This is a genomic window from uncultured Xylophilus sp., assembly GCA_913776965.1.
Classification (GTDB): domain Bacteria; phylum Pseudomonadota; class Gammaproteobacteria; order Burkholderiales; family Burkholderiaceae_C; genus Xylophilus.
Genome location: CAJYQL010000058.1, coordinates 1 through 45,202 on the forward strand (window position 1 = coordinate 1; position 45,202 = coordinate 45,202).

46 protein-coding genes are annotated in these 45,202 nt (G+C 71.7%); 30 read left to right on the top strand and 16 right to left on the bottom strand.

What is annotated here, in order from left to right; all coding sequences use genetic code 11:
• Nucleotides 1-285 precede the first annotated feature (285 nt).
• The 3 genes from QZ500_RS08460 (at nucleotide 286) to QZ500_RS08470 (ending at nucleotide 4,055) form a co-directional block, all read left to right on the top strand.
• Nucleotides 286-1,758: an MmgE/PrpD family protein gene (locus tag QZ500_RS08460; RefSeq protein WP_295853699.1), complete on the top strand. Its 1,473-nt coding sequence runs from the start codon at nucleotides 286-288 to the stop codon at nucleotides 1,756-1,758.
• 207 nt (nucleotides 1,759-1,965) lie between these two features.
• Complete coding sequence (locus tag QZ500_RS08465) at nucleotides 1,966-3,003, top strand: tripartite tricarboxylate transporter substrate-binding protein (protein WP_295853703.1); 1,038 nt, start codon at nucleotides 1,966-1,968, stop codon at nucleotides 3,001-3,003.
• A 59-nt stretch (nucleotides 3,004-3,062) separates the two neighbouring features.
• Nucleotides 3,063-4,055: a LysR family transcriptional regulator gene (locus tag QZ500_RS08470; RefSeq protein WP_295853707.1), complete on the top strand. Its 993-nt coding sequence runs from the start codon at nucleotides 3,063-3,065 to the stop codon at nucleotides 4,053-4,055.
• Between the two features lie 15 nt (nucleotides 4,056-4,070).
• On the opposite strand, the gene QZ500_RS08475 is transcribed toward QZ500_RS08470, so the two are convergent.
• Complete coding sequence (locus tag QZ500_RS08475) at nucleotides 4,071-5,018, bottom strand: LysR family transcriptional regulator (RefSeq protein ID WP_295853710.1); 948 nt, start codon at nucleotides 5,016-5,018, stop codon at nucleotides 4,071-4,073.
• A 125-nt stretch (nucleotides 5,019-5,143) separates the two neighbouring features.
• Between QZ500_RS08475 and QZ500_RS08480 the strand changes: the two genes are divergently transcribed.
• Genes QZ500_RS08480 through QZ500_RS08490 form a run of 3 tightly spaced genes read left to right on the top strand, consistent with a single transcriptional unit; the run spans nucleotide 5,144 to nucleotide 7,857 of the window.
• Nucleotides 5,144-6,349: an aminotransferase class I/II-fold pyridoxal phosphate-dependent enzyme gene (locus QZ500_RS08480; protein ID WP_295853712.1), complete on the top strand. Its 1,206-nt coding sequence runs from the start codon at nucleotides 5,144-5,146 to the stop codon at nucleotides 6,347-6,349.
• 58 nt (nucleotides 6,350-6,407) lie between these two features.
• Nucleotides 6,408-7,394 (top strand): tripartite tricarboxylate transporter substrate binding protein, encoded by a 987-nt coding sequence (locus QZ500_RS08485; protein ID WP_295853714.1) that lies wholly within the window; start codon nucleotides 6,408-6,410, stop codon nucleotides 7,392-7,394.
• A gap of 40 nt (nucleotides 7,395-7,434) precedes the next feature.
• The gene (locus QZ500_RS08490; protein ID WP_295853716.1) at nucleotides 7,435-7,857 is read left to right on the top strand and encodes a secondary thiamine-phosphate synthase enzyme YjbQ; all 423 of its coding nucleotides are present in this window, start codon (nucleotides 7,435-7,437) and stop codon (nucleotides 7,855-7,857) included.
• Nucleotides 7,858-7,879: 22 nt separating this feature from the next.
• On the opposite strand, the gene QZ500_RS08495 is transcribed toward QZ500_RS08490, so the two are convergent.
• The 3 genes from QZ500_RS08495 to QZ500_RS08505 form a co-directional block, all read right to left on the bottom strand.
• Nucleotides 7,880-8,254: a hypothetical protein gene (locus tag QZ500_RS08495; RefSeq protein ID WP_295853720.1), complete on the bottom strand. Its 375-nt coding sequence runs from the start codon at nucleotides 8,252-8,254 to the stop codon at nucleotides 7,880-7,882.
• A 53-nt stretch (nucleotides 8,255-8,307) separates the two neighbouring features.
• Nucleotides 8,308-8,808: a hypothetical protein gene (locus QZ500_RS08500; RefSeq protein WP_295853722.1), complete on the bottom strand. Its 501-nt coding sequence runs from the start codon at nucleotides 8,806-8,808 to the stop codon at nucleotides 8,308-8,310.
• A 131-nt stretch (nucleotides 8,809-8,939) separates the two neighbouring features.
• On the bottom strand, nucleotides 8,940-9,629 hold the full coding sequence (locus QZ500_RS08505; protein WP_295853727.1) for a nitroreductase family protein: 690 nt from the start codon (nucleotides 9,627-9,629) through the stop codon (nucleotides 8,940-8,942).
• A 150-nt stretch (nucleotides 9,630-9,779) separates the two neighbouring features.
• On the opposite strand from QZ500_RS08505, the gene QZ500_RS08510 reads away from it, so the two are divergent.
• Nucleotides 9,780-10,493 carry a YebC/PmpR family DNA-binding transcriptional regulator gene (locus QZ500_RS08510; RefSeq protein WP_295853730.1) on the top strand — a complete coding sequence of 238 codons (714 nt, stop codon included), beginning with the start codon at nucleotides 9,780-9,782 and terminating at the stop codon, nucleotides 10,491-10,493.
• Between the two features lie 40 nt (nucleotides 10,494-10,533).
• Here QZ500_RS08510 and QZ500_RS08515 read toward each other — a convergent pair whose 3' ends face one another.
• Complete coding sequence (locus tag QZ500_RS08515; protein WP_295853733.1) at nucleotides 10,534-11,733, bottom strand: hypothetical protein; 1,200 nt, start codon at nucleotides 11,731-11,733, stop codon at nucleotides 10,534-10,536.
• Nucleotides 11,734-11,912: 179 nt separating this feature from the next.
• Here QZ500_RS08515 and mdcA point away from each other — a divergent pair, with 179 nt between their 5' ends.
• From mdcA to QZ500_RS08535, 4 genes are all read left to right on the top strand, one after another.
• Nucleotides 11,913-13,595, top strand: a complete 1,683-nt coding sequence (mdcA, locus tag QZ500_RS08520; RefSeq protein WP_295853735.1) for a malonate decarboxylase subunit alpha — start codon at nucleotides 11,913-11,915, stop codon at nucleotides 13,593-13,595.
• 63 nt (nucleotides 13,596-13,658) lie between these two features.
• A complete protein-coding gene (gene mdcC, locus QZ500_RS08525) occupies nucleotides 13,659-13,991 on the top strand; it encodes a malonate decarboxylase acyl carrier protein (protein ID WP_295853738.1) in 333 nt (110 codons plus the stop codon).
• Nucleotides 13,992-13,999: 8 nt separating this feature from the next.
• Complete coding sequence (locus tag QZ500_RS08530) at nucleotides 14,000-14,902, top strand: biotin-independent malonate decarboxylase subunit beta (RefSeq protein ID WP_295853849.1); 903 nt, start codon at nucleotides 14,000-14,002, stop codon at nucleotides 14,900-14,902.
• Between the two features lie 109 nt (nucleotides 14,903-15,011).
• Nucleotides 15,012-16,016, top strand: coding sequence for a tripartite tricarboxylate transporter substrate binding protein (locus QZ500_RS08535; RefSeq protein WP_295853744.1), 1,005 nt, complete (start codon nucleotides 15,012-15,014; stop codon nucleotides 16,014-16,016).
• 50 nt (nucleotides 16,017-16,066) lie between these two features.
• Here the strand turns inward: QZ500_RS08535 and QZ500_RS08540 are convergent, their stop codons facing one another.
• On the bottom strand, nucleotides 16,067-16,768 hold the full coding sequence (locus QZ500_RS08540; protein WP_295853747.1) for a pirin family protein: 702 nt from the start codon (nucleotides 16,766-16,768) through the stop codon (nucleotides 16,067-16,069).
• A gap of 127 nt (nucleotides 16,769-16,895) precedes the next feature.
• Between QZ500_RS08540 and QZ500_RS08545 the strand changes: the two genes are divergently transcribed.
• From QZ500_RS08545 to QZ500_RS08565, 5 genes are all read left to right on the top strand, one after another.
• Nucleotides 16,896-17,822 (top strand): LysR family transcriptional regulator, encoded by a 927-nt coding sequence (locus tag QZ500_RS08545; protein ID WP_295853750.1) that lies wholly within the window; start codon nucleotides 16,896-16,898, stop codon nucleotides 17,820-17,822.
• Nucleotides 17,823-17,907: 85 nt separating this feature from the next.
• Complete coding sequence (locus tag QZ500_RS08550) at nucleotides 17,908-18,615, top strand: biotin-independent malonate decarboxylase subunit gamma (protein ID WP_295853752.1); 708 nt, start codon at nucleotides 17,908-17,910, stop codon at nucleotides 18,613-18,615.
• A gap of 28 nt (nucleotides 18,616-18,643) precedes the next feature.
• Nucleotides 18,644-19,357 carry a malonate decarboxylase holo-[acyl-carrier-protein] synthase gene (gene mdcG / locus QZ500_RS08555; protein ID WP_295853754.1) on the top strand — a complete coding sequence of 238 codons (714 nt, stop codon included), beginning with the start codon at nucleotides 18,644-18,646 and terminating at the stop codon, nucleotides 19,355-19,357.
• Nucleotides 19,348-20,241: a triphosphoribosyl-dephospho-CoA synthase gene (locus QZ500_RS08560; RefSeq protein WP_295853756.1), complete on the top strand. Its 894-nt coding sequence runs from the start codon at nucleotides 19,348-19,350 to the stop codon at nucleotides 20,239-20,241. The genes mdcG and QZ500_RS08560 overlap by 10 nt, the downstream gene beginning before the upstream one ends.
• Nucleotides 20,242-20,252: 11 nt before the next feature.
• The gene (locus tag QZ500_RS08565; protein ID WP_295853759.1) at nucleotides 20,253-21,176 is read left to right on the top strand and encodes an acyltransferase domain-containing protein; all 924 of its coding nucleotides are present in this window, start codon (nucleotides 20,253-20,255) and stop codon (nucleotides 21,174-21,176) included.
• Nucleotides 21,177-21,455: 279 nt separating this feature from the next.
• Here the strand turns inward: QZ500_RS08565 and QZ500_RS08570 are convergent, their stop codons facing one another.
• The gene (locus QZ500_RS08570; RefSeq protein WP_295853761.1) at nucleotides 21,456-22,157 is read right to left on the bottom strand and encodes an FCD domain-containing protein; all 702 of its coding nucleotides are present in this window, start codon (nucleotides 22,155-22,157) and stop codon (nucleotides 21,456-21,458) included.
• 85 nt (nucleotides 22,158-22,242) lie between these two features.
• Here QZ500_RS08570 and QZ500_RS08575 point away from each other — a divergent pair, with 85 nt between their 5' ends.
• The 5 genes from QZ500_RS08575 to QZ500_RS08595 are packed head-to-tail and all read left to right on the top strand — an operon-like array spanning nucleotide 22,243 to nucleotide 27,757.
• Nucleotides 22,243-23,121 carry a fumarylacetoacetate hydrolase family protein gene (locus QZ500_RS08575; RefSeq protein ID WP_295853764.1) on the top strand — a complete coding sequence of 293 codons (879 nt, stop codon included), beginning with the start codon at nucleotides 22,243-22,245 and terminating at the stop codon, nucleotides 23,119-23,121.
• Nucleotides 23,118-23,993: a polysaccharide deacetylase family protein gene (locus tag QZ500_RS08580; RefSeq protein ID WP_295853766.1), complete on the top strand. Its 876-nt coding sequence runs from the start codon at nucleotides 23,118-23,120 to the stop codon at nucleotides 23,991-23,993. The genes QZ500_RS08575 and QZ500_RS08580 overlap by 4 nt, the downstream gene beginning before the upstream one ends.
• 42 nt (nucleotides 23,994-24,035) lie before the next feature.
• Nucleotides 24,036-25,016, top strand: coding sequence for a tripartite tricarboxylate transporter substrate binding protein (locus QZ500_RS08585; protein ID WP_295853769.1), 981 nt, complete (start codon nucleotides 24,036-24,038; stop codon nucleotides 25,014-25,016).
• Entirely contained in the window at nucleotides 25,013-26,752 is a 1,740-nt protein-coding gene (locus tag QZ500_RS08590) for a CocE/NonD family hydrolase (RefSeq protein ID WP_295853771.1), read from the top strand. Before QZ500_RS08585 ends, QZ500_RS08590 begins: the two co-directional genes overlap by 4 nt.
• Nucleotides 26,753-26,785: 33 nt before the next feature.
• Nucleotides 26,786-27,757: a tripartite tricarboxylate transporter substrate binding protein gene (locus QZ500_RS08595; RefSeq protein ID WP_295853772.1), complete on the top strand. Its 972-nt coding sequence runs from the start codon at nucleotides 26,786-26,788 to the stop codon at nucleotides 27,755-27,757.
• 42 nt (nucleotides 27,758-27,799) lie between these two features.
• On the opposite strand, the gene QZ500_RS08600 is transcribed toward QZ500_RS08595, so the two are convergent.
• The gene (locus tag QZ500_RS08600; RefSeq protein ID WP_295853774.1) at nucleotides 27,800-29,059 is read right to left on the bottom strand and encodes a Zn-dependent hydrolase; all 1,260 of its coding nucleotides are present in this window, start codon (nucleotides 29,057-29,059) and stop codon (nucleotides 27,800-27,802) included.
• A 65-nt stretch (nucleotides 29,060-29,124) separates the two neighbouring features.
• Between QZ500_RS08600 and QZ500_RS08605 the strand changes: the two genes are divergently transcribed.
• Entirely contained in the window at nucleotides 29,125-30,060 is a 936-nt protein-coding gene (locus QZ500_RS08605; RefSeq protein WP_295853775.1) for a LysR family transcriptional regulator, read from the top strand.
• Nucleotides 30,061-30,081: 21 nt separating this feature from the next.
• Here the strand turns inward: QZ500_RS08605 and QZ500_RS08610 are convergent, their stop codons facing one another.
• Entirely contained in the window at nucleotides 30,082-31,395 is a 1,314-nt protein-coding gene (locus QZ500_RS08610; protein WP_295853803.1) for a solute carrier family 23 protein, read from the bottom strand.
• Nucleotides 31,396-31,532: 137 nt separating this feature from the next.
• On the opposite strand from QZ500_RS08610, the gene QZ500_RS08615 reads away from it, so the two are divergent.
• Nucleotides 31,533-32,855 carry an AsmA-like C-terminal region-containing protein gene (locus QZ500_RS08615; protein ID WP_295853806.1) on the top strand — a complete coding sequence of 441 codons (1,323 nt, stop codon included), beginning with the start codon at nucleotides 31,533-31,535 and terminating at the stop codon, nucleotides 32,853-32,855.
• 128 nt (nucleotides 32,856-32,983) lie between these two features.
• On the opposite strand, the gene QZ500_RS08620 is transcribed toward QZ500_RS08615, so the two are convergent.
• The 3 genes from QZ500_RS08620 to QZ500_RS08630 all read right to left on the bottom strand — a co-directional run bounded on the left by QZ500_RS08620 (nucleotide 32,984) and on the right by QZ500_RS08630 (nucleotide 35,353).
• Nucleotides 32,984-33,298 carry a hypothetical protein gene (locus QZ500_RS08620; protein WP_295853809.1) on the bottom strand — a complete coding sequence of 105 codons (315 nt, stop codon included), beginning with the start codon at nucleotides 33,296-33,298 and terminating at the stop codon, nucleotides 32,984-32,986.
• A 100-nt stretch (nucleotides 33,299-33,398) separates the two neighbouring features.
• On the bottom strand, nucleotides 33,399-34,769 hold the full coding sequence (locus QZ500_RS08625; protein WP_295853812.1) for an aspartate aminotransferase family protein: 1,371 nt from the start codon (nucleotides 34,767-34,769) through the stop codon (nucleotides 33,399-33,401).
• 77 nt (nucleotides 34,770-34,846) lie between these two features.
• Entirely contained in the window at nucleotides 34,847-35,353 is a 507-nt protein-coding gene (locus tag QZ500_RS08630; RefSeq protein ID WP_295853815.1) for a cupin domain-containing protein, read from the bottom strand.
• A gap of 62 nt (nucleotides 35,354-35,415) precedes the next feature.
• On the opposite strand from QZ500_RS08630, the gene QZ500_RS08635 reads away from it, so the two are divergent.
• Entirely contained in the window at nucleotides 35,416-35,913 is a 498-nt protein-coding gene (locus QZ500_RS08635; protein WP_295853818.1) for a hypothetical protein, read from the top strand.
• A 63-nt stretch (nucleotides 35,914-35,976) separates the two neighbouring features.
• On the opposite strand, the gene QZ500_RS08640 is transcribed toward QZ500_RS08635, so the two are convergent.
• On the bottom strand, nucleotides 35,977-36,984 hold the full coding sequence (locus tag QZ500_RS08640; RefSeq protein WP_295853821.1) for a LacI family DNA-binding transcriptional regulator: 1,008 nt from the start codon (nucleotides 36,982-36,984) through the stop codon (nucleotides 35,977-35,979).
• Between the two features lie 212 nt (nucleotides 36,985-37,196).
• Here QZ500_RS08640 and QZ500_RS08645 point away from each other — a divergent pair, with 212 nt between their 5' ends.
• The 3 genes from QZ500_RS08645 to garD all read left to right on the top strand — a co-directional run bounded on the left by QZ500_RS08645 (nucleotide 37,197) and on the right by garD (nucleotide 41,149).
• Nucleotides 37,197-38,156 carry a tripartite tricarboxylate transporter substrate binding protein gene (locus QZ500_RS08645; protein ID WP_295853825.1) on the top strand — a complete coding sequence of 320 codons (960 nt, stop codon included), beginning with the start codon at nucleotides 37,197-37,199 and terminating at the stop codon, nucleotides 38,154-38,156.
• 160 nt (nucleotides 38,157-38,316) lie between these two features.
• On the top strand, nucleotides 38,317-39,447 hold the full coding sequence (locus QZ500_RS08650; RefSeq protein WP_295853829.1) for a mandelate racemase/muconate lactonizing enzyme family protein: 1,131 nt from the start codon (nucleotides 38,317-38,319) through the stop codon (nucleotides 39,445-39,447).
• 151 nt (nucleotides 39,448-39,598) lie between these two features.
• The gene (gene garD / locus QZ500_RS08655) at nucleotides 39,599-41,149 is read left to right on the top strand and encodes a galactarate dehydratase (protein ID WP_295853851.1); all 1,551 of its coding nucleotides are present in this window, start codon (nucleotides 39,599-39,601) and stop codon (nucleotides 41,147-41,149) included.
• Nucleotides 41,150-41,167: 18 nt separating this feature from the next.
• Here the strand turns inward: garD and QZ500_RS08660 are convergent, their stop codons facing one another.
• From QZ500_RS08660 to QZ500_RS08670, 3 genes are read right to left on the bottom strand one after another with little or no spacing between them, the layout of a single operon-like run.
• Nucleotides 41,168-41,542 (bottom strand): hypothetical protein, encoded by a 375-nt coding sequence (locus QZ500_RS08660; RefSeq protein WP_295853832.1) that lies wholly within the window; start codon nucleotides 41,540-41,542, stop codon nucleotides 41,168-41,170.
• On the bottom strand, nucleotides 41,517-42,377 hold the full coding sequence (locus QZ500_RS08665) for an IclR family transcriptional regulator (protein WP_295853834.1): 861 nt from the start codon (nucleotides 42,375-42,377) through the stop codon (nucleotides 41,517-41,519). Before QZ500_RS08665 ends, QZ500_RS08660 begins: the two co-directional genes overlap by 26 nt.
• On the bottom strand, nucleotides 42,367-43,002 hold the full coding sequence (locus QZ500_RS08670; protein WP_295853837.1) for a flavin reductase family protein: 636 nt from the start codon (nucleotides 43,000-43,002) through the stop codon (nucleotides 42,367-42,369). Before QZ500_RS08670 ends, QZ500_RS08665 begins: the two co-directional genes overlap by 11 nt.
• A gap of 202 nt (nucleotides 43,003-43,204) precedes the next feature.
• Between QZ500_RS08670 and QZ500_RS08675 the strand changes: the two genes are divergently transcribed.
• The 3 genes from QZ500_RS08675 to QZ500_RS08685 form a co-directional block, all read left to right on the top strand.
• Complete coding sequence (locus QZ500_RS08675) at nucleotides 43,205-44,188, top strand: tripartite tricarboxylate transporter substrate binding protein (protein ID WP_295853839.1); 984 nt, start codon at nucleotides 43,205-43,207, stop codon at nucleotides 44,186-44,188.
• The gene (locus QZ500_RS08680) at nucleotides 44,185-44,616 is read left to right on the top strand and encodes a RidA family protein (protein WP_295853842.1); all 432 of its coding nucleotides are present in this window, start codon (nucleotides 44,185-44,187) and stop codon (nucleotides 44,614-44,616) included. The genes QZ500_RS08675 and QZ500_RS08680 overlap by 4 nt, the downstream gene beginning before the upstream one ends.
• Before the next feature lie 124 nt (nucleotides 44,617-44,740).
• A partial coding sequence (locus QZ500_RS08685) for an amidohydrolase family protein (RefSeq protein WP_295853845.1) occupies nucleotides 44,741-45,202 on the top strand: 462 nt, incomplete at its 3' end.

Below are 45,202 nucleotides of genomic sequence, written 5' to 3' on the forward strand. Positions count from 1 at the left end.
CATGGGAACAGGCGGAATCGGCGGGGCAGGAATGGCGGCGCGCGGCAGCGGAGAAGTTCGCGGCGCGCCGAAGGCCGCATCGTCGCCGATCGGCCCGCCTACAGGGCAGGGCGCGGATCAGGGTTTACCAGCCTTCGGCGGTTTCGAAGACCGGCTTCCGGATTCGGTGATTGTGCGGGCGGTGCGGCCGGCCCCACCATCCGCCGCTCGGAAGGGCCGGCCACCGGCACCGTCCATCCCCACCGGCGCTGCCGTGACGGCACGCCCCGGAGACAAGGATTTGCTATGGAAACTGTAGCTGCCGACGCAGTTGCCACCTGCGCAGAAGACTCAAAAGCATCGGAAATCGGGTCGCCCACTGCCCGGCTGGCCGCCTTCGCCGCCGGCCTGCAGTTCGAGGACATTCCCGAGCCGGTGCTGCGTCGCACCGAGGACCTGCTGGTCGACTGGTTCGGCTCGGCCGTCGCCGGCCATGCGGCACGGCCGGTGGTGAGCATCGCCCGGTTCGCGCTGGCGATGGGGCCGCTCGCCGGGCCGTGCGAGGTGATCGGCAGCACGGCGACCACCAGCCCGCTGGCCGCCGCGATGGCGAACGCCGCCGCCTCGCACGTCGCCGAGCAGGACGACGTGCACAACGGCTCGGTGTTCCATCCGGCCACCGTCGTCTTCCCGCCGGCGCTGGCGGTGGCGCAGGCGATCGGCGCCAGCGGCCGCGACCTGCTGGCGGCCTGCGTGGCGGGCTACGAAGTCGGCATCCGCGTCGGCGAATTCCTGGGCCGCTCGCACTACCGGGTGTTCCACACCACCGGCACGGCCGGCACACTGGCGGCCGCTGCCGCGGTCGGCCGGCTGCTGGGGCTGGATGCGGCGCGCATGCTGCACGCCTTCGGCTCGGCCGGCACCCAGTCGGCCGGGCTGTGGGAATTCCTGCGCAGCGGCGCCGACAGCAAGCAGCTGCACACCGCCCACGCGGCCGGCGCCGGCCTGACGGCGGCCTACCTGGCGCACGACGGCTTCACCGGCGCGGCCGACATCCTGGCCGGCCCGCAGGGCATGGCCGCCGGCATGTCGCGCGGCGACGCCGACCCGGCCCGGCTCGACGATGGCCTGGGCACGCGCTGGGCGATCGCCGAGACCTCGTTCAAGTACCACGCCAGCTGCCGCCACACCCATCCCGCAGCCGATGCGCTGCTGCAGGCGATGCAGGACCACGGCCTGCAGCCGCAGCAGATCGCGCAGGTGGTGACGCATGTGCACCAGGGGGCGATCGACGTACTCGGGCCGGTCACCGATCCGGCCAGCGTGCACCAGAGCAAGTTCTCGATGGGCACCGTGCTGGCGCTGGCGGCGCAGTTCGGCCACGCCGGGTTGGCCGAGTTCGACGCGCACTACCGCAGCGCCGCCACCCGCGCGCTGCGCGACCAGGTGACGATGGTGCTCGACCCGGAAGTCGACGGCGCCTATCCGCGCCGCTGGATCGGCAAGGTCACCGTCACCACGACCGACGGCCGCACGCTGCACGGTCGCATCGACGAGCCCAAGGGCGACCCCGGCAACACGCTCAGCCGCGAGGAACTGGCCGCCAAGGCGCAGCGCCTGGCCGCGTATGCCGGCGGCGTGGCACCCGAGGCGATGCAGGCCGCGGTCGACCGGCTCTGGCAGGTGGCCGACTGGCCGGTGACCGGACGGCTGCTGGACCCCGCGCCGACGCCTGCGGCCGCCGCCGCAGTCGCATCAGTCAGTGCACCGGCCGCCTGACCCGCCGCGCCGATGACCGCCCGCCCGCACCGTGGCGCGACGCCCCATCCTCCGGGAAACCCCGGCCGGGAAAGTCCTGCACCGCCGGCGCCCCTGTCCCGGCAGCATCGGGACCGGCGGCAGGGCCCACAGGCGCGCCGGCCACCGGTCCGCGCACCCGATCCGTGTTCCCTTCCCGCGTTCGATCCATACCCACAGGAGACCTGCATGCCCACGCCCCACGACACCGTCCCCGTCGCCGCCATTGCCCCCCTCCGGCCGCTGCGCCGGCGCCTCGCCGCCGCCGCCTGCGCCGCGGCCGCGGCCCTGCTGCTGCCCGCCGCCGACGCGGTCGCGCAGGCCTGGCCCGACAAGCCGGTGACGGTGGTCGTGCCCTTCGCCGCCGGCGGGCCGACCGACGTGGTCGCGCGGCTGCTCGCGGTGCCGATGGGCCGCTCGCTCGGCCAGCCGGTCATCGTGGAGAACGCCGCCGGCGCCGGCGGCACCATCGCCGCCAACAAGGTCGCCCGGGCGCCCGCCACCGGCAACACCGTGTTCCTGCACCACATGGGCATGGCCACCGCGCCGGCGCTGTACAAGAAGCTGACCTTCGACCCGCTGAAGGACTTCGAGTACATCGGCCAGGTGGTCGACGTGCCGATGACCCTGCTCGGCCGCAAGGACCTCCCGGCCGGCAACCTGCAGGAACTGCTGGCCTACATCAAGCAGAACAAGGGCAAGGTGATGCTCGCCAATGCCGGCCTGGGCGCCGTGTCGCACCTGTGCGGCCTGCTGTTCCAGAGCAGCATCGGCGAGGAACTGACCACCGTGCCCTACAAGGGCACCGGCCCGGCGATGAGCGACCTGCTCGGCGGCCAGGTGGACCTGCTGTGCGACCAGACCACCCAGACGGTGCCCTTCATCAAGGACGGCCGGCTCAAGGTGTTCGGCGTCACCGTGCCGCAACGCCTGGCTGCGCTGCCCGCGGTGCCCACCCTCGACGAGCAGGGCCTGAAGGGCTTCGAGGTCAAGGTCTGGCACGGCCTGTACGCCCCCAAGGGCACGCCGGCCGAGGCGCAGAAGAAGTTGAACGAGGCGCTGCGCGCGGCGCTGCAGGACCCGGTGGTCAAGCAGCGGCTGGCCGAGCTGAGCTCCGACATCCCGCCGATGAGCAAGGTCACGCCCGAAGGCCTGAAGACCCATCTGGAATCCGAGATCGCCAAGTGGGGCCCGGTCATCCGCAAGGCGGGCGTGTACGCCGACTGACCCGGGCCCTGCCGCAAACCCCCATGCGCCCGGGCCACCAGCGGCCCTAGCATCGGCGCATGGTCCTTCCTTCCCCGCACGACGGCGCTGCCCCGGCGGCATCGCCCGCTGCCGCGTCCGTGCCGGCGCCCTCCGCCCTGCACTCCCTCGCCGACGACATCAGCCTGCGCAGGCTCGAGGTGCTGCTCGCCTTCATGGAGACGGGCAGCCTGGCCCGCGCCGCCGAGCGGCTGGGCACCAGCGCGGTCAGCGTGCACCGCGCGCTGCATGCGCTGGAGGAGGGCGCGCGCTGCGCGCTGTTCCGCCACCAGGGCCGCAACCTGATCCCGACCGCGGCCGCGCAGGTGCTGGCCGATGTCGCGCGCGACGTGCAGCGCACCCTGGCCGACGGCATCCGCGCCACCCGCGCCGCGGCCGGCTACGCGGACGGCCGGGTGACGCTCGGCGCGCTGTATTCGCTCACCATCCAGACGGTGCCCGAGGTCATCGTCGCGCTGCGCCAGCGCCGGCCGGGCCTGCAGGCCGAGCTGGTGCTGGGCAGCAATGCCGAGCTGCTGGAGAAGCTGCACCAGGGCACGCTCGACGCGACGCTGATGGCGGTGCCCGAGTCCGAGCCCGGCATCGTCTCGATCGACCTGATGGAGGACGACATGTTCTTCGCCGCGCCGCCCGGCTCGCCCTATGCGGCACTGGCGCAGATCGACCTGCGCAGCTGCGCGCACGAGCGCTTCGTCTCGCTGGGCGAGGGCTACGCCACGCAGCGCGGTTTCGCCGACGCCTTCGCCGTCGCCGGCGTGGTACCCGAGATCGCGATGCGGGTCGGCGACATCTTCTCGCTCGCCAACCTGGTGAGCGGCGGCGTCGGCTACAGCTTGCTGCCCGGCCGGGTGCGCAGCATCTTCCAGCACAAGGTGCAGTTCATCCCGCTGCAGGCCGACTACCGGGCGCGCCAGCGCATCGGCCTGTCGTTCCTGCGGGCACGCGAGCGCGACCCGGACCTGCTGGCGCTGGCCTCGGTGTGCCGGCTGGTGGTAAAGGCGGCGGCGCGCTAGGAAGCGCGCCGGTGGTCAGGCCGTCGCCTTGCGGCGCCTGCGGGCAGCCGGTGCACGCACGTTCTGGTTGGCCCGCAGCGAGAAGTCGCACAACTCCGCCGCCAGGTCGGCGACGCGCGCCAGCGCCGGGTTGAAGCCGTCGCTACGGTAGACCGCGCCATACACCATCGGTGGCGGCATCGGGTCGCTGCGCACGATGCGCAGCCGGCCCGCGTCGATGTCGTCGCGCACGTAGTCGAGGGCCAGCTGGCTGATGCCGAGGCCGCCGATCGTCAGTTCGCGCAGCACCGTGGTGCTGTTGGTGGCGAACACCTGGTTGAAGCGGAAGCCGTGTTCGGCGCGCCAGGCGGCATAGAAGCGGTTCTTGGCCGCGCCGGTCGATTGCTCCAGCATCGGGTATGCCGCGAACTCGTGCGGCTTCAACGCCCGCCGCGGCAGCTTCAGTTTGGGGCTGGCCACCCACAGGTCTTCCACCTGCCCGACCCTCACCGTCGTGTAGCCCTTGCCCCAGAAGGTGCCGGGCATGATCGCCAGGTCGAGCCGGTTCGCCTCCAGTCCGTCGAACAGCTTGAGGCCCGCGTCCACCACCGGTTCCAGCATCAGCCCGGGATGGTCGCGCTGCATCCGCTGCACGAAGTGGGTGAGCCAGGTCAGCGCGATCAGTTCGGTCACGCCGATGCGCAGGCTGCCGCGCAGCGTGCGGTCGGTGCCGATCTCCTGCTGGATGCGGGCCAGCAGCCGCTGCGATTCTTCCGCCATCGGCATCAGCTGGCGTCCGGCGTGGGTCAGCTCCAGCCCGCGCGGCGTGCGGTGCAGGAGCGGCGTGCCGCAGGCGCTCTCGACCTCGGCGACCCGCTTCGACATGGCCGACTGCGTGGTGTGGAGCAGCACCGCGGCCGCACTGAAGCTGCCCGACTTCGCACTGAAGAAAAACGCCTCGAGCTGCTTGAAGGTGATGTTCATACGGACTCCGGAGGCACGAAGCATGCCGGGCAGGAAGAAATGGAATACCGCGCTCTGCCAATGATTCGTTTGTGCGGCGCAGCAGCGCTCTCGATACTGGCCGTTCCCTGTACCGACCGCTTGCCATGATCGCTCTCGCGCCCCGTCTGAACCGCATCAAACCCTCTCCCAGTTCCATGGCCGGCCAGCGTGCCCGGGCCCTGCGCGCCGAGGGTCGCGACATCCTCGCCCTGACCACCGGCGAGCCGGATTTCGACACCCCCGCCCACATCCAGGAGGCTGCGACCCGGGCCATGGCCGCGGGCCAGACCCGCTACACCGACGTGGGCGGCACCGCCGCGCTGCGCGAGGCCGTGGCCCACAAGTTCCGCACCGAGAACGGGCTGGACTACCGCACCGACGAGATCATCGTCGGCACCGGTGCCAAGCAGGTGATCTTTAACGCGATCATGTGCACCGTGGATGCGGGCGACGAGGTGGTCGTGCCCGCGCCCTACTGGGTGTCGTATCCCGACGTGGTGCTGCTCGCCGGCGGCACGCCGGTGTTCGTCGACTGCCCCGAAGCCGCGGGATTCAAGCTGCAGCCGGAAGACCTGGAACGTGTCCTCACGCCGCGCACCCGCTGGCTGGTGCTGAACTCGCCGAACAACCCGAGCGGCGCCACCTACACCGCCGACGAATTGCGGGCGCTGGCCGCGGTGCTCGAGCGTCACCCGCAGGTCTGGGTGCTGACCGACGACATCTACGAGCACCTGATCTACACCGACGGCGGCTACGCCACCATGGCGCAGGCAGCGCCGCAGATGAAGGACCGCACCCTCACGATCAACGGCGTGTCCAAGGCCTATGCGATGACCGGCTGGCGGATCGGCTACGGTGCAGCGCCGGCGGGACTGGCGAAGGCGATGGTCAAGCTGCAGTCGCAGAGCACCTCCGGCCCGAACGCGATCGCGCAGGCTGCGGCAGTGGCGGCGCTGACCGGACCGCAGGACTTCGTGGCGCACAGCCGCGAGGTGTTCCGCCAGCGGCGCGACACGGTGGCTGCGGCGCTGCAGACGATCGACGGCATCGACTGCACCCGCCCCGACGGCGCCTTCTACCTGTTCCCCTCGTGCAGCGCGCTGTTCGGCCTGCGGACGCCGTCCGGCAAGGTCATCGCCTCGAGCGACGACTGGATCATGCACCTGCTCGACAGCGAGAACGTCGCGGCACTGCAGGGCAGCGCGTACGGCGTGCCCACGCATTTCCGCATCTCGTTCGCTGCCGGCCTGGACGTGCTGGAAGAGGGCTGCGCGCGCATCGCCCGCGCCCGCGCCGTGCTCTCCGCCTGATCGCCGGCCCCAATCGCCCCCGTTTCCTTTTTCTTGCAACCACCCTGGAACCACGGCCATGTCCTTCCGCCTGCATCCCCGCCTGCTCACCGTGATCGCCGCCGCCACCGCCGCACTATGGGGCGCCGCCGCCCCTGCGGCCGATGCGTTTCCCACCAAGCCGGTGCGGATCATCGTCGGCTTTTCGCCCGGAGGCTCCAACGACATCGTGGCGCGCCTGATTGCGCCCAAGCTGGCCGAAGGGCTGGGCCAGTCCGTCGTGGTGGACAACCGGCCCGGTGCGGGCGGCAACATCGCCGCGTCGGCGGTGCTGGCGGCGCCGCCGGACGGCCACACCCTGCTGATGTGCACCACCGGCACGCTGTCGATCCAGCCGTTCCTGGTGAAGTCGATGCCGTTCGACCCCGAGAAGGATCTGCTGCCGGTCACGCAGATCGCCAATGCGCCGTACCTGCTGCTGGTCAACGCCGGACTGCCGGTGAAGAACGTGCAGGAGCTCGTCGCCTATGCGAAGAAGCGGCCGGGCGAGCTCAACTTCGCCTCGTCCGGCAACGGCACCGGCGGCCACCTGGCCGGCGAGATGCTGAAGTCGAAGGCCGGTCTCGACATGGTGCATGTCGCCTACAAGGGCACCGGCACCGCGATGGCCGACGTGTTGTCGGGCCAGGTTTCGTTGATCTTCGACCAGCCGGTGAGTTCCCTGCCGAACGTGCGCGGCGGCAAGCTGCGCGCCCTGGCCGTCGCCAGCCCGCGCCGCCTGCCGGGCCTGCCCGACGTGCCGACCGTGTCCGAATCGGGCGTGCCCGGATTCGATCCGGTCACCTGGACCGGCCTGTGCGCCGCCAAGGGCACGCCGCCCGCGACCATCGAGCGGGTCCAGCGCGAAGTGGTCAAGGTCATCGCGATGCCCGAGATCGCCCAGCGGCTGGTGCAGGACGGCCTGGAGCCGGTGGGCAGCACACCTGCGCAGTTCCGCGATTTCCTGGCCGCGGACAAGAAGAAGTGGGGCACCGTGATCCGGGACGCGAAGGTCACCCTGGAATAGTGCGGGGGAGGCGGCCGGGTCGGCACCCTATGCTCCGGGCATGCTCCGCCAGCACCACACCACCCTGACCGTCCGCACCCCGGGCCGCGGCCTGGTCGAGATCACCCGGGCCCTGCAGGGATGGTTGGCGGGCACTGCCGTCGCCGACGGCCTGCTCACCGTCTTCGTGCGCCACACGTCGGCCAGCCTGCTGATCCAGGAGAACGCCGATCCCGACGTGCGCGGCGACCTCGACCGCTTCTTCGCGCGGCTGGTGCCGGACGGCGACCGGCTGTTCCGACACCAGGACGAGGGTCCGGACGACATGCCCGCCCATGTGCGGGCGGCGCTCACCGCGGTGCAGCTGTCGATTCCGGTCCGGGACGGGCGGGTGGTGCTCGGCACCTGGCAGGGCGTCTACCTGTGGGAGCACCGCACGCAGGCCCACCGCCGCGAGGTGGCGCTGCAGCTGATCGGCGCCTGACCGGCGGCGCCGCCGGCGGGCGTCAGTCGGGCACCACCAGCGTCTGTCCGCGCTCGGTCGGGCGGTAGGCGAACCGGCCGGTCGCCACGGTCTTGTCGCCGATGCGGGCCGTCCAGGTGTAGTCGCCGGTGCGCGTGCCGGCGTTGCCGAAGTCGCCCGGGTAGTGGACGGTGCCGGCCCGCTCGCCGCCCATCAGCGGCTGCGCGACAGCGGTGGTGGTCTGCCCGCCCGGCATCGCCACCGTGAACGCGACCGGCGGCTGCCGTACGGCGGTCTTGTCGCTAACGCTGAGCGCGACCGACGGGCGTGCGGACACCAGCGGTGTCTGGGCCACGACCGGCAGGGCGGTGCCGAGCACGAGGGTTCCGGCAAGGACGGCGATAGAGGACAGGCGCATCGGACAACTCCTGGTGGTGGTGATCGGGCCGGCGGTAGCAACGGTGCAGCGTGTCAGTCCGGGCATGCGACGGTCCGCAGACGCGGGACCGTCGCCGGTTCCCACGGCGCCCGCCCGATGGTGGTGGCGGCGCCCCAGCCGTATTCGAAGCGCTCGCCGCCCGGCCCGACCGTGCCGAACGCGCTTATGCGGCCCTTGCCGCTGTCGAAGCCCCAGGTCTGCTGCAGCCGGTCGATGCCGAGGCGGGTGCCCGGCGGCAGGGTGCGCAGGGGCTGGACACGGTGGAAGGCGTCGTTGGTGGTGTCGCGCGGATGGGCGGAGAGGACCGGCGTCTCGGCATCGCCGATCCAGTACAGCCCCGCCTCCTGCAGCAGGACTACCTGGGCTGGCACCCGCAGCGGCAGGCAGCCAACGGCGGACAGGTCGTTCGTGCCTTGGCAGCCGGCCAGTGCCGCCAGCGCAGGTACGAGCAGCAGGACCGCGCGGCATCGACGTCGCCTTGGAAGCTCGCGGCCGGCCTGCGGCATCGGACAGATGACGGTGGAGTGCGGCATCCCGTCACTCTGCCCCGCGCGGTCTGCCCGCGGCCGTAGGACAACGGCGCCGCGACGGGCCGCGGTGCGTAACGGCTGCTGCGATTCGTTCGCTGCGGTCCTGCGCCGTGCGCGCGGGACCGCCTCGTCGCTCAGACTTCCGAGACGAACTGGTCGCGCGGGCGCCGCACCTTCTGCAGGTTCGCCAGCCAGTCGCCGCTGTTGGCGCGGTAGCCGAGCGGCAGGATCGCCACGCTGCGCAGGCCCCGGGCGCGCAGGTTCAGGATGCTGTCGAGCGCGTCGGGGTCGAAGCCCTCCATCGGCACGCTGTCGACCTCCTCGTAGGCGGCGGCGATCAGCGCGGCGCCCAGGCCGATGTAGGCCTGACGTGCGGCATGCGCGAAATTTACCTCGGCGCCGCGCTGCGGATAGCTGCCGAGCAGCTGCGCACGGTAGTTCTCCCAGCCTTCGTTGCGAAAGCCGCGCACTTCGTTGGTGTAGTCGAACATCGCGTTGATGCGATCGGCGGTGTAGTCGTCCCAGGCGGCAAAGACCAGCAGGTGCGAGCCGTCGGTGATCTGGCCCTGGTTCCAGCCGATCGCCTTGATCTTCTCGCGCACCGCGGCGTCGGTGACGACGACGATCTCGAACGGCTGCAGGCCGCTGGAGGTGGGTGCGAGGCGAGCCGCCTCGACGATGCGGTCGACCTTCTCTTGCGGCACCCGGCGGGCCGGGTCCATCTTCTTGGTGGCGTAGCGCCACTGCAGGCGCTCGAGCAGGCTGTCGGCGGTGCCGGCGGATGCGGTGTCGTGGGGGGCGGATGCGGGGGCGGCAGTGGACATGGCGGGGGTTCCGAAGGACAACAAATGACGATGCACCGATTGTCCTGACGGGACCCCCGGCCGTCAGCCCGTCGCCGGGCAACCCATCGTTTCCGATGCTGCAACAATGGCCGCCTTTTTCGCAGACCTCATCGACACAAGGACACACCCATGGGCGCCCAATGGAAAGCCAAAGGCAAGGCCGCCGCCGCCGACGCGCGGGGCAAGCTCTTCGGCAAGCTCGCCAAGGAAATCATGGTCGCCGCCCGCAGCGGCGCCGATCCGTCGGCCAACGCCAAGCTCCGGCTGGTGGTGGAGCAGGCCCGCAAGGTCTCCATGCCCAAGGACACGCTGGAGCGGGCGATCAAGAAGGGCGCCGGCCTGACCGGCGAGACGGTGAATTTCGAGCGGGTGGTGTACGAGGGCTACGGCCCGCACCAGGTGCCGGTGATGGTCGAATGCCTGACCGACAACCTCAACCGCACCGCGCCCGAGATGCGGGTACTGTTCCGCAAGGGCCAGCTCGGCACCTCCGGCTCGGTGGCCTGGGACTTCGACCACCTCGGCTTCATCGAGGCCGAGCCGGCCGCGCCGGACGCCGATGCCGAGACGGCCGCGATCGAGGCCGGCGCCCAGGACGTGGAGCCGGGCGCGGAGGAGGGCACCACCCTGTTCCTGACCGATCCGACCGACCTGGACCTGGTCAGCCGCGCGCTGCCGGCGCACGGCTTCACCGTGCTGTCGGCCAAGCTCGGCTACAAGCCGAAGAACCCGGTGGATGCGACGGCGCTGAGCCCGGAGGCACTGGAGGAGGTCGAGTCCTTCCTCGCCGCGATCGACGCGCACGACGACGTGCAGAACATGTTCGTCGGCCTGCGCAGCTGAGTCGCCGCGCGGCCGGCGGTCCGATGCAGCCGCCGCCGCGTCAGCCGGCCTGCGGGCCGCGCGCCATGCGGTCGGCCAGCGTCTTCGGCCCGGCGGTGATCGCGAAATAATCGTAGGCGTGGCCGGGGGCGCTGGCGCACAGGTATTGCGCGTGCAGGTCGTGCCGGCCGATGCGCGGCCGCCGCCAGCGGCCGGCGGAGAACAGCTGGCCGAAGCCCGGCGAACGCATCTGCGGATGGCCAGGCCGCGGTGCCGCCACGCCGGCCGCGGCGAACGGATCGACCCCCGCGAAGCCGTAGGCATCGAGCGGGTCGGAGAAATCGACCCAGCACAGGTCGGAGGCCTGCGCCAGCGTCGCCAGCTCGTCGCGGAACCGCCGCGCCGACGGCAGGTTCGACAGCGAGGGCGTGCAGTGGCCGAGCGTGAGCAGGCCGAGCGCGGTGCCGCGCCGGGCCAGGTCCGGGTCCTGCCGCAGCGCCCGCGCCAGCACCGATACCGCCAGGACCGAGCCGAGGCTGTGGCCGACCACCAGCACCTCGTCGTCGCCGCCGTCGCGGACCTGGCGGCACAGGTCGGCGGCGATGCGGTCGAGCACCGGGTCGAGCGCCGGTACCCCCTCGCGCTCCATGCGGCCGATGAAGCCGTAGCTGCGCAGGATCCACTGCGCATGCCAGCTGCGCCGCGCCGAGCGCAGCCACAGCAGCGCCAGGGCGCCGGTCGCGGTGACGCCGGCCACCGGCGCGGCCAGCGGCGTGTCGGACTGCCAGGCCTCAATCAGCGCGACCGTCGCCCACAGGCCGAGCGCCAGTCCGGGAAAGAACAGGGCGAGCAGCACCACCGGCATGAAGACGATGGTGGCCATCACCGGGCGCTGGCGGTAGGTCTTCCACAAGGCGCCGGTGCGCAGGTACTGCCAGGTGGTGGCCAGCAGATCGGCCAGCTGCGGGCCTAGGCCGCGCCACCAGTGGGCCCGCACGATGTCGTCCCAGCGCGGGAAACGGTAGGTGGTGGCGACCGGGGCGTGGTCGTCCGCGGCGCCGGGTGGTCGGTAGCGCACGTCCCAGGTCACGGCGTCCGCGCCGTCGCGGGTCCGCGGGCCGACCGCGATCGCGGCGCCGGTGCAGGCCGCCTGCCGCTCCGCGCCGTCGCGGTAGAGGCGGTGGTAGCGCGGCGGTCCGTTGGGGTCGAAACCGCTGAGATAGAAGACGTGCCGGCGGCGGACGGGGCTCGGAGAAGTCATGGGCGCGGTGGACGGGAAGGCGGGCCCGGCGGCGGCGCGGCGCCCCCGGCGCGACCGACTCTACACCGCACGCCGCCCGGCCGGGCCGACGATCCTGCGCGGCGTTCGTTCCGCTGGACGTAACTATCTGCCATCCGGCTTGATTGATCGCGCCGGCACCGCGGCCTATCGTCCGCCGCATGAACGCCACACCGCGCTGGAACCTCCGCTCCCTGGCCCGGGCCCACCGGCTGGGCCGTGCCGCCACCGCGCTCGGGCCGCTGCTGCGCGGCAAGGTCTGCGCCGCCGAGGCGGCAGGCACTCTGCTGGAGTCGGTGATCGAGCCGCACGACCGGGTCTGCCTGGAGGGCAACAACCAGAAGCAGGCCGACTTCCTGGCCGAGGCGCTGGTCAGGCTCGATCCGCAACGGGTCCACCACCTGCACATGGTGCAGTCGGTGCTGGCACTGCCGCAGCACCTGGACGTGTTCGAGAACGGCATCGCCAGCCGGCTCGACTTCAGTTTCTCCGGCCCGCAGGGCGCGCGGCTCGCGAAGCTGGCCTCCGCCGGGCGGATCGAGATCGGCGCGATCCACACCTACCTGGAACTGTTCGCCCGCTACTTCGTCGACCTGATGCCGAACGTGGCACTGGTCGCGGCCCAGGCGGCCGATGCCGAGGGCAACCTCTACACCGGCCCCAACACCGAGGACACGCCGGCGATCGTGGAGGCCACCGCCTTCTCGGGCGGCATCGTGATCGCGCAGGTCAACGAGCTGGTCGACGGCACCACCACGCTGCCGCGCATCGACATTCCGGCCGACTGGGTGAGCTTCGTGGTTCCTGCGCCGCGGCCGCACTTCATCGAGCCGCTGTTCACCCGCGACCCGGCGCAGATCAGCGAGATCCAGGTGCTGATGGCGATGATGGCGATCAAGGGTATCTACGCCGAGTACGGCGTGCAGCGGCTCAACCACGGCATCGGCTTCGATACCGCGGCGATCGAGCTGCTGCTGCCGACCTACGCGGAATCGCTCGGCCTGAAGGGCAAGATCTGCCGGCACTGGGCGCTCAACCCGCACCCGGCGATGATCCCGGCGATCGAGGCGGGCTGGGTGGAGTCGATCCATTCCTTCGGCTCGGAGCTGGGCATGGAGGACTACATCCGCGCCCGCGGCGACGTGTTCTTCACCGGCCCCGACGGCAGCCTGCGCAGCAACCGCGCGTTCTGCCAGGCGGCCGGCCACTACGCCTGCGACCTGTTCATCGGCTCCACGCTGCAGATGGACCTGCACGGCAACAGCTCCACCGCCACGCTCGGCCGCATCGCCGGATTCGGCGGCGCGCCCAACATGGGCGCCGATGCACGCGGGCGGCGGCATGCCAGCCCGGCGTGGCTCAAGGCCGGCCAGCAGGCGCGAGCCGGCCGCGCCGGCGCCGCCGGCACGCCGCGCGGCCAGAAGCTGGTGGTGCAGATGGTCGAGACCTTCCGCGAGCACATGCAGCCGGCCTTCGTCGAGACGCTCGACGCCTGGACCCTGCAGCAGCAGACCGGCATGGCGCTGCCGCCGATCATGGTCTACGGCGACGACGTGACCCATGTGCTGACCGAGGAGGGCATCGCCAACCTGCTGCTCTGCCGCACCGACGAGGAGCGCGCGCAGGCGATCCGCGGCGTCGCCGGCTACACGCCGGTCGGGCTGGCGCGCGACAAACGCATGGTCGAGAACCTGCGCGACCGTGGCATCGTGCAGCGGCCGCAGGACCTGGGCATCGACCCGCGCGACGCCACCCGCAACCTGCTGGCCGCCCGCGGCATGCGCGACCTGGTGCGGGCTTCCGGCGGGCTGTACCGGCCGCCGCAGCGCTTCCGCAACTGGTGAGCCTTCGACGCCCGCCCGCCCGCCCGCCCATCCCATCGCACCGCGCCGACGAGGACCCCTTGCATGAGCGACACCGCCCCCGGTCTGGAAACCCTGGACTACCGTTTCGCCGGCTACCGCCCGGCCGGCGCCTTTGCGCCGGTGCTGGTCGGCGTGGTCGGCTCCGGCAACCTGGAAGTGCTGCTGGAGCCGGTCGACAGCACCGAATGCCATGTCCGTATCGAGACCTCGGCCCGCGGCTTCGGCGGCATCTGGGCCGCGGTGGTCGAGGACTTCCATTCGCGCCACGGCCTGGCGGGGGTGCGCGTGTCGGTGCACGACATGGGCGCCACACCCGCGGTGGTGAGCCTGCGGCTCGACCAGGCGGTGTCCGCCCTGCCGGGAGCCGCCGCATGAGCGCCGCCGTGACGAGCTATGCCGAATGCACCGCCCGCGAGCGGCTGGACCTGCTGGTCGATGCCGGCAGCTTCCACGAATGGCTGCCGCCGGCCGAGCGGCTGGTCAGCCCGCATCTGGCGCAGCTGGGCGTGCCCTGCGCGTTCGACGACGGCGTGGCCGTCGGCCGCGCGACGCTCGGCGGCCAGGCGGTCTTCGTCGCGGCGCAGGAGGGCGCCTTCATGGGCGGCGGTGTCGGAGAGGTGCACGGCGCCAAGCTCGTCGGCCTGCTGCGCCGCGCGCTGCGCGACCGGCCGGCCGCGGTGCTGCTGCTCGCCGAATCGGGCGGCGTGCGGCTGCACGAGGCCAACGCCGGCCTGATCGCGGTGTCGGAGGTGATGCGGGCGCTGCTCGACGTGCGGGCCGCGGGCATTCCGGTGGTCGTGCTGATCGGCGGGGCCAACGGCTGCTTCGGCGGCATGGGCATCGTCGCGCGCTGCGCCGACTGGGTGGTGATGAGCGACACCGGCCGCCACGCGATGTCGGGGCCGGAGGTGATCGAGGCCTCGCACGGCGTGGACGAATTCGACGCGCGCGACCGGGCGCTGGTCTGGCGCACCACCGGCGGCAAGCATCGCTGGCTCACCGGCGACTGCGACCGTCTGGTCGAGGACGACGTGCAGGCCTTCCGCGACGCCGCACGGGCGCTGCTGGCCCGGCCCGACGCGTCCCGTCTGGTGACGCTGGCCGCGCTCGAGGCCGAGCATGCACTGCTCGCCGGCCGGCTGCAGTCGGCGCCCGAGGCCGGCTGGAACGACGGCGCCGAGGACGATGCGATGCGCCTGTGGCGCGGGCTGGGCGTGGCCGAGCCGGAGCGGGTGCCCGAGCTCGATGTGGGCGCGCTGCAGCGGTTGCTGCCAGCGCGGATATAGGGCGGCCGACGACTTTTTCCATCCCCGGCGACGGCCCGCCCGGCACGCTGCGATAGTTGGGGGCGCTCCCCGGATTTTTTCCAACGACAAACGAGACAAAGGACACGCCATGCAGACCTCTCCCCTCTTCGCCCGCCGCAGCCTGCTGGGTGCGGCCGCCGCAAGCCTCGCCGGCACCGCGCTTGGCGTGCGGGCCCAGTCGCCGGCGGGCGGCGGCTGGCCGGCCAAGCCGATCACCGTCGTGGTGCCGTTCCCGGCCGGTGGCGGCACCGACGCCTTCGCGCGGCCGTTCTCGGCGCAGTTCGCCAAGCAGACGGGCAAGCAGCTGATCGTCGACAACCGCGGCGGCGCCGGTGGCACGCTCGGTGCCACCATCGCGGCGCGCGCCCCGGCCGACGGGTATACCGTGTTCATGGGCGGCATCCACCATGCGATCGCGCCGTCGGTGTACCCCAAGCTCGACTACGACCTGCAGCGCGACTTCGTGCCGCTGGCGCTGCTGGCCGAGGTGCCGCAGGTGCTGGTGGTGAACCCGCAACGCGTCACTGCGCCCGACTTCAAGGTCTTCCTCGAGCACCTGAAGAAGAACCCGGCCAAGCTCAACTACGGCTCGGCCGGCGGCGGCACCTCGCACCACCTGGCGGGCGAGCTGTTCAAGCAGCAGACCGGCACCTTCATCACCCACATCCCGTACCGCGGCGCGGGCCCCGCACTGCAGGACCTGATCGCCGGCAACGTCGACATGATGTTCGACGGCCTGGGGTCCTCCGCCGGCCACATCAAGGGCGGCCGGATCAAGGCGCTGATGGTCGCCGGCCCGAAGCGCAACCCGTCCTTCCCCGACGTGCCCTGCGCCGCCGAGGTGGGCCTGCCGAACTACAACGTGACCACCTGGTACGGCCTGTGGGCCCCGAAGGGCACGCCGGCCGACATGCAGGCCCGCATGGTCGAAGAGGTGAAGCGCGCCGGCGCGGCCGACGAGATCAAGACCGCCTGGGCCGCCAACGGCGCGACCTACGGCACGCTCACGCCGGCGCAGTTCGGCGACTACGTGAACGCCGAGATCGCCCGCTGGGCGGGCGTGGTGAAGTCGGCGAACATCAAGCTGGACTGACGCCGACCCGGCACGCGGTCGTGGCCGCGGCGGTCAGACCGCCTTATCCGTCAGGCTGCCGTATCCACCAGCACCAGCTCCGCATCCGACCGCGCGGTGACGCGGATCGTCGCCACGTCGCGGATCGCCGCACCGTCGCGCGGGGCGAGCACCACGCCGTCGATCTCAACCTCGCCGTGGGCGGTGACCAGATAGCCGCGGCGCTCGGCGCCCAGCGGGTACTCGGCCGATTCGCCGGCCTTCAGCGTCGCGCCCAGTACCCGGGCGTCGGTGCGGATCGGCAGCGCGCCGGTGTCGCCCGGCATGCCGCTGGCGAGCGCCACGAACTGGCCCGAGCGGTCGCCCTTCGGGAACGGCTTGGCGCCCCAGGCGGGGGCCTCGCCGCGGCGGTCCGGCAGGATCCAGATCTGGAAGATCTTCGTGGTGACCGGCTCCTGGTTGTATTCCGAGTGGCGGATGCCGGTGCCGGCGCTCATCACCTGCACGTCGCCCGCCTCGGTGCGGCCCTGGTTGCCCAGGCTGTCTTGGTGGGTGATCGCGCCTTCGCGGACGTAGGTGATGATTTCCATGTCGGCATGGCCGTGCGGCGGGAAGCCGGTGCCGGGGGCGATGGTGTCGTCGTTCCAGACGCGCAGCGCGCCCCAGCCCATGCGGGCCGGATCGTGGTAGCCGGCGAACGAGAAATGGTGCTTGGCGTCGAGCCAGCCGTGGTCGGCGCCGCCGAGGGTGGCGAAGGGACGGTGTTCGATCATGGTGTCTGCTCCTGTCGGGTGGGCCGTGTGGCGATGGAGACGACTGTAGGATCGGCCGACCGTGAAGAGAATAGAAAAGATGGAAAACCATCCATTCCCAAAGCGCCATGAAGACCTCTGACGCCGCATGAGCCGCCTGCCCGACCTGGAGGCCTGGGCGATCTTCGCCAAGGTGGCCGAAACCGGCTCCTTCGCCCGGGCGGCAGCCGATCTGGCGCTGTCGCAGCCGACGGTGTCGAAGGCGATCGGCCGGCTGGAAACCCGGCTGCGCACCACGCTGTTCCACCGCACCTCGCGCCGCATGTCGCTCACCGCCGCCGGCGAGGCCTCGCTGGAGCGGGCCGCGCGCATCCTCGGCGAAGGCGAGGCGGTGGAAGCCGAGCTGACCGAGCAGTCGCAGAGCCTGCGCGGCACGATCCGGATCGCCGCGCCGATGTCCTTCGGCGTGTCGCACCTGGGGCCGGCGCTGCCGCGCTTCATGGCGCTGCATCCGGACGTGGTGCTGGACCTGCACTTCAGCGACGGCCTGACCGACGTGGTGGCCCAGGGCTTCGACCTGGCGCTGCGCATCGCGGCACTGCCCGATTCCAGCCTGCTCGCGCGGCGCCTGTGCAGCGTGCGCCTGCTGCTGGTGGGGGCGCCGGCGTACTTCGCGCGGCACGGCCATCCGGCCCATCCGCGCGACCTGGCGCAGCACCGGGCGCTGCGCTACACCCGCAGCCGCGGCGGCGAAGCCTGGCGCTTCCGCCATCCGCGGCACGGCGACTTCGCGCAGGTGGTGCCCGCCATGCTGCAGGTCGACAACGCCGAGGCGCTGGTGCCCGCACTGCACGCCGGCCTCGGCCTGGCGCTGCAGCCGGAGTTCCTCGCCTGGGACGACCTGCGCAGCGGCCGGATCGAGACGACGCTGCCGGACTGGACGCCGCCGGCCATCGCGCTGCACATCGTCACGCCGCCGGGCCGCGCCAAGCCGGCCCGGGTACAGGCGCTGATCGCCTTCCTGGCCGCGCATTTCGCGCAGGCGCCGTGGGCGGTCGATCCGCAGGCGGCCTGACCCGGCCCGGTTCGTTCCGCCGGGCGGAAGGATCGTGCGGCCGGCTTGATTGATCGGACCGGCCGGGCTGCGTACGCTGGCCGGCATGAATCCCGACTGGACCACCCTCGCTGCCACGCTGTTCGGCCCCGACCACGGCATCGTCGCCGACGGCGATTTCCTGCACGGCACCGCCCGGCTCGACAGGCGGGAGATCGCGGTGGTCGGCACCACCGGCCATGCGGCGATCGGCGTGCAGCTGGCGCTGGCGCAGGCCCGCGTGGTGCTCGACACCGTCGCGCAGCACCCGGGCCGGCCGCTCCTGCTGCTGATCGACACCCAGGGCCAGCAGCTGCGCCGGCGCGACGAGCTGCTCGGCATCCACCGCGCGATGGCGCATCTCGGCATGGCGATCGACCATGCACGGCGGCAGGGCCACACCGTGCTCGGGCTGGTCTACGACCAGGCGCTGTCCGGCGGCTTCATCACCTCGGGCCTGATCGCCGATGCCTGCGACGCGCTGCCCGGTGCCGAGATCCGGGTGATGCGCATCCCCGCGATGGCGCGGGTCACCAAACTGCCCGAGGCACTGCTCGAGGAGCTGTCGCAGGCCAACCCGGTGTTCGCGCCGGGCGTGGGCAACTACGTCGCGATGGGCGGCGTGCGCCGGCTCTGGGAGGGCGACCTGCGGCAGTGCCTGCGCGGCGCCCTGGCCGATGCCGACCCGGCCGACCGCCGTGCCGAGGCCGGCCGGGAGCGCGGCGGCCGCCGGCTCGCCGCCGAGGTGGCGCAGCGGGTGCTGGAGGCCGCCTGAGGCCGCACCGACCGTGAAAGAACCGCCCATGCCGCCGCTGCAGCGCCACGGTCTCGTGTATCTGTCGGATGACGGCTGGAGTGCCTTGTGCGCTGGCCCGTCGCTGCTGGCCGACGCCGCGGCCCGCGACTGCCTCGCGCACTGGGCCGCCCACCAGCTGCCGCTGGTGGTGACCCGGCAGTCGGACTGCAGCGGGCCGGTGCCGTCGGCCGAGGTGGCGCTGGGCCTGCCCGCGCCGGCCCGCTGGGGTCGGCTGCGCATCGCGCTGCGGGTGCCCGAGGCGGCGGTGCTGTACACCGACGGGTTCCCGCGCATGGCGGCAGTCGCATCGCTGCTGCCGCGCGATGCGCGCCCGGCCTGGCAGGCGCTGCAGGCGGCGCTGGCGGCCGACGGCCTGGCCGCGGCGGTCTACGGCAGTTACGGCTGGGAGCGGCTGACCGGCCTGGCCTACCGGCATGCGGCCTCCGATATCGACCTGCTGGTGCCGGTGGACGGCGCCGAGGCCGCCGACCGCGCCGCCGCACGGCTGGCCGCTGCGGCGCTGCCCGGTCCCCGCATCGACGGCGAACTGCAGTTCCCGGACGGGGCGGCCGTTGCCTGGCGCGAATGGCGGCTCTGGCGCACCGGCGCCGCGGCGGAGGTACTGGTCAAGCGCCGCGACGGCGCCACGCTGGAGATGGACGACGGCTGGCTGTGCCGGCGCGGTGCGCCATCCCTGGTGACGGAGCCGGCATGCGCCTGAACCGCGCGGTGCCCTTGTACGTCGACGCGGCCCCACGGCCGCCGACGGCCGCACTGCAGGCGCTGGGCCGGGCTGCGACGGTCGCGCTGTACGACGAGCTGGCACTGGCGCCCAAGCCGGGGCTGGTGTCCTTCGTCGACAGCGGCAGCCACACCGACATGGACGCGCGCACCTTCCTGCGCAGCCTGTTCGCGCTGCGGCACTACTTTCCGCGGATCGCCGCACTGGGCTGGGCGCAGGCACCCTTCGCGGCGCTGGAAAACTGCGGCCGCGACGCCGAGGCCCGCATGCTGGCCGCCACCGGCGGCATCAACACCCACCGCGGCGCGGTCTTCACGCTGGGGCTGCTGTGCGCCGCCGGCGGTGCCGTGCTGCGCGACGGCGGACCAGCGCCCGCGGGCCTGCCGCCCCACGCGGTACGCGCGGCGCTGCTGCGGCACTGGGGCCCGGCGCTGGCGGCGCGGGCCGGGCGCGCGAGCGGCCTGCCGGGCGGCATCGCCGCCGCGCGCCACGGCCTGCGCAGCGCCGGGCAGGAGGCGGCGGCAGGCTTTCCGACGCTGTTCGAGCGGGTGGCGCCGGCCCTCGACCGGGGCCTGCGGTCCGGTGTGCCGCCGGACCGGGCCCGCTGCGACGCCCTGTTCCACGCGATGGCGGCACTGGATGACACCAACCTCGCGCACCGCGGCGGCCTGTCGGCGCTGCGCGACGTGCAGGGCACCGCGCAAGCCTTCCTGCAGGCCGGCGGCGTCGCCCGGCCCGGTGGCCTGGCCGCTGCCTGGGCGCTGCACCGCCGCTTCGTCGCCGGCCGGCTGTCGCCGGGCGGTGCCGCCGACATGCTCGCCGCCGCCTGCTGGCTGCAGCGCGTCGGCGGCGTGCGGCCCTGACCCGGGGCCCCATGGCGTTCGCCCTGCTGTTCTCCGGCCAGGGCCTGCAGCAGCCGGCGATGCTGCCGTGGCTGGACGACGACGGCGCCGGCATGGCCGCGGTGCACCGGATCGCCGGCCGCGACTGGCGCGCCGCCCTGGCCGACCCCGCCGCCGCCGGCCGCAACGCCTTCGCGCAACCGCTGCTGACCGCGCTGGCGCTGGCCGCCTGGGCGCAGCTCGCGCCCGGCCTGCCGCCGCCCGCCGCCGTGGCGGGCTACAGCGTCGGCGAACTGGCCGCCTGCAGTGCCGCGGGCGCCTGCACCGCCGATGCCGCCGTCGCCCTGGCCCGGCAGCGCGCCGCGGCGATGGACCGGGCTGCCACCCGCCAGCCGCCCACCGGCCTGCTCGGCGTGTCGGGGCTGCCGCTGGCGGCGATCGACGCGCTCTGCGTGCGCCACGGCGTCGCCCTGGCGATCCGCAGCGGTACGGCCACGGCGGTGCTCGGCGGACCGCGCCCCGCGCTGGCCGCCGCCCAGGCCGACGCGGCGGCGATGGGCGCGCACTGCACGCCGATCAACGTCGCGCTGGCCTCCCACACCCGCTGGATGGCGGATGCCGCGCAGGCGTTCGCCGATCTTCTCGCTGCCATGCCGGCGGAGGTGTTGCATACCCCGCGCGCCGCGCTGTTCGCGTGCGCCACCGGCGCCCGTGTGCCGCATGCGGCGTCCCTGCGCAGCGCCCTCGCCACGCAGATCGACCGCACCGTCCGCTGGGACGACTGCATGGACGGCATCGCCGAGCGGGGCGTCGCCTGCGTGCTGGAGATCGGCGCGGGCAGCGCACTCGCGCGGCAGTGGAATGCGCGCCATCCGGACGTTCCGGCCCGGGCGGCCGACGAGTTCCGCAGTGCGGTGGCGGTTGGGGCCTGGGTGGCGCGATATGCCGCTGGATGATTAGGAAGGAAATCGGCCGATTGCGTAGATCGGTACTGCACCTGTAGCTATGCAAAAAATAGCAAGCGCGTGAGGCGGCCCGTGCTGGAGATGCCGGAGAGCGTGACCAATGATTCACGGGAATGGCGATGCATGGATCCGGACTGGCAGCCTTTTTCCCGATCACGGCCAGGCGGCACTGGTCTGCTGCGTGATGATGTGGGCCCGGCTTGGGGCGACGGCGCATCCAGCCCCTGGGGCCCGCAACCTTCTGCTCACCACGTCGCGGTAAGCGGCAGCTCAGCCTTTGCCTAACGTGCCGGTGAAAAGCGCCGCCGTACGTTCGTAGTGCCCTGCCAGCAACCGCTGCGCGGTCGGCAGGTCCATGGCCATCACCGCGTCGAAGATCGCCTGGTGCTCGTCCTGCTCGTTGCGGCGCTTGTAGGCCTTGCGGGCTGCGAGCTGGCGGTAGCGGTAGGCGCGGTCGTAGAGCTGGTCGCAGAAGCCCAGCAGAACCGGCGAGCCGCAGGCCGACAGCAGCGCCCGGTGGAACGCCCGGTGGTAGACCTCCCACTGCGGGTTCTCCTCGTAGCTGTCTACCTGCACCGAGCGCGGCGTGCGCGACAGGCGGTGGAAGGCCAGCACCAGCGCCTCCTCCCACTGCGGCGTGCGCCGCGCGAAGGCCTGCGCCAGCGCCATCGATTCCAGCGCCACCCGGGTGTCCACCACGTCCCGCAGTTCCGCCGCCGACACCGCCGCGGCGCAGAAGCCGCGCTGGTCGTGGTGCACCACCAGCCCTTCGGTCGCGAGCCGGCCGAGCGATTCCCGCAGCGGACTCGCGCCAACGTCGTAACGGGCGCGCAGCAGGTGCATCGGGAGTTTGCCGCCGGGCTGCCAGTGGCCGCCGAGCAGATCGGCGCGCAGCCGTTCGTGGACCTGGCGGGTCAGGCTCGGCGCGACCGAAGACGCTTCGCTGGGGTGGGCAGGGGCGAGGGTGTCCATCCGCGGGTTTTCCTTATGTGTCGGCAATATTCTAGTGGTCTATTATTTTGTCGACAAAACTGCAATCCAACGTTTTTATCGACAAATGACCTTCGGCTTCGTCACCTTCTCCACTGGCACCGCGGGCGATGCCCGGCTCGGCGCCGTCATTGGCGACACCGTCGTCGACCTTCAGGCCGCCGACGCGGCGCTGCCGCGCGACATGGTGGCGCTCGCCGCCGCCGGCCCCGACGCCTTCGCCGCCGGCGGGCGCGCCGCCCGCGCCGCGCCCGCCGGCGCCGTCCACCCGCTCGACAGCGTCACGCTGCTGCCTGTGGTCCCGCGTCCCGGCAAGGTGATGTGCCTCGGCCTCAACTACGCCGACCATGCGGCCGAAGGCGGCAACGCCCGGCCGGAGTACCCGAGCTTCTTCATGCGCGGCCCGACCTCGCTGGTCGGCCACCGCGCGCCGGTCGTGCGGCCGCGTGTCTCGCAGAAGCTCGACTTCGAGGCCGAGCTGGCGGTCGTCATCGGGCGGCGCTGCCACGGCCTGACCGACGCCGACGCGCTGTCGGCCGTGGCCGGCTACGCCTGCTTCAACGACGCCACCCTGCGCGACTACCAGCGCAAGACCGCGCAATGGACCATCGGCAAGAACTTCGACCGCACCGGCGGTTTCGGCCCGTGCTTCGTGCCGGCGTCGGCGCTGCCGCCGGGCGCTGTCGGTCTGAAGATCGAGTCGCGGCTCAACGGCCGGGTCATGCAGAGCGACAACACCCGCAACATGCTGTTCCCGGTGGCCGAGACGCTGCGCCTGATCACCGAGGCGATCACGCTGGAGCCGGGCGACGTGGTGATCATGGGCACGCCGGCCGGCGTGGGCTATGCCCGCACCCCGCCGGTGTGGATGCAGCCCGGCGACACGATCGAGATCGAGATCGAGGGCATCGGCACGCTGTCGAACCCGGTGGAGGACGCGGCATGAGCGCCGCGTCCAACGAACCCCGCATCACCCGCCTGCCCGACGACTTCCGCTGGCCCGGCGGCAAGCGGGTCGCGGTGGTGTTCAACATCGCCTACGAAGCCTGGTCCGACGGCCAGGCGCCCGGCATCGGGCCGATGGGCAACGTGCTCAAGCCCGGGTTCTTCGACACCAACGCACATTCGTGGGCGAGCTTCGGCCTGGTGCGCGGCATCCACCGGCTGATCGCCATCGCCGAGAAGCACGGCGTGAAGACCAGCGTGATGACCAACGGCGTGATCTGCGAGCGCGACCCGGATACCGTCAAACGCATCGCCGACCTCGGCCACGAAATCGTCAACCACTCCTGGGGCATGGACGTGATCCCGGTGTACTTCGACGAGGCCGGCGAGCGGGCCAACCTGCAGCGCAACCACGATCTACTGCAGGCCACGGCCGGCGTCGCGCCCACCGGCTGGATCAGCCCGCGCGGCACCGGCAGCCCGATCAGCTCGCGCCTGCTGGCCGAAGCCGGCTACCGACACCACGGCGACGTGAACGACGACGACCGGCCCTACGTCATGGACTTCGGCGGCGGCCAGCGCATCGTCGGCATCCCGCTCACCATGGACGTGAACGACCTGCCCACCTGCATCCGCTACGGCCAGGGCGCGCGCCACATGCTCGACACCTTCCAGGACTGCTTCGACGCCTACCGTCAGCGCGAGACGGTGCCGCTGATGCTCGACGTGACCGGCCATACCCACGTGATGGGCCGCCCCTCGGTCGCCTGGGTGTTCGACGAGATCATGGGCCGGGTGCTGGCCGCGCCCGACGTGTGGGTCTGCACCCGCGACGAGATGGCGCGCCACGTGCTCGCCCAGCTGCCGGGCTGAGGCCCGCCCTCCACCGACGCCCGTTCGCACCAGGAGCCCTCCATGCCCAACCGCAGACTCTGCCTCGCGGCGCTCGCCGCCGTGGCCGCCGCCTCCGGCCTTCCGGCCCGCGCGCAGGCCGCCTACCCGACCAAGCCGATCCGCCTGCTGGTGCCGTTCTCGGCCGGCGGCAGCCCCGACCTGCTCGCGCGGCTGGTGGCCACCCAGCTCAGCCGCCAGATGGGCCAGAGCGTGCTGGTGGACAACCGGCTCGGCGCCAACGGGATCATCGCGTCCGAGGCCGCGGCCAACGCAGCGCCCGACGGCTACACGCTGCTGCTCACCACCGGTTCGCACAGCATCAACCCGAGCATCTACAAAAAGTTGCCTTACGACACCGCGACCGCCTTCGCGCCGGTGACGCAGCTGATCGTGGCGCCGGCCCTGGTGCTGGTGGTGAGCCCGCAGTTCCCGGCGAAGACCATCGCCGAATTCCTTGCCATCGCCCACCGGCCCGACGGCAACGTCAGCTTCGGCTCGCCCGGCATCGGCAACACGCTGCACATGGCGGGCGAGCTGCTCAACGTGAGCGCCGGCACGAAGATGCTGCACGTGCCGTACAAAGGCGCCGCGCCAGCGCTGGCGGCCGTGATGGGCGGCGAGGTCTCGGCCTGCTTCCTGAGCACCACGGCCGCCACCATCGCGATCAACAGCGGCCAGGTGCGGCCGCTCGCGGTGACCAGCGCGCAGCGCATCGCCTCGCTGCCGAACGTGCCCACGCTGGCCGAGAGCGGCGTGCCGGGATTCGACTACGACGGCGGCTGGACCGGCATCCTGGCGCCCGCGAAGACACCGCGGCCGATCGTCGACAAGCTTTCGGCCGAGATCCGCCAGGCGCTGCAGGTGCCCGCGGTGCGCGACCAGCTACTCGCCTGGGACAGCGTGGCCATCGGCAGCACGCCCGACGCCTTCGCCACCTTCCTGCAGGACGACGCGAAGAAATACGCCGCCATCGTGCGGCAAGCCAACGTGCCGATGCAATGAACACCACCACCTCCGTTCCCACCGACGCGACTGCCGCCGAAGACGCCGCCGGCGGCCTGCCGCTGCGCTTCGAGCGCGACGTGCCGATCCCGATGTCCGACGGCACGGTGCTGCGCTGCAACGTCTTCCGGCCGCGCGAGGAGGGCACCTACCCGGTCGTGATGGCGCTCGGCGCCTACGGCAAGGACGTGCATTTCGCCGACGCCTTCGCGCCGCAGTGGAAAGTGCTGACCGGCCTCTATCCCGGCCTGGCCACCGAAGGCTCGACCGGCCGCTTCCTGCGCTGGGAGGTGGTCGATCCCGAGCGCTGGGTGCCCGACGGCTTCGTGGTGATCCAAGTCGATGCACGCGGCACCGGCCGCTCGCCGGGTTTCCTCGACCCGTTTGGGCCGGTGGAGACTCGCGACTACTACGAATGCATCGAATGGGCCGGCACCCAGCCCTGGTCCAATGGCCGGGTCGGGCTGATTGGTGTGTCCTACCTCGCGATCAAGCAGTGGCAGGTCGCGGCGCTGCGGCCGCCGCACCTCGCGGCCATCGTGCCCTGGGAAGGCTCGGCCGACTTCTACCGCGACGGCGGCGCGCACGGCGGCATCTTCAGCAGCAGCTTCACCTTCGCCTGGTGGCCGCGCCAGGTGCTGAGCAACCAGTACGGCAGCGGCGACAGCACCCACCGCGACCGCGATACCGGCGAGCGCACCACCGGCCCGGCGTTCTCGCCCGCGCTGCTGGAAGGCAACCGCGCCGAGCACCCGCAGGACCGGCTGCGCCACCGCCTCGACGATGCCTGGAACCGGGCGCGCACCGGCCGGCTGTCGGAGATCGAAGTGCCGGTGCTGTCGGCCGCCAACTGGGGCGGCGCCGGCATGCACCTGCGCGGCAATGTGGAGGGCTACCTCGCCGCGGGCTCGGCCGAGAAATGGCTGTTCGCCCACATCGGCACCCACTACGAGAGCTTCTACCTGCCGCGCTACGTCGCACTGCAGAAGCGCTTCCTGGGCCACTACCTGCGCGGCGACGACAACGGCTGGGAGCGGGAGCCGCGGGTGCAGCTGGCGATCCGCCGGCCGGACGGCACGGCCACTCTGCGGGCCGAGCATGAGTGGCCGCTGGCCCGCACGCAATGGACGCCGTTTTACCTGGACGCCGGCGACGGCACGCTCGACCTGCAGACGCCGCGGGCGACCGCGCAGGCAAGCTTCACCGCCATGTCGGGATCGCTGGACTTTTCGACCGCGCCGTTCACCGAGGAGGCCGAACTCACCGGTCCCGTCGCGTTGCGGCTGTGGATCTCGTCGTCTACCGCCGACGCCGACCTGTTCGTGGTGCTGCGCGTCTTCGGCCCCGACGGCCGGGAGCGCACCTTCATCGGTGCGCACGAGCCGGTGCCGATGGCCCAGGGCTGGCTGCGCGCCTCGCACCGCAAGCTCGATCCGGACCTTAGTCAGCCGTACCGACCCTATCACGCCCACGACGAGGTTCAGAAGCTGGAGCCCGGCACCGTCTACCCGGTCGATGTCGAGATCTGGCCGACCAGCATGGTGTTCCCGCTGGGCTATCGGCTGGTGCTCACCGTGCAAGGGCACGATTTCGTGGTCGCGCCGCCAGGGCGTCTGCTGCACGACCATCCGGAGGACCGTGCGGCACCGGAATTTGCCGGTACCACGACGCTCCACACCGGACCCGCCCATCCGGCCCTGCTGCTGGTACCGCGCATTCCTGCTGCCGCGGTCTGACCGCCATCCATTCCGCATCTCAGGAGACATGCCATGCAACGCCGTCACGCACTGCGCCTGATCGCCGCCGCCGCGCTCGCCCTTCCTGTGCTTGCCGCGGCCCAGCCTTCCGGTTGGCCGGGCAGGCCGGTCAAACTGGTCGTCGCGTTCGCTCCCGCAGGACCGGCCGACATCATTGCCCGGCTGCTTGCCGCTCGCCTCGCCGAACCTCTCGGCCAGAGTGTGGTCGTGGACAACAAGCCGGGCGCCGGCGGGAGCCTGGCTTCCAGCCAGGTGGCGCGCGCCGAACCGGACGGCACCACGCTGCTGGTCAACACCAGTTCCTACGCCGTCAATCCGGCGATGCAGCGCAACCTCGGCTTTGATGCCGAAAAGGACCTGACGCTGGTGGCGCTCGTGGCCTCGAGTCCCAACCTGATCGTCACCGCGCCGCAATTGCCGGGCCGCAGCCTCAAGGAAGTCATCGATGGCGCCAAAGGCGGCAGCTACAACTATGGCACCGCCGGTGCGGGCACCACGCCGCACCTGACCGCAGAGTACCTGTTCAAGGTGCTGGGTAAAGTGCCGGTCACGCATGCGCCGTACCGGGGTGCAGGCCCGGCACTCAATGCCGCAATGGCCGGCGAGGTGCAGATGGCGAGCGTCGCGTTGCCGGCGGCCGTCGAACTGGTGAAGGCCGGCCGGGTGCGCGGCCTCGTCGTGACCGGTAGCCAGCGATCGCCGGTGTTGCCCGAAGTGCCGACCGTGGCGGAATCCGGTTTCCCAGGCTTCGAGGACGTCACTTGGGTGGGGGTTTTCGCACCGGCCAAAACCCCCGAAGCCGTCATGCAGCGCCTGAATCGGGAGGTGACACGCATCCAGCAGGATGCGGAGTTCCGCACGCGGCTGGCAGCGGCCGGTTTCGAACCGCTGGGCGGGACCCTGCCCGAGGCGAAGGCGTACCTGGGCCGCGAGCTGGCGAAATGGGCGAAGGTGGTCAAGGAGACAGGCGCCCAGGCAGATTGAGCGGGCGTCGGCGCGCAAACGCGTTGCACGGCCTGTCGCTGTTCACGCCAACTGTCGATCAAGCCCCAACAACGCTCCCGCGAGCACCCGCGCCCCGTTTGCCGCGGTGGTCTTGTCGATCCATTCCTCCGGGCAGTGGCTGCGCCCGTCCCGGCACGGCACGAACACCATGCCGATGGGCGCGACCGCCGCGAGGTGCAGCGCGTCGTGGCCGGCGCCAATGGGCAGCTGGCGGCAGGGCAGATCCAGATCGGCAGCGGCCTGCGCGACGGCCGCCATGACGATGTCACTGCAGGGGGTCGGCGTAGTGCGGCTCAGTTGTCGCACGCTGGCACGTAGTTGCATCCGCGACAGCTCGGGCTGGCATTCGGCTATCACCGTTTCCGGAAAGACCTCCAGGATTTCGGCCGAATCGCTGCGGACCTCAAGCACCATCTCGACACGGCCCGGCACCGCGTTGCTGGCGTTCGGCAGCACGTTCAGCCGCCCGACGGTGGCGACGACGTACCACGGCCACGTCAGGAAGCGGTCTGCGACCGCGCGGACGGTAGACACCGCGTGCGCGTTGCCGACCAGGGCGTCCTGCCGCAGGTCGAGCGGCATGGTGCCCGCATGGTCGGCACGGCCCTCGATCGTGATCGCCACCCGTCGGATGCCGACGATATAGGTCACCACGCCGATCGGCAGCTTCGCCTGCTCCAGCACCGGGCCCTGTTCGATGTGCAGCTCGACGAACGCGGCGATGTCGCCGGGCGCGCGGACGGCCTGGGCCAGCGCATCCGGCCGCGCACCGACGCGCTGCAGCGCGGCGTGAAGCGTCTCGCCGCATGGGGCTGACAACGCGAGCATGTCGGGTACCAAGGTGCCCGCCATCGTCCGGCTGCCCACGCAGGACACGCCGTAGGCGCTCGGTTCCTCCGACAGGAAGTCGATGACCTCCAGCGGGTGCCGCAGCAGGCGGCCAGATTCGCGCAGGCTCTGCGCCACTTCCAGCCCGGCAAGGACCCCGAGCACGCCGTCGAACCGACCGCCGCCGAGCACGGTGTCGGTATGAGAGCCGGACGCGAGCGGTAGCAGGTGCGCACACCGGCCCGACAGGGTGCCGACCAGGTTGCCTGCAGTGTCCAGCCGCACGTTCAGCCCCGCCGCGCGGAACTCCTCCTGCAGCCAACGGCGTCCGGCCTCGAACTCCGGCGAAAACGCCCGGCGCGTCCAGGGCACATCGGGCCGTGTGAACGTCGCGATGCGCTCCAGGCGATCCCCTAATCGGTCGGCATTGAGGGTGAGGGTCACGGCGGGCAAGGAGGCGGTGGTACAGGCGGCGGATGGTGCCGGCGAACCGCGCAGGGAAGAAGGTAGCGTCGCTTATGCAGAGCATCAGTTCAGCTTGGGGATCGGTCCAGCACCTGGACCAGCTGCGCAAGTACGAACTCGTCGTGAAGCACGGCAGCTTCACGGCCGCCGCAGCGCAGCTCGGCCTCACCCAGCCGACCATCAGCCAGCAGATCAAGACGCTGGAGACGCGGCTGGGCGTGCGGCTCCTGGAGCGCGCCGGCCGCAGCGTGCGGCCGACCGCCGCGGGACGGGACCTGCTGTCGCACCTGCCGGCGGTCGCACTGGCGCTAGAAGCGGCCTTCAACGCCGTCGCGGCGCACACCCGCGATGTGGTCGGCCAGGTGCGCATCGGCACCGGCCTGACGACCTGCCTCTATCTGCTGCCGCCGATGCTGCGGCGCCTGCGCGAGACCCATCCCCGCCTGGAACTCGTCGTGAGTACCGGCAACGCCGAGGGCCTGGTGCGCCGCATCGAGGACAACGACCTCGACCTCGCCCTGGTCACTTTGCCGGTGCCCTCGTCGTCGGTCGGCGTGCAGGTGCTGCTGGACGACGAACTCGTCGCCGTCCGGAAGCGCAGGCCGGATGCGTGGCCGGATCGGCTCGACGCACCGGCGCTGGGCGCACTGCCGCAGGTGATGTTCAGCCCGGGCACTTCTACGCGCGGCCTGATCGACGCATGGTTCGGGGCGGCCGGACGGAGGCCGCCGGCCGCAATGGAACTCGACAGCGTCGAGGCGATGAAGGCGGTGGTCGCGGCGGGCCTGGGCTGCAGCGTGCTGCCCCGCAGGGCGCTCACCGGTGCGGGCCACCACCCCGATCTGGAGTTCCGGTCGCTGACCCCGCCGCTGCGCCGTTCGCAGGCGCTGGTGATGCACCAGGACAAACGCCTGACCGCGCCGCTGCAGGCGGTCGTGGCGGAGGTGACCCGGACTGCGAGTGCCGAGGCCGTACGCCGCGGCTCCTGACGCCGCAGCCGACGACGTCGGTCAGCGTCGTTCGTGCGGTGCTGCCGCCGCACCGCGTCCCAGCAGCGCCCACAGCAGAATCGCCCCGAAGGTCGCGGTCCCGATGCCGCCGAGCGCAAAACCGCCGAACTTCAGCGTGAAGTCGCCGGTGCCCAGCACCAGCGTGATGGCCGCCACGATCAGGTTGCGGTTCTGCGAGAAATCGACCTTGTTGTCCACCCAGATCTTGGCGCCCGCCACCGCGATCAGCCCGAATACCACGATGCTCACGCCGCCCATCACCGGCAGCGGGATCGCCTGGATCACCGCGCCGAACTTGGGGCTGAAACCCAGCAGCAGCGCGATCAGCGCCGCCACCACGAACACCGCGGTGCTGTAGATGCGGGTGGCGGCCATCACGCCAATGTTCTCGGCATAGGTGGTCACACCGGTGCCGCCGACACCGCCCGACAGCATCGTCGCCACGCCGTCGCCGATGAAGGCGCGGCCGATGTACGGGTCGAGGTTGCGGCCGGTCATCGCGGTCACGGCCTTCAGGTGGCCCAGGTTCTCGGCGACCAGGATCACCGCCACCGGCGCGATCAGCAGCATCGCGTTGCCGGTAAAGACCGGGGCGGTGAACGACGGCCAGCCGAGCCAGGCCGCGGTGGCCACGCCTGACAGGTCCACCGGCTTGCCCCAGCCCAGCCCGTTGGTAAACACCGCGTATAGCACCGTCGCCAGCGCCAGTCCGACCAGGATCAGGAGCCGCTGCACCATGCCGCGCGAGAACACCGCGACCACGCCCACGCTCAGGAAGGTGAGGGCCTGCATCCACGACTCGAAGTTGTTGGCCGCCATGTTCTTCACCGGGATCGACGCCAGGTTGAGCCCGATCACCGCGACCACCGCGCCGGTCACCACCGGCGGCATGAAGCGTTCGATCCAGCCGGTGCCGACCGCCTGCACCAGGAGGCCGATCAGCACGTACACCGCACCGCACGCGACGATGCCGCCGAGTGCGACGGCCAGGTTGGCGTTCGGGCCCTTGCCGGCGTAGCCGGTCGCGGCGATCACCACGCCGATGAAGGCGAAGGACGAGCCGAGGTAGCTCGGCACCCGGCCGCGGGTCAGCAGGAAGAAGATCAGCGTGCCGACGCCGCTCATCAGGATCGCGATGTTCGGGTCGAACCCCATCAGGATCGGCGCCAGCACCGTCGCGCCGAACATCGCGATCACGTGCTGCACGCCCATGGCGGCGGTCTGCGGCCAGGGCAGCCGTTCGTCGGGCGCGACGACGGCGCCTTCCTCGGTGGCGCGCACTTCGCGCCAGCGGGGCCAGTAGGGGTCAGTCATGGTGTTTTCTCCTCAGGGGTTTGGCGTCCATTCCGACGCGCAGTGTAGGCAGCCGGGGAGATAAGCAAGGGCCGCGCCGCGCAGCGGGCTCCGCCTGCGCTGCTGTCGTTCCTCCCATCCGCACCCTTCCCACCCGCATGCCCCTGCGCCGCAAGACCCTCTGGACCGTCCTCGGCGGTGTCGCCGCCGTCGTGGCGCTGTCGGCCGTGGGCGTCGCGCTCTGGCTGCCGAGCGAGGAGCAGCTCGCCCGCCGCGCCGAGGCCGCCGTGGAAGAGGCGCTGGGCGTGCCGGTCACCATCGGCGCACTGCACTGGCAACTGCTGCCGCAGCCGATGGTGGAGGTGCGCGACGTGGCGACGCGGCAGGATTCGCCGGTGCGGCTGCAGCGGCTCGCTGGCTGGCCGCAATTGCGGCCGCTGCTGCATGGCGAGATCGCCTTCGACCGCGTGCTGCTCGACGGCGCGACCATTCCCCAGCCGTCGCTGCGGGCCTTCCGCGGCGCCGACGGGGCGGTGGCGGACGGCGGCGGCACCGGCCGCTGGCAACCGGCCGCGGTGCCGGTCCGGCGGGTGGAATTCCGCAACGTCGCCTGGGTCGGCCGGCGCGGCATTCCGCTGGAGTTCGAGGGCCAGGCGGATTTCGAGGCAGGCTGGAAGCCGCGCACCGCCACCCTCGCACGGCAGGGCGTGCAGCCGCCCGCACAGGTCACGCTGGAGCGCGACGGCAACGACGACCGCTGGCGGGTGACCACCGCGATCGCCGGCGGCAGCTGGGACGGCCTGGTGGCGCTGGCGCCGCGCAGTGCGGACAGCGCTCCGGGCGCCAGCGGCCCGGCGGGCGGCGTGCGCATCACCGGCGAACTGGAGCCGAAGGGCGTGGAGGTCCGCCAGCTGACCGAGACCTTCAAGCGCAACCCGGTGGTCGCCGGCCGGGCGTCGGGCCGTACCACGCTGTCGGCCGAGGGCGACGATGCGCAGAGCCTGCTGCGCTCGCTGCGCACCCGCACCACCTTCACCGTGGCGCCGGCGACGGTGCTGCGCTTCGACCTCGACCGCGCGATCCGCAGCCTGGGCAAGGAGCATGCGGGCACCACGCCGCTCGACCGGCTGACCGGCCAGCTCGACACCCGCAACACCGAGGACGGCCTGGTGATGCGCTACACGCAGCTGCGCGCCACATCGGGCGTGCTGACCGCCACCGGCAACGCCATGCTCGCCAATCGCCGCATCGATGCGGAGCTGGCGGTGGACCTGGTGGAAGGCGTGGTCGGCGTGCCGCTGAAGATCACCGGCCCGGTCGGCAAGCCCGACATTTCCGTGCCCGCGGGCGCGGTGGCCGGCGCGGCGGTCGGCACCGCGGTGGCCCCGGGCATCGGCACCGCGATCGGTGCGCGGATCGGCGGGTTGATCGAGAAGGTGTTCGGCGGCGGCGACAAGGCGCAGGCGCCGCCGAAGCGCTGATTTCCGAAGGAAAAAGACCTTCTGCGCAGGTGGGACGGGCGCGAGCAGCTACGGTTTCGATAGCGCGTCGCCCTGCGCTGGCGATGTGGCCGACCACGCGCGGGCCCGCGGTGTCGGCCGCCGCCCCGTCAGACGAAGTCGCGGATCCGGTGCTTGAGCCGGGTGTTGAGGTAGACCACGTTCACCAGCCCCAGGCAGGCGAGCACCAGCACCACGTTCGCCAGCACCCGCAGCGTCGCCGGTCCCTCGACGAGGTCGGCCAGCAGGCCGCCCAGCGGGGTCAGCCGCGCCACCACCATGTAGAGGGCCGCGAACGCAACCGACCACACGAACATGCCCAGGTAGTCGCTGCGGCGGGCGCGGAGGATGATCGCGTTGCGCTGCGCTTTGGGCAGCGCGCGCAGTTCGGGCAGCTGATGGGCAGACCAGTACAGGGAGGACATGGGAAGGGGGTTCGGATCGTCGGGAAGGGCGGCGGGCGGACCGTCACCGGCCCGTGCGCCGGGAGAGCCGCCGATGCTAGGGCATGGAGCCGTCAGACCCTCATGCGGTTTCCTCCAGCGCATCGCCGAGGGCGCTCACCAGCCGGTCGATCTCCTCGCGCTCGGCGATGAAGGGCGGCGCGAGTTGGATGGTGTCGCCGCCGTAGCGCACGTAGAAGCCCTTTTTCCAGCAGGCCATCGCCACCTCCCACGGCCGGCGCGCCGGCTCGCCGGGCACCGCGTCGATCGTGAAGCCGGCGGCCAGGCCGTAGTTGCGGATGTCGGTGACGTGTTTCGCGCCCCGCAGCCCGTGCACCGCGGACTCGAAGTACGGCGCGAGCGACCGGACGCGGCCCGGCATGTCCTCCCGCACCAGCACGTCGAGCGCGGCGAGGCCGGCGGCGCAGGCGACCGGGTGGGCCGAGTAGGTGTAGCCGTGCGCGAACTCGAGCATGTACTCCGGCCCGCCCGCGGCCATGAAGGTGTCGTAGATCTCGCGCCGGGCGATCACCGCGCCGAGCGGCTGCGCGCCGTTGGTGATCTGCTTGGCGCAGTTGAGGATGTCAGGCGTCACGCCGAACGCATCCGCGCCGGTCATCGCGCCGCAGCGGCCGAATCCGGTGATCACCTCGTCGAAGATTAGCAGGATGCCGTGCGCGGTGCAGATCTCGCGCAGCCGCTGCAGGTAGCCCTGCGGCGGCACCACTACGCCGGCCGAACCGGAGAACGGCTCGACGATCACCGCCGCGATGGTGCTGGCGTCGTGCAGCGCGATGAGGTCGAGCAGCCGGTCGGCGAGGTCCGCGCCGTGCGCCGGCTGGCCGCGGCTGAAGGCGTTGGCCGCCAGCTGGGTGTGGGGCAGGTGGGCGGCCTCGATGCCCTGGCCGAAGGCCTTGCGGTTGCCGACCATGCCGCCGACCGAGATGCCGCCGAAGTTCACGCCGTGGTAGCCCTTCTCGCGGCCGACCAGCCGGGTCTTGCCGGCCTGGCCCTTCGCCCGCCAGTAGGCACGCGCCATCTTGAGCGAGGTATCGGCCGCCTCGGAGCCGGAGCCGGTGAAGAAGACATGGTCGAGCCCGTCGGGCGTCAGCTCGCGCAGCCGGTTGGCGAGCGCGAAGGCACCGGGATGGCCGTGCTGGAAGGCCGGGGCGTAGTCGAGCGTGCGGATCTGCCGGGCGACCGCCTCGCCGATCTCCGGCCGGCCGTGGCCGAGGCCGCTGCACCAGAGGCCCGACAGGCCGTCGAAGATGCGGCGGCCCGTGTGGTCGGTGAAGTAGGCGCCTTCGGCCGCGACGATCATCCGCGGGTCGGCCTTGAAGTGCCGGTTGCCGGTGAACGGCATCCAGTAGGCGTCGAGCCAGGCGGCATCGGTGCGCACCGGCAAGGACGGCGTATCGGCGGCAGCAGCGGTCGGAGAGGGCGTGGTCGTCATGGCGCGGCGGAGGAGGGCGGTCGGACGCCCATTGTGTCGGCCGGCGCCGCCGCGCGTGCGGCTGCGGGTTTGGGGGCTCAGCCCGCCGGGCGAGCGGCCTCGGGTCCGTCGCCGGTCAGCTTGCGCCACCAGCGCACCAGCCGGCTCGGCTCGTGCACCGTCCAGGACTTCTGCACATAGCGCGGCACGTGCCAGTGGGCGCGGGTGCCGGCCTGGAAGTGCACCGTCTCGCCCGGCTTCGCGACGAAGCGGCGGCCCATGTAGTCGAGGTGCACTTCGCCTTCCTGGATGTACACCGTCTCGTCCACGCCGTAGTGCCAGTCGAAGGTCGACGGGCCTTCGGCCGAGAAGATGCCAGACTGCACCCGGCCGTCGCCCGAGGCGGAATAGGAGGCCGCCCGGAAGTTCGGCGTGCCGGCGTGCACCGTGGCGGTCGCGCCTTCCATCGGCACCATCACCAGCGGCTGGCCGCCGGCCGACGGCGCCGGCATCGCGTCCAGGTGCTGCCAGGCGCTGACCGCGTGCATCGCGGCCCAGCTCGCCACCGCACCGAACACGAACCACAGTGCGTTTTTCCTGACCATGCGGTCCTCCCGGATACGGTTTGCAACAGGTCGGGATGATACGGCGGCCACTACCATTGACCATGCCTTTCGATTCCGATTCCCCCGACGACGACACCCCCGACGCGATCCATTCGCCCACCCTCTGGCACGACAACGGATGGCGGGCCCGGGTCATCAAGAACGAAGAGGACGACGGCTGGGCCGTCGAGATGCACCGCGACGGCGACCCGGAGCCGGCGCTGACCGGCCCCTGGACCATGGGCCGCGACAAGAAGAACCCGAAGCCGCTCGACACCGCCGCCTTCAACACGCTGGTGAAGACCGCCGCCGAAGTGATCCGCCGCCACGAGCAGGCGCTGCACGCCCGGCTGCACAAGCAGTTCGACGTGCACACCAACGCCACCGGCCGCTGCACCGTGGCGCTGGACATCGTGCCCGACGAGGACGATCCGCACGCCTGGCTGTCGGCCACCGACGCGGCCGGCGACACCCTGGCGCGCGAACGGGTGCGACCGGACTACCGCCTCACCGCCGCGGGCGCCGCGGCCTGGGCCGAGGGCGGCTTCGGCCGGCCGTAGCGCTGCTCCTGCCCGGCGCACGGCCGCCTGGTGCGCCGTGTCGCGCCGCTTCGCGGCGCAGCGTCAGGCGGCCGCGGTGCCGGTGGACTGCCGCTCGACGATGCGGAAGCCCACGTCCACCACCGGCGACGCCACCGTCTCGCCGCGGCAGCGCGCGAGCACCATGTCGGCTGCACGGCGGCCGATGCCCGGGCCGTCCACCACCACGGTGCTCAGGCTGGGCAGCAGGTGTTCGGAGAAATCGGCGTTGCCGAAGCCGCAGATGGCGATGTCCTCCGGCACCCGCAGGCCGCGTGCCTGGGCTTCCACCAGCACGCCCTGCGCGAGCTGGTCCGAACTGCAGGCCACCGCCCGCAGTCCCGGGTCCTGCGCCAGCAGATCGGTCATCGCCCGGCGGCCGAGCGCCAGATTGCTCGGCGCCGGCACCTTCGCCGTCGGCACGCGGCGGCCGATCGCCGCCTCGAAGCCGGCATGGCGCTGCATCGCCCGCTGGTCGTCGGCGGTCGCCACGCCGACACGCTGCCAGCCGCGCGACAGGAAATAGCCCGCCACCGCACTGCCGACCTGCTGCTGCGAGAAGCCGACCAGCATGTCCACCGGGCGCGTGGTGAAGTCCCAGGTCTCGACCACCGGCAGCCCGGCGCGGCGCAGCCGTTCGCGCGAGCGTTCTGCGCCCACCAGGCCGGTGAAGACGATGCCTTCGGGCTGGCGGCTGAGCATCGTGTCGATCACCGCCTCCTCGCGCGCCGGGTCGTAGCCGGTCTCGCCGAGCAGCAGCTGGTAGTCGCCGGCCGCCAGCCCGGCGGTGAGCGTCTGCAGCGACGGCAGGAACTGCGCAACGGCGAGCGCCGGCACGATCGCCGCCACCATCCGGCTGCGCCGGGATTTCAGGCTGCCGGCCAGCAGGTTGGGGATGTAGCCGGTCGCCTCCACCGCCGCCTGGACCCGCGCGATGGTGGCCGGCGATACCACTGACGGATTGCCCAGCGCCCGCGACGCGGTGATCAGGGAGACGCCCGCGGCGCGGGCCACGTCGTGCAGGGTGATGGTCTTGGTGGGGGCGGAAGGCATGGCGCAGGAAGTCGCCCGGGAACGAGCTGCGCCAAGCCTACCAGTCCCGGCCGACACTCGGGTCCACCCGCTTGACAGTCGAAATGACAACGATAACATTTGCGCCGGCCTTGCCGAGATGTGCAGATTTGCGGACCGAAAAGCAGGAGCCCGGGCCTCTCGACCACAAATGACATCGTTGTCAGTTTGCCGAACCCTTCCAAGGAGACATCGTGAAAAAGATCCTCGCGGCCACGCTCGCCGCCCTGTCGTTCGCCGCCGCCGCCAACACCTGGCCCGACGGCAAGCCGGTCACGCTGGTCGTGCCCTTCCCGCCGGGCGGCTCGACCGACCAGGTGGCGCGGGCGGTCGGCCCGCTGCTGTCGGAGAAGTACAAGACGACCTTTACCGTCGACAACCGCGCCGGCGCCACCGGCACCATCGGCGCGACCTTCGTGAAGCGTGCACCGGCCGACGGCAGCACCTTCCTGGTCACCTCGCTCGGGCCTCTGGTCATCGTGCCGCACCTGGTCAAGGGTCTGCAGTACGACGCGCTGAAGGACTTCGACACGATCACCGTCGCGGTGCAGTCGCCCAACGTACTGGTCGTGCCCACCAACTCGCCGCACAAGAGCGTGGCGGACGTGATCGCCTTCCAGAAGGCCAACCCGGGCAAGATGAGCTTCGCCTCGGCCGGCAACGGGTCGAGCGACCACCTGACCGCAGAGTTGTTCTGGCAGCAGACCGGCACCCAGGGCGTGCACATCCCCTACAAGGGCGGCGCGCCGGCGCACACCGACATCATGGGCGGGCAGGTCGATGCGTCCTTCCAGAACGTCAACTCGGTCATCGGCTATATCAAGGCCGGCAAGATGCGCCCGCTGGCCGTCACCAGCGCCAAGCGCTCGCCGGTGCTGCCGGACGTGCCCACGCTCGCCGAGGCCGGCGTGAAGAACGTCGAGGTCGCCTCCTGGCAGGCCATCGTCGCGCCGAAGGGCCTGCCGCCGGCGGTGCGCACCCAGGCGCACGCCGCCTTCGCCGAAGCGCTCAACGACCCGCGGGTGAAGGACAAGTTCACCTCCATCGGCTTCGAGATGGTCGTCAACACCCCGGCCGAGTTCGCCGCCTTCCAGCAGCGCGAATACGCCCGCTGGAAGCAGGTGATCGAGGCCGGCAAGATAACGATCGATTGACCCCCGTTTAGCCGGCGCACTGCGTTCCCCGGCCGTTACCCCCCAAGGGGGGCGCACCCGGCGGCCTGGCAAAGCCAGTTCCGCGGGTGCTCCAGGATGGCCGCGTTCATGGCTGTCCGAACCGCGAACCGCAAAGGGCCGCTGCCTGCACAACACCGCCATGACTCACGACCGCATCGTCCACATCCGCCTTTCGTCCTGCTACCTGCCGCTCGCGAACCCGATCAGCGACGCCAAGGTGCTCACCGGCCGGCAGAAGCCGATGACCGAGATCGCGATGCTGTTCGCCGAGATCGAGACCCGCGACGGCCACCGCGGTCTGGGCTTCTCGTATTCCAAGCGCGCAGGCGGCCCGGGACAGTTCGCCCATGCGAAGGAGGTCGCGCCGGCGCTGCTCGGCGAGGATCCGAACGACATCGCCCGCCTCTGGACCAAGCTCTGCTGGGCCGGCGCCTCGGTCGGCCGCAGCGGCATGGGCGTGCAGGCCTATGGCGCCTTCGACGTCGCGCTCTACGACCTCAAGGCCCGCCGCGCCGGCCTGCCGCTGGCCAAGCTGCTCGGCGCGCAGCGCGACGCGGTGCGCTGCTACAACACGTCGGGGGGCTTCCTGCACACGCCGCTCGAGCAACTGCTGGTCAACGCCCAGGCCTCGCGCGAGCGCGGCATCGGCGGCATCAAGCTCAAGGTCGGCCAGCCCGACCGGCAGGCCGACATCCGTCGCGTGGAAGCGGTGCGCAAGTACCTGGGCGACGACATGCCGCTGATGGTGGACGCCAACCAGCAATGGGACCGGCCCACCGCCCAGCGCATGTGCCGCACCTTCGAAGCCTTCGACCTGGTCTGGATCGAGGAGCCGCTCGACGCCTACGACTACGAAGGCCATGCCGCGCTGGCCGCCACCTTCGACACCCCGATCGCCACCGGCGAGATGCTGACCAGCCTGGGCGAGCATGCCGAACTGATCCGCCAGCGCTCGGCGGACTACCTGATGCCCGATGCGCCGCGCGTCGGCGGCATCACACCCTTCCTGAAGATCGCCGCGCTGGCCGAGCATGCGGACCTGAGCCTGGGGCCGCATTTCGCGATGGAGCTGCACGTGCACCTCGCCGCGGCCTACCCGACCGAGCCGTGGGTCGAGCATTTCGACTGGCTCGAACCGCTGTTCGAGGAACGGCTGGAGATCCGCGACGGCCGCATGCTGGTGCCGACCCGGCCCGGCCTGGGCCTGACGCTCACCGAACAGGCCCGCGCCTGGACCCGCGAGCAGGTCGAGGTCGGCGAACGCGCCTGAACCGCCGCCTGCAGGACACCGACACGACCGCGCGGCACGACGACGAGAAACCACGATGAACGATTCCACGGCCCTCCTGTCTCCCCCCGCGGCTGCTGCGGCCACGCCCGTGCCTGCGGCACCGTCGGCCCGCCCGCCGCTGACGATCCGCATGCGCGACGGCGACAACGTCGCCATCGTCGCCAACGACGGCGGCCTGCCCGCCGGCACCGTGCTGGCCTGCGGCCTGGTGCTGCGCGACCGGGTGCCGCAGGCCCACAAGGTGGCGCTGGTGGACATCCCCGAAGGCGGTGCGGTGCTGCGCTACGGCGTGGTCATCGGCCGCGCGGTGCAGGCCCTGCCCGCCGGCAGCTGGGTGCACGAGCGGCTGCTGCACATGCCCGAGGCGCTCTCGCTCGACGGCCTGCCGATCGCCACCGTGAAGCCCGCGCCCCTGCCGCCGCTGGAAGGCTTCACCTTCGAGGGCTACCGCAATGCCGACGGCTCGGTCGGCACCCGCAACATCCTGGCGATCACCCAGACCGTGCAGTGCGTGGCCGGCGTCACCGACTTCGCTGTGCAGCGCATCAAGGCCGAGCTGCTGCCGCGCTTCCCCAACGTGGACGACGTGGTGGCGCTGGAGCACGGCTACGGCTGCGGCGTCGCGATCGACGCGCCCGACGCCGCGATTCCGATCCGCACGCTGCGCAACATCAGCCTCAACCCCAACTTCGGCGGCGAGGTGATGGTGGTGAGCCTGGGCTGCGAGAAGCTGCAGCCCGAGCGGCTGCTGCCGCCCGGCAGCATTCCGCTGGTGGACGAGCGCAACGTGGCCGACATCGGCGCCACCGCGGGCCCCGAACTCGACGTGGTCTGCCTGCAGGACGATGCGCATGTCGGGTTCATGTCGATGGTCGCGTCGATCCTGCGGCAGGCCGAGGTGCACCTGGAGCGCCTGAACGCCCGCCGCCGCGAGACGGTGCCGGCGTCCGAACTGGTGGTGGGCGTGCAGTGCGGCGGCAGCGATGCCTTCAGCGGTGTGACCGCCAACCCGGCCGTGGGCTTCTGCACCGACCTGCTGGTGCGGGCCGGCGCCACGGTGATGTTCTCGGAAGTGACCGAGGTGCGCGACGGCATCGACCAGCTCACCTCGCGCGCCGCCACGCCCGCGGTGGCCGAGGCGATGATCCGCGAGATGGCCTGGTACGACGCCTACCTGCGCCGCGGCAGCGCCGACCGCAGCGCCAACACCACGCCCGGCAACAAGAAGGGCGGCCTGTCCAACATCGTCGAGAAGGCGATGGGCTCGATCGTCAAGTCGGGTTCCTCGCCGATCAGCGGCGTGGTTTCGCCCGGCGACCGCGCCACGCAGCGCGGCCTGCTCTACACCGCCACGCCGGCGAGCGACTTCATCTGCGGCACGCTGCAGCTCGCCGCCGGCATGAACCTGCACGTCTTCACCACCGGCCGCGGCACGCCCTACGGCCTGGCGCAGGTGCCGGTGATCAAGGTGGCCACGCGCAGCGACCTGGCGCGTCGCTGGCACGACCTGATGGACGTGAATGCCGGCCGCATCGCCGACGGCGACGCCACCATCGAAGACATGGGCTGGGAGATGTTCCGCCTGATGCTCGACGTGGCCAGCGGCCGCAAGAAGACCTGGGCCGAGCACTGGAAGCTGCACAACCAGCTAGTGCTGTTCAACCCCGCGCCGGTGACCTGAGCCGGCCGGCGCACAGCGTCAGTCCGCGAGCCCGAATGCGTCGCGGAACGCCGCGCAGAACGCGGCGTTGCCTGCGATCGACAGGCTGACGGTGTGCCGCACGCCGGGCGCAGCGCCCGTGTCCTCCGCCGCGATGCGGCCGGTGGCCGGATCGAAGGCGATGCGCTGCTCGACCGTGGTCTCGCGCCGGCCCGCGAGGTCGTAGTGCCAGGTGCCGCCGTCCTCCGGCGGCGCGCAAGCGCCCGGGAAGGCATCGTGCGCCCAGCCGAGCACCCGTGCGATCTCGGCATGCAGGGCCGCCAGGCGCGGCGCCGCGACGCTCGCCAGCGCATCGAAGCTGCCGTCACCGTCGGCCTCCTCGCCGCAGTCAAAGTCCAGAAATTGCAGGTCCATCGTCCGATTGTTCCCGGCTTCCTCCACCGTAACGACGCTTGAGGCTGCTGCGGGCGGCGGCCTCGTGGGTTTCCGCGCCGATCTGCGTGGCCAGCGCCGCCAGGCAGGCGGCCAGCGGCTGCACGCGGTCGTCCGGGAGCCGTTCGGTGATCGCTGCCACGGCCAGGCCGGCCAGCACCCGGCCATCCGACGCGCGCACCGGTACCGCGACTGCGCGCGAACCGGGTACCACCCCGACGGCGGCATAGGCGTAACCGTGGGCGGCCGCGGCTGCGGCCCGCTGCAGCAGCTGGTCGGGCGCGATGCCCAGCGCCTGCAGGCGTGGGGCATTGCGCAGCACGATCGCCGCAGCGTCCGCCGGTGGCAGCGCGCCGAGCAGCACCAGGCCGCTCACGCCCGCACCCAGCGGCCTGCGCGCGCCGACGGCGATGGAGAGCACCTTGATCGGGTAGCTGCCCGGCTGGCGCACCAGGCAGACCGAGTCGTCGCCGTTGCGGATCGTGAGAAAACAGGTTTCGCCCTCGGTCTCGGCGAGCGCGCGCAGGTGCGGCTCGGCCGCGGCCTGGACCGGCGGGCGCGCCGAACGTGCCAGTCCCATCAGCGAGACCTCGCGGCCGATCAGGTAGCGGCGGGTGGCCGGATCCTGTTCCGCCGCGCCTTCCTCCACCAGCACCCGCAGGATGCGGTGCACCGTCGGCCGGTTGAGACCGGTGGCGTGCGCCACGTCCACCAGCCGTACGCCCTGTTCCTGGCCCGCCGCGACGATGCGCAGGACGGCCAGGGCCCGCCGAACGCTTTGCGCGCCGGCGGTTGCGATGCCATCGTCAGCCGCCACCGCCGGATGCCATCACCGTCTTGGCCGTCTGCTGCATGCCGCGCAGTGTGACGATGCGGCCGAGCGTGGCGTAGTTCGGCCCGCCGATGCGACAGACCGGATCGAGCGCGAGGGTGTCGACCTTGCCGTCCTGCAGCAGGCCGTCGCGCAGGTGGTAGGCCAGCACCTCGCCGACAAAGAATTCGGCGCCGGTGTCGCCGAAGGGAATCACCCGTTCCAGCCGGCATTCCATCGCCACCGGCGCATCGGCGAGTCGCGGCACCGCGATCGCCGACGACGGTGCGGTGCCGAGGCCGAGCAGCGCCGCCTCGCTCACGTCCGGCGCATGCTCGGCGCTGCTTTCGTGGATCGCCACCATCTGCGAGCCGTCGCCGATGTTCACCACGAATTCGCCGCTGGCATGGATGTTGGCGCCGGTGTCCTTGCGCTGGCCGGCCTTGCGGCCGATGTTGACGCCCAGCAGCGGCGGCTTGTTCGAGACGAAGGTGAAGCAGGAGAACGGCGCCAGGTTCACCACCCCGGTGGGCGACAGCGTGGTGATCCACGCGATGGGGCGCGGCACCACGATGCCGCTCAGCAGACGGTAGGTGGCTTCGGGGGCGAGGGAGCGGGCGTCGATGTGCATGGAAAGTGGCGTCGCGAACGAGGGGATGGACGATTGTGGACAGCAGGGTCCTCCACCGGCAGCCATCCGTGTAGAGCGATCTGGCCGAAGTGTCCACGATGTGGAACTGTCTCGGCTTATTGCATTGCAGCATCGCCTGGCCGCTTCGTAGAGTGGATCTAGGCCGCCGGTCCCCTCCGGCGGCATCGAAGGAGACATTCGCATGCCCGTACTTTCCGTCCTCCGCTCCGCCGCCGTCGTGGCGACCGCGGCACTCGCTGCCTGGCTTCCGGCGGGTGCCGCCGCCCAGACGTGGCCCGACAAGCCGGTCCGGCTGGTGCTGCCCTATCCGCCCGGCGGCAATGTCGACGGCGCGGCCCGCATCGTCAGCGAGCAGCTCCAGCAGGTGTTCAAGCAGCCGTTCCTGGTCGACAACCGGCCCGGCGCGGGCGGCATGATCGCCGGCGAAGCCGTTGCCAAGGCCGCGCCCGACGGCACCACCTTCTTCATGGGCGCCAACGGTCCGATCCTGTTCTCGCCGCTGATTTTCAAGCGGGCCGCCTACGACTGGAAGAAGGATTTCGTGCCGGTCGGCTCGGTGTCCTTCACGCCGCTGGTGCTGCAGGTGCACCCGTCGGTGCCCTACAGGACGATCGGCGAACTGCTCGCCGCGGCGAAGAAGGACAACCGGATCAACATGGCCTCGCCGGGCGCAGGCACCACCAACCACCTGGTGAGCGAATTCCTGCAGCGCGAGAGCGGCGCCAAGTGGACCACCGTGCACTACAAGGGCAACGCGCCAGCCACCACCGACCTGCTCGGCGGCCAGGTGCAGTTCAACTTCGACCAGCTGTCGGTCGCGCAGCCCTTCATCCAGCAGGGCCGCACCCGGGCCTTGGCGGTCACGTCCGCCAAACGCGTGCCGCAGCTGCCCGACGTGCCGACGCTGCAGGAGGCCGGCTTCAAGGATTTCGAGGCCGAGACCTTCACCGGCATCCTCGCGCCGGCCGGCACCCCGAAGGAGATCGTGGTGCGCTTCTCCGACGCGCTGCGCAGGATCCTCGCGGACAAGGCGGTGCAGGAGAAGTTCCAGACGCTCGGCGCCGAGGCGCGGGCGATGTCGCCCGACGAGTTCCAGCGCTTCCTCGCCAAGGAAGACGCCCGCTGGACCCCGGTCATCAAGCAATCCAACATCACCGCCGAATGAGCCGCGACACCCTCCCGTCCTCCGCGCTCGGCCGCGCCGCGCCGCCGCGCCGCACCAGCATCCACATCGACGGCTTCGCCCACAAGAACCCGATCCCCGCGGCCTGCCGCATCGGCCCGCTGGTGGAGAGCGGCAGCGTGCTCGGCACCGATCCCGCCACCGGCCAGCCGGCGGCAACGATCGAGGCGCAGTGCCGCTTCATGCTCGACAACGTGCGTCGCATCGTCGAGGCCGCCGGCGGCAGCACCGAGGACATCGTGAAGGTGACGGTCTGGATGAAGGACCGCAGCCAGCGGCCGGCGCTCAACGGACCCTGGCTGGAGATGTTTCCGGACCCGGCATCGCGGCCGGCCCGCCACGCCATCGTCGCGCCGGACCTCGACATGGGCAAGCTCATCGAGTGCTCCTTCACCGCGTATATCGACTGACCCCCAGGCTGCGCACTGCGCGCTTCGCCTACCCCCTTGCAGGGGGCACGACCGGTGGACCAGCGAAGCCGGATCCACGGTCGCCCTCATGAATACCCCGCGTCTTTTTTTCCTGGACGTTTCCATGCCCGACTACCTGCCCTTCGACCCGCATCCCCGCGCCCCGGACCCGCTGCCGCCGCCGCTCGCCTGCGACAGCCAGTTCCACGTGTTCGGCCCGCCCGAACGCTACCCGGTGCGGCCCGGCGCGGCCTACACCATGCCCACCGCGACCTGGGAGACCGCAGCACGGCTGCACGCCACGCTCGGCCTCCAGCGCGGCGTGATCGTGCAGGCCACCACCTATGGCGCCGACCACACGGTGGTGCTGGACGCGCTCGCCGGCCTGAACACCGGCGGCGGCCCGCGCCGCTACCTGGCGTGCGCCAACGCCGCGGTGCTGGTCGAGCGCGACGACGCCTACCTGCAGACGCTGCACGACGCCGGCGTGCGCGGCGCGCGCTTCACCCGCGGCGGCCTCGGCATCAGCTTCACGCCGGCCGAGATGGACCGCGCCTTCGGCCGCATGCGCGCGCTCGGCTGGTAC

Excerpts from the sequence above, each read along its gene's own strand:
- QZ500_RS08590 (WP_295853771.1), top strand. The coding sequence starts at position 25,013 with ATGAACACCACCACCTCCGTTCCCACCGACGCGACTGCCGCCGAAGAC.
- QZ500_RS08495 (WP_295853720.1), bottom strand. The coding sequence starts at position 8,254 with ATGCGCCTGTCCTCTATCGCCGTCCTTGCCGGAACCCTCGTGCTCGGC.
- QZ500_RS08680 (WP_295853842.1), top strand. The coding sequence starts at position 44,185 with ATGAGCCGCGACACCCTCCCGTCCTCCGCGCTCGGCCGCGCCGCGCCG.
- QZ500_RS08480 (WP_295853712.1), top strand. The coding sequence starts at position 5,144 with ATGATCGCTCTCGCGCCCCGTCTGAACCGCATCAAACCCTCTCCCAGT.
- QZ500_RS08605 (WP_295853775.1), top strand. The coding sequence starts at position 29,125 with ATGCAGAGCATCAGTTCAGCTTGGGGATCGGTCCAGCACCTGGACCAG.
- QZ500_RS08610 (WP_295853803.1), bottom strand. The coding sequence starts at position 31,395 with ATGACTGACCCCTACTGGCCCCGCTGGCGCGAAGTGCGCGCCACCGAG.
- QZ500_RS08460 (WP_295853699.1), top strand. The coding sequence starts at position 286 with ATGGAAACTGTAGCTGCCGACGCAGTTGCCACCTGCGCAGAAGACTCA.
- QZ500_RS08660 (WP_295853832.1), bottom strand. The coding sequence starts at position 41,542 with ATGGACCTGCAATTTCTGGACTTTGACTGCGGCGAGGAGGCCGACGGT.
- QZ500_RS08560 (WP_295853756.1), top strand. The coding sequence starts at position 19,348 with ATGCGCCTGAACCGCGCGGTGCCCTTGTACGTCGACGCGGCCCCACGG.
- QZ500_RS08640 (WP_295853821.1), bottom strand. The coding sequence starts at position 36,984 with ATGCCTTCCGCCCCCACCAAGACCATCACCCTGCACGACGTGGCCCGC.
- QZ500_RS08635 (WP_295853818.1), top strand. The coding sequence starts at position 35,416 with ATGCCTTTCGATTCCGATTCCCCCGACGACGACACCCCCGACGCGATC.
- QZ500_RS08580 (WP_295853766.1), top strand. The coding sequence starts at position 23,118 with ATGAGCGCCGCGTCCAACGAACCCCGCATCACCCGCCTGCCCGACGAC.
- QZ500_RS08465 (WP_295853703.1), top strand. The coding sequence starts at position 1,966 with ATGCCCACGCCCCACGACACCGTCCCCGTCGCCGCCATTGCCCCCCTC.
- mdcC (WP_295853738.1), top strand. The coding sequence starts at position 13,659 with ATGAGCGACACCGCCCCCGGTCTGGAAACCCTGGACTACCGTTTCGCC.
- QZ500_RS08650 (WP_295853829.1), top strand. The coding sequence starts at position 38,317 with ATGACTCACGACCGCATCGTCCACATCCGCCTTTCGTCCTGCTACCTG.
- mdcG (WP_295853754.1), top strand. The coding sequence starts at position 18,644 with ATGCCGCCGCTGCAGCGCCACGGTCTCGTGTATCTGTCGGATGACGGC.
- QZ500_RS08620 (WP_295853809.1), bottom strand. The coding sequence starts at position 33,298 with ATGTCCTCCCTGTACTGGTCTGCCCATCAGCTGCCCGAACTGCGCGCG.
- QZ500_RS08475 (WP_295853710.1), bottom strand. The coding sequence starts at position 5,018 with ATGAACATCACCTTCAAGCAGCTCGAGGCGTTTTTCTTCAGTGCGAAG.
- QZ500_RS08625 (WP_295853812.1), bottom strand. The coding sequence starts at position 34,769 with ATGACGACCACGCCCTCTCCGACCGCTGCTGCCGCCGATACGCCGTCC.
- QZ500_RS08575 (WP_295853764.1), top strand. The coding sequence starts at position 22,243 with ATGACCTTCGGCTTCGTCACCTTCTCCACTGGCACCGCGGGCGATGCC.
- QZ500_RS08630 (WP_295853815.1), bottom strand. The coding sequence starts at position 35,353 with ATGGTCAGGAAAAACGCACTGTGGTTCGTGTTCGGTGCGGTGGCGAGC.
- QZ500_RS08615 (WP_295853806.1), top strand. The coding sequence starts at position 31,533 with ATGCCCCTGCGCCGCAAGACCCTCTGGACCGTCCTCGGCGGTGTCGCC.
- QZ500_RS08510 (WP_295853730.1), top strand. The coding sequence starts at position 9,780 with ATGGGCGCCCAATGGAAAGCCAAAGGCAAGGCCGCCGCCGCCGACGCG.
- QZ500_RS08485 (WP_295853714.1), top strand. The coding sequence starts at position 6,408 with ATGTCCTTCCGCCTGCATCCCCGCCTGCTCACCGTGATCGCCGCCGCC.
- QZ500_RS08500 (WP_295853722.1), bottom strand. The coding sequence starts at position 8,808 with ATGCCGCACTCCACCGTCATCTGTCCGATGCCGCAGGCCGGCCGCGAG.
- mdcA (WP_295853735.1), top strand. The coding sequence starts at position 11,913 with ATGAACGCCACACCGCGCTGGAACCTCCGCTCCCTGGCCCGGGCCCAC.
- QZ500_RS08545 (WP_295853750.1), top strand. The coding sequence starts at position 16,896 with ATGAGCCGCCTGCCCGACCTGGAGGCCTGGGCGATCTTCGCCAAGGTG.
- QZ500_RS08505 (WP_295853727.1), bottom strand. The coding sequence starts at position 9,629 with ATGTCCACTGCCGCCCCCGCATCCGCCCCCCACGACACCGCATCCGCC.
- QZ500_RS08540 (WP_295853747.1), bottom strand. The coding sequence starts at position 16,768 with ATGATCGAACACCGTCCCTTCGCCACCCTCGGCGGCGCCGACCACGGC.
- QZ500_RS08535 (WP_295853744.1), top strand. The coding sequence starts at position 15,012 with ATGCAGACCTCTCCCCTCTTCGCCCGCCGCAGCCTGCTGGGTGCGGCC.
- QZ500_RS08570 (WP_295853761.1), bottom strand. The coding sequence starts at position 22,157 with ATGGACACCCTCGCCCCTGCCCACCCCAGCGAAGCGTCTTCGGTCGCG.
- QZ500_RS08675 (WP_295853839.1), top strand. The coding sequence starts at position 43,205 with ATGCCCGTACTTTCCGTCCTCCGCTCCGCCGCCGTCGTGGCGACCGCG.
- QZ500_RS08670 (WP_295853837.1), bottom strand. The coding sequence starts at position 43,002 with ATGCACATCGACGCCCGCTCCCTCGCCCCCGAAGCCACCTACCGTCTG.
- QZ500_RS08515 (WP_295853733.1), bottom strand. The coding sequence starts at position 11,733 with ATGACTTCTCCGAGCCCCGTCCGCCGCCGGCACGTCTTCTATCTCAGC.
- QZ500_RS08490 (WP_295853716.1), top strand. The coding sequence starts at position 7,435 with ATGCTCCGCCAGCACCACACCACCCTGACCGTCCGCACCCCGGGCCGC.
- QZ500_RS08565 (WP_295853759.1), top strand. The coding sequence starts at position 20,253 with ATGGCGTTCGCCCTGCTGTTCTCCGGCCAGGGCCTGCAGCAGCCGGCG.
- QZ500_RS08550 (WP_295853752.1), top strand. The coding sequence starts at position 17,908 with ATGAATCCCGACTGGACCACCCTCGCTGCCACGCTGTTCGGCCCCGAC.
- QZ500_RS08595 (WP_295853772.1), top strand. The coding sequence starts at position 26,786 with ATGCAACGCCGTCACGCACTGCGCCTGATCGCCGCCGCCGCGCTCGCC.
- QZ500_RS08470 (WP_295853707.1), top strand. The coding sequence starts at position 3,063 with ATGGTCCTTCCTTCCCCGCACGACGGCGCTGCCCCGGCGGCATCGCCC.
- garD (WP_295853851.1), top strand. The coding sequence starts at position 39,599 with ATGCGCGACGGCGACAACGTCGCCATCGTCGCCAACGACGGCGGCCTG.
- QZ500_RS08585 (WP_295853769.1), top strand. The coding sequence starts at position 24,036 with ATGCCCAACCGCAGACTCTGCCTCGCGGCGCTCGCCGCCGTGGCCGCC.